Consider the following 57,671-nt stretch of genomic DNA (forward strand, 5'->3'; position numbering starts at 1 on the left):
TCATATTCATATTACACGAGCTTGAAATTCAGACAATTAATATGACGCATTCAGATTAAGCAAAGTATGAGACGTCGCGGGAATTGTTGGGATAACGCACCGATGGATCGTTTCTTTAGAAGTTTGAAATCTGAATGGATACCCGCAAGTGGTTATGGGAATTTCACAGAAGCAGATAAAGAGATCACAAATTACATCACTGGATATTACAGCGAGACTAGACCCCATCAATATAATGGTGGGTTAACGCCAAATGAGTCAGAACGTTTATATTGGAATGACTCTAAAATCGTGGCCAATTTTACTTGACCACTACACTTTGAGGCTGGTGCGGGTTTGATTTGGTATCCTACGGGCACCTTTAACAAGGTAGAATTAGCGGGAGATTGGGATATCACTCATAACCAAGCAGGCGAACGACTTGAAGAAGAGTATGAAGCCTACATAGAAATCCTCGGCGCATTACAAAGCGAAATCACCTTTGGTATAGAAACCCGTGAACGTGTGGGCCCTCGCCTCGATGCTTCACTGCTCACTATCGCCGGAAATAGTCAACTATATGATGAAACCCAAGTGTGGTTTTATGGCGCAGTAACCCCGTTATCGCCCCTGAGTATGGAGCTTGAAATGTACTACGGCGATGAAATTGATTTTATCAATGATAGGCTGGGCACTAAAACGCAAATGAACCCGAGTATCAATTGGAAAATTGCTAATGGACTTTCTATCGATATATCCCATCTTTATCAGCAAATGGATGTGGAACAAGGTGCGCTTTTTACCGCTAATCTGAGCGATGTACGCCTCAACTGGCAATTCAGTCTACACAGTTTTATTCGCCTTTCTAGCATTTACACCCGGATAAATCGCAATGTAGCGCAGTATTTATATTCAGCGCCGCAGAGTGAGGAAGCGCATTTAGGCAATGAGCTCCTCTACGGTTATAAACTCAATCCGCAGAGTGTGTTCTACCTCGGATACTCTGATAGTTTGCAGGCTAATGATGAGTTAAGCCGCCTGACACGGGACGAGAAAACCTACTTTATGAAGTTAAGTTACGCATGGCTGCTATAAACAATCATTGCCTTAAACAGAAAGCAACTTAGGCAAACAACTGACATAAAAAGCCCACATCTTCCTCGATGTGGGCTTTTTATTATGGCGGTGAGAATCTTAGACCTTCTGCAGAATAACACTGCCAATAGAATATCCTGCGCCAAACGAACTCAATAAACCTAAATCGCCAGTCTTAAAGTCACCGGAAAACTTGTGAAATGCAATCACAGAACCCGCGGAAGCCGTATTGGCGTATTCATCTAACACCACGGGCGCTTGTTCCGCTGACACATCATCCCCAAGCAACTTTCTCACTACAAACTGATTCATGTTGATGTTCGCTTGATGCAACCATAAACGCTTAAAAGACTGTGGCGTTAACGCTTGTTCGGCCAGATGTTCATCCAAATGCTGATAAATCATCGGCAACAGCTCTTTAAATACCTTGCGCCCTTGTTGGTGGAATAACTTATCAGCTTGATGGGCCGCACTCGGATCGCAGCGATTCAAGAAACCGAAATTACTGCGAATATTGTTCGAGTAATCGGTAAAACAGCGGCTTGAGAGGATCTTAAACACATGATCAGACTGGGCTAAGCTTTGTTCTTCCAGTACCAGAGCCGTCGCCACATCACCGAAGATAAAATGGCTGTCACGGTCGCGATAATTCACCTGTGCCGAGCAAATCTCAGGGTTGATCACTAACACTCTTGAGGCAGAACCCGTAGCAATGGCATTAGCCGCGGCGACAATTGCAAACGTCGCCGATGAACACGCTACCTGCATGTCGTAACCATAACCCCGCGTACCCAGTGCACGTTGAATTTCAATCGCCATAGCAGGATACGCACGCTGAGTATAAGCACAGGCAACAATCACTAAGTCAATTTGCTCAGCCTTGAGATTGGCATTCTTTAGTGCCATCAAGGCAGCTTCAAGGCCAATCTCAGCCTGCATAGATAATTCGTCACTGCTGCGCTCAGGAATCAACGGCATCATGACTTCGGGATCCAGAATGCCCTCTTTCACCATCACATATCTGTGCTTGATACCTGAGGCTTTTTCAATAAACTCGCTCGATGAATAGGACAAAGCCGCAACATGGCCTTGCTCAATTAAGCCTGCATTTTCAAGATTGAAAATATCCACATAAGCATTGAAGCTCTCAACTAAGGCTTCATTGGAAATACTGTGGGGCGGCGTAAATAGGCCACTCCCCGAAATGACGACCTGTTTCATAAATGCTCCAAACGGGTACTGGTTGTAAGGTGAGCAGAGGATGCATCATCACTCGCAAGCACAGGTGCTAACTCATTTTGCCCCTGCGCTTGTTGCTCTAATCGTTGCTTTTTATGCATTTGCACTAAGTCTATCACGACTGTTGAAGATATTTTATCTTGGATCCCCTGCCGATTGGCATCCCAAAATATTTGCATAAAGCCAAGTAAGCCTGTGGTAAAGCCTGCGGCATAGCCACCATAACGGCCAAACGCGGCCCATAAACTGATGTTGGCACCATCGAGCTGGATCACCCGAATGCCCAACATCTTCTTACCTAAGGTTTGACCATCAAATCGTGCAGTAAAGACGGTAAAGTAAAACGCTGCCCAACCAAAACCCAGCCCCATATCACTCAGAAAGCCTTTCACCCAAGCGACAACACTATGGGTTGTAGCTTCATCAACGGTTCTGAGGCGAGAATATTGCGAAGAGCTCACATTCACTGCATCAGCCGCCGCGCTTTGCGGCTGTACATCCGGCGAAATAGCTTGAATAGGCTGAAGTGGCTCAGGCAGAGAATCTGTTGTCGCCAACTCAACAGGAAGCGTAATAACAGGCCATAGGCTGCCATTAAGCACTTCCGCCTGTAACTTTTCACTGTCTACGGCAGGCAAACTACTATTGGCTATGGTTGCTAGCACTATTTCACGTTGATCATTTTCTGTCATGCCCTTTGATCCTGAAGCGCTTTTTATCGCTTCATGTAGGGATTGAACTTGAGTTTTACCACAAGCATAATTATTACACTGGCTCAACGACATCAATGCTGGTAGTGACGTAATGATTTGTTCACCTAATGCCAATTGTTGCTCTACTCCCTCACTGCTTTTAACGTCTGTTCCATTAAAATCAAACAGATTATTAGCGGTTGTCAGCAACATAAAAACCAACATCAAGGCATAAAGTCCCCACTTTAATAAACGACCAAACTTACGACTGCGCTTTTCAATCCAGATAATACTGACCACCAGCAAGACAAACATCCAATCCATCTGCTCAGCTAACACAGTGATCAGCAAACCATCAATCAGTATGGCTAACATCCGCTTCAACGGTGTCGCCAATGGGGTATATAACACGGCTGCTGCAATGGTAAATGCCTTTGGTGTTACCATCGTTTTTGGATCTTTACCCAGATCCATTTGTTGCTGCTTCATCTTTGCGCTTGTCCGATACGAGTGATAGGCTAGTTTTACGATTGAGACATCAAGAAGTTATCCCTGTTAATGCCACAATCTTTTTTATGTTAGCAAGAGGTTAACACAGTTAAACTGGCTGCCAATCAGGGTTTGCGAATAACAGCACACCCTTTAATAACCAAATCGAATAAAGAAGAACAAACAATCACTTCTAAAAGCGCCACAGCAGATTATGATTCAGTAGTGCCAACATAGGAGCAAGCAATCCATGAGCAAAATTTTCGAAGATAATTCATATACTATTGGTAATACACCGCTAGTACGTTTAAACCGTGTTAGCCAAGGTAAAGTGCTGGCCAAAGTCGAAGCCCGTAACCCAAGTTTCAGTGTTAAATGCCGTATCGGTGCCAATATGATTTGGGATGCCGAGAAGAAAGGTCTATTAACAAAAAATCACGAGCTGATTGAGCCGACATCAGGCAACACAGGTATTGCATTAGCGTATGTTGCCGCGGCCCGTGGCTATAAACTGACCCTGACCATGCCAAATACCATGAGTTTAGAGCGTCGTAAGCTACTCAAAGCTCTAGGCGCAACTCTCGTGCTGACTGAAGGCGCGAAAGGCATGAAAGGTGCGATTGATAAAGCGGAAGAAATTCGCCAATCGGCTCCTGAAAAATACATTTTATTGCAGCAGTTTAATAACCCTGCTAACCCAGAAATCCATGAAAAAACCACAGGTCCAGAAATCTGGAATGATACCGACGGTGAAGTGGATGTGTTTGTTGCCGGTGTAGGTACTGGCGGTACAATTACTGGCGTAAGCCGTTACTTGAAAAAAGTGGCCGGTAAGACCATCACCTCAGTTGCGGTTGAGCCAGCAGATTCCCCTGTTATAGCTCAAACCTTAGCGGGTTTACCTGTGCAACCAGGGCCGCATAAAATCCAAGGTATTGGTGCAGGCTTTATCCCAGGTAACTTAGATTTAGAATTGATTGACCGTGTTGAAGCTGTAACTAACGATGAAGCCATCGACATGGCCCGCCGCTTAATGCAAGAAGAAGGCATTTTAGTGGGTATTTCATCGGGTGCCGCCGTTGTCGCCGCAAACCGCATCGCTGAGTTGCCAGAGTTTGCAGGCAAAACCATTGTGGTGATTTTACCATCGGCAGCCGAGCGTTACCTATCTTCAGTCTTGTTCCAAGGCCAATTCGGCGACGAAGAAAACGTTCAATAAACGACGTTTTATCGTCCTTAAAATACCCAGCTTTGGCTGGGTATTTTTATTTATGGCATTCCATTATTTAGATCTCGATTACAGAGCATAAACAAGTTACTGCTCAAGTTTGGATACAGCTCATAGTTCTTTGTATCTCAACTGGCTTTCACGGCTAACTTGGTTATAAAGAACGGACCCGCTCGCCAATTCATTCCTTTTTATGTCTTTTTACCGAACACCAAGTAATATCAGCGCCTTCAATGCGAAGTTTGAAGCTCAAAAAATTGCCTTTGGCCCCATCAGCTTTCAAGTCGCCCACTGCCTACTCAAATTCGATGTGCTAGCCCAAATAGATAAAGCGGCCGAGCATGGGATCACTGCAGCCGAGTTAAGCCAATCCACCCCACTGAGTGAATATGCCTTGGGAGTATTGCTGGATATGGGACTCAGTATGGGGCTCGTTTGGCAGCATGAGTCTGGCTATGTCCTCGACAAAACGGGGCACTTTTTACTCCATGACGACATGGCCGCCATCAACCTTAACTTTGTGCAGGACGTTTGTTATCAAGGCCTTTTTAGCCTTGATACCGCACTACTCGAAGGCAAGGCCGCAGGACTTAAGGTGTTCGGTGACTGGAATACCATCTACCCCGCCTTAAAAGATCTACCACCCAAAGCGAAACAGAGCTGGTTTGCCTTCGATCATTACTATTCGGATCATGCCTTTCCACAGCTTCTGCCATTAGTGTTTGCCCATAAGCCAAGCCATTTAGTGGATATAGGCGGCAATACGGGAAAATGGGCACTGAGCTGCTGTGATTATGACGCAAACGTTGAAGTCACGATTATGGATTTCCCGGGGCAACTAGAGGTAGCCACACAAAATGCACTCGCACGAGGTTTTGCAGCGCGCGTGCATACCTTTGCCACCGATCTGCTGGACGACTCCCTACCCTTTGTCGAAGGCGCCGATACTTACTGGATGAGTCAATTTTTGGATTGCTTCTCAAAAAGCCAAATCCTGAGCATTTTACAACGCACGGCAAAGGCAATGACATCAAGCTGCCAACTCTTTATCGTCGAAACCTTTTGGGATAGACAGCCATCGGCCGCCTCCGCCTATTGCGTAAATGCCACTAGCCTCTATTTCAGCGCCATGGCCAATGGCAATAGCCGCATGTATCACTCTAAGGATTTATTGGCCCTGCTTCACCAAGCGGGACTGTATGTGGATGAAGACACAGACAATCTTGGCCTAGGGCACACGCTACTGCGTTGTAAACTCAAACCTTAAGTTTAATAGCAACATCAAAGTAAACAAAACTTATTCAATGAATAAAATTAATCAAATTTATTTATCATAGATACCCGCAGTACACTAAATACATCAAAACAGCGCCCCAAAAAAGCGATGTTAAGCATTGTCAGTATTGAGAGGTATTCAAAATGACTTCAAAACGCAAACGCTGGACATCCCACGCAGCTAAACTTCCCAGCCCTATGGCTGGGTTGGCACTGGCAATTGCCAGCTTAGGTTGGACATGGGAGAACATGACACCTTCACTTAATGGCGCAGGACAACTCACAGGTGCCATCATAGCCTCTGTGTTACTGTTATTGCTCATGGGTAAATTCATGCTTCATCCTAATATTTTAAAGGACGAGCTAAGTCACCCTGTGATTGGTAGTGTGATCCCCACCTTCGCCATGGGCTTGATGGTGGTGTCTAAATCACTCGGCGATTATTTCCCCCATGCAGGCTTAACTCTGTGGCTAGTCGCCATTGGTATCCATGTGATCTTCCTAAGCGCGTTTATCTACTATCGCGCCATTGATTTTAAACTCGAGCACATGGTGCCAAGCTGGTTTGTACCACCGATTGGCATTATCGTCGCGGCAGTGTCTTTCCCTGTGTCTGACTACCAATGGTTAGCAAATGCCATTTTGGTTTTTGGGATGTTGGCTTACTTAATCATGCTGCCTTTGATGCTCTATCGCCTCATTTTCTGTCAGGCGATACCCGATGCCGCTAAACCAACCATTGCCATTCTCGCGGCGCCCGCCAGTTTATCACTTGCAGGTTATCTGACCGTTTGCGAGCAGGCGTCGATTCCCTTAGTCGCCTTACTACTGAGCATCGCCATTCTGATGACCAGCATCATCTACTTGGCCTTCTTTCACCTACTAAAACTGCCCTTTAGCCCAGGCTACGCAGCCTTTACCTTCCCTATGGTGATCGGTGCAACCGCCCTCTTTAAAACCGCTGCTTGGTTAACGCAGTTCAATAACATGGGTGAGTTAGCGATATGGATAAAATACTTAGCAGAATTCGAATTGGTAATCGCCACCTTAGTGGTTGCCTATGTCGCCCTACGTTATTTAGGACACTACTTTCCACTGCAATTTAACGTGGTAGAGCAAAAATCAGTTCTAAATAGCAAATAAACAGAACAGCTTTTTGTAAAAAAAATTAACCATAAAAATGAATTGTTCACTCAAAAAACTAAACAATAAACCGAAAGCGAAGTGAATAGATATTCACTTCGTTTTTATATTTAAACAGTTAAAATTAAATAATCAGAAATAGTATTTGATTAGTTTTTATTCTTTACAACATTTCATTCCATAATTTTACTTCTAGTTTCCTGACGCGGTGTAAAAATATCACCATACAAAATTAAACCGCATGAAAACCCTTATTGATAACACTCCTCAATCATCCAATCTAAAATATATGGAATGACAAACCATATCGTTATTAATTTTTACTTTTTCACATAAAATAGTTTCAAACTATTATTGAAAACAACAAAATTAAAACACAATAAAACAAAGCATTAGCAACAATAAAAAAACAAAAAGAACCAATAATAAAAACAAAAAGCCAAATAAAAAACAAAACACTCAGATTAAAACCTTATCTGCCACCGATTACACACACACCCTACTTATATCTGCATTTTAAAAAGAGAGTAAATAACAAATTTTAAACAAAACTCCAGCATGACCAATGTTGCACTTGTTATTTTCTTGTGGTTATATCCTGAACTCAATTAAATGAGAGCTTAATTCTTTACATAAGTAACCATTTAAGAAAAATAAAAAATAAACATACAACATGTGTTAAGGGAGAATAAAATGCGTGCAAATTCTACATTAGCCAAAGCAGTTCGCTTTGCATTAATAAGCGGAGCAGCTACTGCCGCGTTAACCACTTCGATAGTATATGCAGCTGAAGATGGTGCCAAAGTTGAACGTATTGAAGTAACAGGTTCACGTATTAAGCGTACCGATATGGAAACCGCAACCCCAGTTACAGTACTAAGTGCTGATGATATGGCAAAACAAGGTTTTACTAACGTACAAGATGCATTGCAGAGCCTGACTTCAACAACAGGAGCAATGACAACTCAATCAGTACATGGTTTTACACCAGCTGCGTCATCAATCAGTTTACGTAATGCGGGTGCAAGCAGAACGCTAACATTGATTAACGGTAAACGTCTCAACCAATATCCTAAACCAGCAGGTGGTACAGACAACTTTGTTGATACCGCAAACTTACCAATGGAAGCTGTTGCTCGTATTGAGATATTACAATCTGGTGGTTCAGCAATTTATGGTGCAGATGCTGTTGGTGGCGTAGTAAACATTATTTTAAAAAGAGATTTTGATGGCGTCGCATTAAAATATCGACATGGTGATACTACTGAAGGCGGTGGTGGAAGCGATCGAATTGCGCTATCTCTGGGTTCATCTTCCGAACGTGGTAACGTCTCAACCTTCATCGAATTTACTGATACTGAGCGTTTGAATGCAACTGATAGAGCTGTTTTTGGATTAGATACAGACAAAGTACCTTATAGTAAATATTCACAATACAGCTCATATGGGGCTGGCATTACAGGTAAAAAACCTGCTGGTGGAACGACACCAAAAGGCCAACGTGTCCTAACTGCGAGTGAATGCGAAGCGGGCGGTTTTCTTTGGACAGGTAGCGCATGTGGCTTTGATCGCTCAAAGTGGCGCGATCTATCACCAGAAAGCACTCGTTTTATCAGTTCAACGAACTTTAACTATGAACTTGCAGATAATTTGAACTTTGTAGGACGTCTTGATTTTGCAGAAGCAAAATCAACAACACGTATCGAACCTATGGGTATCGATAACTACACAGTCAATGTTGCAGGAGACAAAGTAACTTTAGGCGTTGATTTAGATGATTCACTGACAAAGACATTCGACAAGAATACAGGTCTTGGTGGAGATTTTAAAAATGCCGAAAATGGTGACTACAACTATATTCGTCGTTTGCACGAATTCGGCAACCGCGCAGGAGAAACAAGTACCCGTAACTATTTCTTCACCGCGGGCTTGGAAGGCGTGATCGCTGATGATTATAGTTGGGATACATCCGTAAATTACGGCCGTACTAATGTGGATGTATTCAATAGTGGCTTTGCGACTGTGGGTGGATTATTTAATTATCTAGCTCAAGGCACTGACGGTAAATCACTGCTTGCGCCAATCAGCACAAATGATGTCAGCGGTATAGCGTACACTCCGTTTGAAAAAGCTCAATCAACTCAAAAAAATATTCAAGCAAATATCACAGGTCCAGCATTTGAACTGCCAGCAGGTTCAGCTGACTTTGCTTTTGGGGCAGAATATACCACTCAAGACTACTCATCAGAATCTGACTCAGAATCTGTTAAAGGCAATATTCTAAGCCGTGGTGGTTCATCAGGTGCTGGTGAGCGTTCATACTGGGCAACCTATATGGAATTAAAGCTTCCAGTTCTTGAGGACTTAACACTTGATGCGGCCTTACGTTATGACCGATATGATGATTTCGGTGGAAATTTGTCGCCTCAATTAACCGTAGAGTATCGTCCACTTGATGAATTATTAGTTCGTGGCTCTATCAGTAAAGTGTTCCGCGCACCAGATATGCATCGCGTATATGGAGATGCAACTCAAGCATATAGCAATATCATTGATTTTAAACAGTGCCAAGCTCTAGGTGGAACTCCATCTCAGAAAAATCCAGATCCAACACTGAACAAAATCTGTAATGAACTCAATATTGATATCACTACTGGTGCTAACAAAGATCTTAGCGCTGAAACAGGCTATACAGCCAACATAGGTGCTGTTTATGGTGGCGATAGCTTAAATGCTTCACTCGATATTTGGGAGTGGAAACTGGATGACATGGTAAGTGACATCTCTGCAAGCAAAGCTGCTCGTGAATATGAAACTTATGCAAACATGATCACCCGTGACGCATTAGGTACCATTACTCACATTAATACCGTCGCACAAAACCTTGCTTATCAGAAAGTTCGTGGTATTGACTTAACCACTGGTTATGGATGGGATGTCGCTGACTTTGGTGAGTTAAAACTAAACTTTAATGGTACTTATATTCTTCTTTCTGAAGTACAAACAGATCCTACAGCTGCAATTGATGATGACATTGATGATGGTGGTTTACCGCAATATAAAGCTAATATCATTTTAGGTTGGTATATAAACGATTTTGAAACAACTTTAGGCGCTTACCACACAGCAAGAATGCATGGTGTTGGATATAAATCGTTTAAAAAAGCTGCATTAGATAAAGGTTTGGCATTCGATGAAAGTGCAAACGAAATTGCATCACAAACGAAGTGGAACTTAACATCGGCTTATAACATCACAGACGCAATTAAAGTGACTGGCGGTGTAATGAACTTATTTAATGCTGGACCAAACTTTGATCCAACAGATACAGCCTGGCCACACTATAACCGTTCATCATATGATGCGCGTGGTCGTGAATGGTTTATCGAAGGCGAAGTTAAATTCTAATATGGTGTTGATTAGTTAGAACCTAATCAAAAAACGGCATCTTCGGATGCCGTTTTTATTTACTTCATTATTTACACATCATAGTAAACCGACATAAAAAAATGCCCAACTACTTGCTGGGCACTTTCCCTTCAGACTGATAATTAAAGACGTTTTAAGAATGTTTAGTCAGCTTAATCTCACTCTGATGCTGAGGTTTTTCAGTATGTGAATGTGGTGCAGAAAAGTGTTCATGATGAGCTTTGTGTGATTCAGCCAAGGTTGCTTTACCCTGCTCTATCCACCAATAACCTAAACCAACAATCACACCGCCACCGACAATATTGCCTAAGGTTACAGGTATTAAATTATTGAATATAAAGTTTGCCACGGTTAAATCGGCAAATTGTGCTTGAGTAACCCCTAAAGACACGAAGAACTCTGGGCTGGCGATTGATTGGATCATCATGCCCATAGGCACCATAAACAGGTTAGCGATACTGTGTTCAAAGCCACTACTGACGAACATAGCCACAGGTAAAATTAACAGTAACGATTTAGTCAGCACATCACGGCTGGCAAAGGTCATCCACACACCTAAACACACCAACATGTTACATAAAATGCCTAAACTAAAGGCTTGAATCCAAGTATGGTGCAGTTTGTGCTGTGCCACTTTAAGGGCATTTAATCCCCAGTTACCACCATCAAGATCATACATACCTGCGGCAGTGATCAAGCAAACCATCAACATAGCGCCGACAAAATTGCCGGCATACACGCGGCACCAACATTTGAGTAATTCAGCGCCAGTGACCTGTTTTTGTGCCCAGGCAACGGTACTGAGCACAGAACTGGTGAACAGTTCTCCACCGCAAACAACCACTAAAATTAAACCTAAACTAAAGGCTATTCCGCCAACGAAACGAACTAAACCCCAAGACGCATCGCCTGCGCCAGTAGTTACGGTTAAATAAAAAACAAAGGCTAAAGCGATAAATGCGCCAGCAAACACAGCTAAGCCAAAGGACTGCCAAGGTGCTTTAACCACTTTGCTTGTCCCGTAAATTTCAGCCTGATTGTAACAGCTAAAATGAGCTGAAACCTGTGGCGCTTCATGTGCGCTGTTTGTCACAGTTGGAACTGATGACGATGGATTTGGGCTTTTCATTGCATAACTCCAACTTCAGATAAACAAACTTGAACGCGTAGCATAGGTATCTCCAGCAGCGCCATTGCGCAGATAACACGAATCAAAACCGAGATAATGATTTGCTTAGCTTAAATGATGATTCACTAAAGTCTCGCTTTGTATCATACAACGCGCTTATGCTGTGAAGCAGATATTGCTAAAGCGTGATGCTATTCACACCCAAAATGTGAAAACTTTGAAGCCAAAAACACAAAAGGTTAATTGGTCTTACCACAGCAACCCGATTTTCATCGCGAGAATGTGGCTTAATTAAGATGGTATACAATGCATATCCTGCACGTTTCCATTTCATATTTAGCGAACTAACGCTTAAATTAATGCGCTATAGATTCAAGCAAACCTCAGCAATGACACATTAAATGACCAATAGCTTGATGCGTGTCTCTCGGTATTCATTAAATTGAACCCACTATAACCCATACTTTAGCATTTACAGTTTAGTCCAACAGCAAGTAACAAGTTGCCTGCATCATAGCAAACTACTGTATTTAGCCACTCTTTAACCCTTCCTGAATGATTTAAGCATTGCATGCTTTATTTGATGGCGTTATGACATGCCGTCTCCTAAATCGACACTAAGTTAGCAAATAAAAATAAATTAATACAAATAGCTAACATCAAACTTATTTTTAATATCATAACCACTGCGCCTACTGTGACAGCTCCCATTATCGAGCCGTGACTCCCACCAATCAAAATCAGCCTATACGAGGATAGATTTATCCTCGCTAAAGGTGGACAGTAAATGGTAACAATATAGGCAGGCTGATTTAAGAGATAATGGGGTTCAGATGTCACACCAACTTAAAAAGCGTGCCGTATTCCCTATTGTGGTAAAAAAATGCTACCTAGCTAGCAAATTTGGGATTAACAGAGCATAAACCAAGCCGTTTAAGATGCGATAGCGACAGACCTATGTTAATATGCCTATGGACAATTGGTCTTACCAATTATAAAGATTTATCAGTAGCCGATAATCAAAGTAAGCGAATATTTGTCATCTTATCGGGTATCAATAGACAGACTTTTGGAGTGACGAGCGCTTCAAAATCCAGTTCCCATCATAGGGCGTCATCATGAAGGGAGCTTTATTTCAGGAATTAGCTATTGGCTTATACTCAGCATTGCTTAACGCTGATCGCCAATAACCTTTTATCTCAACCAGAAGGTATTAGTACGATGACCGACAAAACTGAACTGTTTGCCAACGCATGGGAAGGCTTTACTCCTGGCGATTGGAAATCTGAAGTCAATGTACGTGACTTTATCCAACAAAACTACGCGCCTTTTGAAGGCGACGAGTCCTTCCTCGCCGGTGCCACAGAAGCGACCACAAAATTGTGGGATAAAGTCATGGAAGGCATCAAACAGGAAAACCGTACCCACGCGCCTGTTGATTTCGACACTAAGATGGTTTCAACCATCACTTCCCACGACGCTGGCTATATCAACAAAGAATTAGAAACTATCGTTGGCTTACAAACAGACGCGCCGCTAAAACGCGCTATGTTGCCTAACGGTGGTATTCGTATGGTGGAAAGCTCATGCGCCGCCTACGATCGTGTACTGGATGAAGATGTTAAATATGTTTATTCAGAACTGCGCAAAACCCATAACCAAGGTGTGTTCGATGTTTACACCCCCGAAATTATGGCCTGTCGTAAATCAGGTATTTTAACGGGCTTACCCGATGCTTATGGCCGTGGCCGTATCATTGGTGACTATCGCCGTGTGGCACTTTACGGTATCGATTACCTGATGAAAGATAAGTTTGCCCAATTTAGCTCACTGCAAGTGCAGTTCGAAGCGGGTGAAGAGTTATCTAACGTTATCCAATTACGTGAAGAAATTGCCGAGCAACACCGTGCATTAGGCCAAATGAAGAAAATGGCTGCCAAGTATGGCTTCGATATTTCTCGTCCAGCGACTAATGCACAAGAAGCGATCCAATGGACTTACTTCGGCTATTTAGCTGCAGTGAAGAGCCAAAACGGCGCTGCCATGTCATTAGGTCGTACCTCTTCATTCCTCGACATCTATATTGAACGTGATCTAAAAAATGGCACCTTAACTGAGCAACAAGCTCAGGAAATGGTTGACCATTTTGTGATGAAATTGCGTATGGTGCGTTTCCTACGTACCCCTGAATACGACGAATTGTTCTCAGGCGACCCAATTTGGGCAACGGAGTCAATCGGCGGTATGGGCTTAGATGGCCGTACGTTAGTGACGAAATCAAGCTTCCGTTTCTTGAACACCCTTTACACTATGGGTCCAAGTCCAGAGCCAAACATCACAGTATTATGGTCAGATAAACTGCCAATCGGTTTCAAAAAATATTGCGCCAAAGTGTCTATCGACACTAGCTCAATCCAATACGAAAACGATGACTTAATGCGTCCTGATTTCCAATCAGACGACTATGCAATCGCCTGTTGTGTGAGCCCTATGGTTGTGGGTAAACACATGCAGTTCTTCGGTGCTCGCGCTAACTTAGCGAAAACCATGCTATATGCGATTAACGGCGGCGTAGACGAAAAACTGAAAATCCAGATTGCCCCTAAAGCAGACATGATCACAGACGAAGTGCTCAACTTTGATGACGTGATGAATCGCTTAGACGGTTTAATGGATTGGTTAGCGACTCAATATGTCACTGCACTGAACTCAATCCACTACATGCATGATAAGTACTCTTACGAAGCCGCGCTTATGGCGCTGCACGACAGAGACGTACGTCGCACTATGGCTTGTGGTATTGCGGGTTTATCTATCGCAGCCGACTCACTGTCTGCCATCAAATACGCCACCGTAAAACCGGTGCGTGATGAAAACGGCATAGCAGTTGATTTCGATATCAGCGGTGACTATCCAAAATTTGGTAACAACGACCCACGTGTAGATGATATCGCCTGTGACTTAGTTGAACGTTTTATGGCGAAAATTCGTGACCGTAAAATGTATCGCAATGCGATCCCAACGCAGTCAATTCTGACCATCACCTCAAACGTGGTTTATGGTAAGAAAACCGGTAACACACCCGATGGTCGTCGTTCAGGTGCGCCATTTGCACCGGGTGCAAACCCTATGCATGGCCGTGATGAAAAAGGCGCAATCGCTTCTTTAACCTCAGTGGCAAAACTCCCATTTGCCCACGCTCAAGACGGTATTTCTTATACCTTCTCAATCGTGCCAAATGCGCTGGGTAAAGATGATGATGCTCGCCGTACCAACTTAGCGGCATTGATGGACGGATACTTCGACCACAATGACAAAAAAGAAGGTGGCCAACACTTGAACGTCAACGTGATGAACCGCGAGATGCTCGAAGATGCCGTTAAGCATCCAGACAAGTATCCACAGCTGACCATCCGTGTTTCTGGCTATGCAGTGCGCTTTAACTCACTGACACCAGAACAGCAACAAGATGTGATCACGCGTACGTTCACAAAAGGTCTGTAAGCTAAATTAGTCAAGGCTGTAGTACACTGTGCTACAGCCTCACTTATTTTAACAGGAGTCACAATGGCAGTTATCGGTCGGATCCACTCGGTGGAATCCTTTGGCACAGTAGATGGTCCCGGCATACGGTTTATCACCTTTATGCAGGGCTGTTTAATGCGCTGCCAATATTGCCACAACCGTGACACTTGGGATCTTGATGGCGGAAAAGAAGTTCTGGTCGATGAGTTAATGAGTCAAATCATCAGCTATCGGCCTTTTCTCGATGCCAGCAATGGTGGTGTTACGGCCAGTGGTGGTGAAGCCATTTTACAGGCCGAATTTGTCGCCGAATTATTCACGGCTTGTCAGCAAGAAGGTATTCATACCTGTTTAGATACCAATGGTTTTGTACGTAAGTACACGCCAGTGATTGATGAGTTGCTCGACCATACTGACTTGGTCCTGCTCGACATCAAGCACATGGACGATGAAAAACATATTGAGTTAACTAAAGTCAGCAACCATAGAACATTACAGTTTGCGCAATATTTGGCAGAGCGTAATCAAGCGACGTGGATACGTTATGTCGTAGTGGGCGGATTTACCGACGATGAAGCATCGGCATTACAACTGGCCGAGTTTATCAAGCCCATGAAAAACATTGAAAAGGTAGAATTACTACCCTATCACGAATTAGGTAAACATAAGTGGGAAGCCATGGGCGAAAGCTATCAACTCGATGGGATATCCCCCCCAAGTCGAGAAACCATGGAAAAGATCAAAGCGGTATTTGTCCAGCAAGGGATTAACGCGATTTATTAATCCACAGTAACAAAAGAGCCAAAAGGGATAACCGCAGCAACGGCCTAAAGTTCTTCCCAATAACTGGCATCTAAACGCTCAAAGGCTATTTTTAAAATCAGTGCCATATCGAGGTAACAGGCCTTAGCGCCTAACGTGTGGCAATTGATACCCATGGATGACAACTTCGCACTCAACTGGTTAATCCAGTCGAACAGCGTTAACGGTAATGGATGGCGAGCTCGCCAGCCTAACCACAGCAGCCCCTGTAACGGTAAGCTGATGAAAAATAAACCGAGAGTGACAGCTTGGGGCAGAAATGCCCAACCGTGAATATACAGCTGGCTCATGCTCACAAAAATCGCCAGCACTGGCATCACCAGTATGGCAAGCTGAGTTGCTCGGACGACCCGATACTCAGGAAAATAAAAACCCAGTTGTCTAACCATAGGCCAAGTCTTCATATACTGATGACCATCACCTAAGGTTTTGAGGATCTTAATGCTCAATCTTAGACACCAACTACAATGGAATACTGCTCTTACCATAGCACAATCTGGCGAATCGCCCCAAGACTGATATGGTAAAAACACCGCAGTTCCTCATTATTTTGAATCGTTATATTAAACACAATGGCAAAGGGTTTACACATGTCAAATAAACTGGTTTTAGTTCTCAATTGCGGTAGCTCTTCTCTCAAATTTGCCGTCATTGACGCGCAAACAGGTGACGACCAAATTTCTGGCTTAGCCGAATGTTTTGGTTTAGAAGACTCTCGCATTAAATGGAAAATCAACGGCGAAAAACATGAAGCAGCCTTAGGTGCATTTACGGCTCACCGTGAAGCAGTTGAATACATTGTTAATAAAATTCTTGCGGAACAACCTGAATTAGCAGCAAAAATTCAAGCCGTTGGCCATCGTATCGTTCACGGTGGTGAGAAATTCACTCGCTCAGTGATCATCGATGAGAGCGTGATCAAAGGCATCGAAGACTGTGCTTCATTAGCCCCACTGCACAATCCTGCTCACCTTATCGGCATCCGCGCGGCAATGGCCTCTTTCCCTAAATTGCCACAGGTTGCTGTATTTGATACCGCTTTCCACCAAAGCATGCCAGACAGAGCTTATGTCTACGCCCTGCCTTACAAGTTATACCGTGAACACGGTATTCGTCGTTATGGCATGCATGGCACGAGTCATTTATTCGTTAGCCGTGAAGCGGCAAAAATGCTCAACAAGCCCATCGAAGATACCAACGTGATCTGTGCTCATTTAGGCAATGGCGCGTCAGTGACTGCCATCAAAGGCGGCAAAAGTGTCGACACTTCTATGGGCTTAACCCCATTAGAAGGTTTGGTCATGGGCACGCGTTGTGGCGATATTGACCCTTCAATCATCTATCACTTAGTCCATCAACTGGGTTACACCTTAGAAGAAGTGAATAACCTGATGAACAAGCAAAGTGGTCTGCTGGGTATTTCCGAGCTGACCAACGATTGCCGTGGCATAGAAGAAGGTTACGCCGAGGGCCATAAAGGCGCGACCTTAGCCTTAGAAATCTTCTGCTACCGCTTAGCCAAGTACATCGCCTCTTACACTGTGCCACTGGGCCGTTTAGATGCAGTCGTCTTCACCGGCGGCATTGGCGAAAACTCAGATTTAATCCGTGAAAAAGTGCTCAACATGCTGGAAATCTTCAATTTCCATGTCGATAGTGAGCGCAACAAAGCGGCGCGTTTCGGTAAGAAAGGTATCATCACCCAAGATAAAGGCACGATTGCCATGGTGATCCCAACGAACGAAGAATGGGTTATCGCCGAAGATTCCATTAAACTTATCAACAAATAAAAAGACCTAAGCCGTTTGCTCACCCAAACGGCTTTATACCTTACGTAGCCGTACTCACAAGCAAATTTGCAGAAACTATTCTGCCAAAAACCATCGAAACTAGAGGTTTTTATGTCTCGTAATATTATGTTAATCCCCATAGGTACCGGAGTCGGCCTGACCTCCTTAAGCCTTGGGATGGTGCGCGCACTGGAGCGCCACGGGGTTAAGGTTCAGTTCTTTAAGCCTATTTCTCAGCTTCGTCCAAACGATAATGGCCCAGAACGCTCTACCACTATTCTGAGCAAATCGCCAACAGTAAATCCCTTAGAGCCCTTCGACATGGCCCATGCCGAAGCCTTAATCCGCGCCGACCAAATCGACGTCTTAATGGAGCAAATCATTGCCCGTGCGGCCGATTGCGCTAGCAACACAGAGACCTTAATTGTCGAAGGTTTAGTGCCAACGCGTAATCATCCCTTCGCCGATGATGTGAACTATGCCATCGCTAAAGCCATGGATGCCGACGTGATTTTTATTGCCACACCAGGCAGTGATACGGCCACAGGGCTAATGAATCGCCTCGAAATCGCCTATAACTCTTGGGGCGGGAAAAAGAATAAACGCTTAATTGGCGCCGTAATTAACAAGATTGGAGCACCCGTTGATGACGAAGGTCGCGCGCGCCCTGATCTTTCTGAAGTCTTTGATCACCAAGGTGTTCAACGCTCAGATGCGGCCAGCATGTTCCAACTACCGGGTAAAAGCCCACTGCGTATTTTAGGCAGCGTGCCCTACAACCTTGATCTTGTTGCACCTCGTGCGTCGGATTTAGCGAAACATTTAAGTGCACGAATTCTAAATGCTGGTGAAATGCATACCCGCCGCCTGCGTAAAGTAACCTTTTGTGCCCGCAGTATCCCGAACATGGTCACTCATATTAAGACTGACTCCTTGCTTGTAACCTCAGGCGATCGCTCAGATGTGATCGTATCAGCCTGTCTTGCGGCCATGAACGGCGTGAAAATTGGTGCCCTGTTATTAACAGGTAGCTACGAGCCAGAGCCAGAAATCCTTAAGCTGTGTGAACAGGCCTTTGAAACCGGTTTACCTGTGTTCTTGATCGACAGTAACACTTGGCAAACCTCGCTCAACATTCAACGTTTCGACCATGAAGTACCCGTCGATGACGCGGTTCGTATCGATCTGGTGCAGGATTATGTGGCCAGCCACATCGACCAAACGTGGATTGAAAGTGTCACTAAAAACTCACCCCGTGAGCATCGCCTGTCGCCACCGGCTTTCCGTTACAAACTCACGGAACTGGCGCGCGCCGCCCACAAGACTGTGGTGCTGCCTGAAGGTGATGAGCCGCGTACCATTAAAGCGGCGGCCATTTGTGCAGAACGCGGTATTGCTCGCTGTGTACTTTTAGGTAAAAAAGATGAAATCCTGCGTATCGCCGCACAGCAAGATGTGGTGCTTGGCGAAGGCGTGATCATTATCGATCCAGAAGAGGTGCGCGATCGTTACGTAGAACCTATGTTGGAACTGCGTCGCAGCAAAGGCTTAACTGAAGTCGTTGCCCGTGAACAGTTAGAAGACAACATGGTGCTCGGCACTATGATGCTGGCGCAAAACGAAGTCGACGGTATCGTTTCTGGCGCGGTTAACACCACAGCCAATACCATTCGCCCACCACTACAATTGATCAAAACGGCACCGGGCTCAAGCTTAGTTTCATCCATCTTCTTTATGCTGATGCCAGATCAAGTGCTTGTTTACGGTGACTGTGCGATTAACCCAGATCCCAATGCTGAGCAGTTAGCAGATATCGCCATCCAATCGGCGGAATCAGCAAAAGCCTTCGGTATCGAGCCAAGAGTGGCAATGATCAGCTACTCAACTGGCAACTCAGGTACAGGTTCAGATGTGGATAAAGTGCGTGAAGCAACCCGTATTGCCAAAGAAAAACGCCCAGATCTGATTATTGATGGTCCATTGCAATACGATGCGGCGGTTATGCCAAACGTTGCACGCTCTAAGGCACCTAATAGCCCTGTCGCTGGTCAAGCTACTGTTTTCGTGTTCCCAGACCTTAATACAGGCAACACGACTTACAAGGCCGTACAGCGAAGCGCCGATCTGATCAGTATTGGTCCTATGCTGCAAGGTATGCGCAAACCTGTGAACGACTTGTCTCGCGGCGCGTTAGTCGATGACATCGTCTACACTATCGCACTAACGGCAATTCAAGCCGCACAGAACGACGCAGCTAAAGGCTAACAGCATTAAATCTGCATAGCGTTACGCACAAAAAAGCACTGGTTATTACCGGTGCTTTTTTTATGCTCAAATTTAGCGTAAACCATACCGTTGATCGCAAGAATCGCTTAATGGATAAGTCGAAATTGCAAAAGATGAAGAAAAAACGAGAAATATCAAATTATGCAGTGTGAATAAGCTCGGCAAATTGCGAAAAATATCCACAAGTAGAAGTGGAACATAATGGAAAGCAGAAAAGCGTCACTTTTTAACCAGCAAATAAAGCAAGACAATATCAGTGACTTACAAAGTATCACTGAAGTCTTCAACATAGTTTTCCACAGTTTCTGTGGATAACCTTTTTATATGACTCCTAACTATATGCCACACACATGAGGTTTGAGTCAATGCTTTTCACAATAGACAGCGAATCACGACAAGACTTGTACATTACAGCTAAAATCGCGATACTCGGAACAAATTCCAATAACTAAAACTTATGCGAACTCTATTTTTTTTCTCCCTCCTGTTTCTCTTCGGTTGTGGCGATCCCTCAACGCAAGAGCAGCGCCAGTTATCACCGGAAGAAGTGAGCTTAGGCTTTTTTAAAGCGATTTATGTTGATCGTAATGTTGAACAAGCCAAGCAATACGTCGACGATCCCATTAAACAAGTGCTCACCCATTACCACATTGCCGCAGCCGTACAGCGTAATATGCTCGGCCTATCTATGACCAATGTTGAAATGGAAATTGATGATATCGATATCGACTTCTTCCGCAAATTTACCAAAGACGTCATTGTTGTGGTCAAAATGAAAGGTCTTAAAGGTGGTCAACCATGGATTGATGACAGGACCATACGCCTACACAAAATTGGTAGCCAATGGATTATCGTCGAACTTCTGCCTGAAAAGCGCAAAGTTAACGGTTAACCCCCTTTCTTGCCTGCTTTCACCGCGCATACCTTGTCATACAATCATTCTGCTTACTTTCAACCAAAAAAATAGCAACCCTAAGGTTGCTATTTTTTGTGCTTGTTCTGTTATTTCTGACTCATAAGTACCGTCAGTTTAATCGTTATCGATTAAGCTTGGATCACTTCTTCTTCGCTTTCAACAGGTAAAGACGTTAGTACATCGTCTTTCACTTGATAATAAGCATTTTCGTATTCATGAACTTCCATAACAACTCCTGCTTGATTGGGTAAGGTCGCAGAGGCTTGCCATTCTATGCTGACATTTTGCCTATGAGGAAAGGGATACATTCCGTGGGCGGGAGTATAACAAAGCAAAAGTTATAATTACAGAAAACTTTCAGTTTTGTACCACAAAGCATGGCATTTAAGGCTAGTTATCATTTGAATAGCTCACAATCAGTACTTCTACATGAAAGACTTTCACTTTCTACGAGGATATTGAGACCATGCTGACGCCATTTCATCATTCGCTTTATACACAAAAGCGATTAACAAAAATCGCTTACATAAAATGAATCTAGGGAATGCCATTAGATGTTCAGGGCAGGCTTTATGGTGAAATTTCCACCCTCAAACACTTAGACCAACATCAAGTCAGTAAAGTGATTGAAACCTATGGGCGATCGCAGCTATCAGAGCGATTAAGCTACTGAAGAATAAGTGCTGTGTAATAAGCGACAGTGTAAAAAGCTAAACACTCAACCTAAGCCGACAAAAAAGGCCAGTTAATACTGGCCAGTTAAGCTAAATCAGGCCTAGGCTTGAGTCGATAGGCGGTAGCGAAGCACCTTAAGTGACTTCTCTTCCGACACATCCATAAAGGCTAGCGGATTGGCTAAGCGCTCTATGTATTCGAGTGCAGGTGCTGCTTCCGCTACCTGTTGACGCAGGAAAGCGGTATCGAGTTCAGGTGCATTTAGACACAGTAATACTTCGCCATTCTCGGCAAGCAACTCAGGTAAACGCCTAATTAAACGCACATAATCCTTAGTCGCAACAAAACTGCCCTTTTGATTGCTCGGTGGATCGGCAACAACAATGTCGTAGGGACCGAGCTTTTTCAGTTTGCCCCAAGATTTAAAAATATCATGGCCTAAAAAACGGGCTCCCGCGCTAAAGCCATTCAGCAAATGGTTCTGCTTACCTATGCCTAATGCGCCTTTACTCATATCCATATTCACAACTTCATCGGCGCCCCCTTGTAATGCGGCGACCGAGAAACCACAGGTATAAGCGAACAAATTAAGCACCTTTTTATAACGGGCGTTTGCTCTAACCCACTCGCGGCCATTGGCCATATCGAGGAAGAGTCCGTGGTTTTGTCCGCGCATTAGGTGCACCTGAAACCGTGCGCCATTTTCGCTAACGATATGCGGCTCAGGCACTTCACCTTGCAATAATTGGGTAAACGTCTCCCCCGCACTACGGTATTGGTAAACTAAATTCAATTGGCTATCTGGCCGAATAGCTTGCCAGCGCACTGCAATCGCCTGTTGGCAGAGGGTTAAATCCGTATCCTCCAAGGGAGTAAAGCTGGTCAGCAATAGTACGGGTGCAAACCAATCTAAACATAGGTGCTCACAACCCACGTAATGCCCACCGCGGCCGTGGAATAACCGCACCGCATCATCACCTAACTCAATTGTCGCTAGCGCTTGTATAAAACTTTGCATCTTCTATTACTTACTCTCAGTTGCACTTGTATTGGCTTCATCGCCATTGGGAATTGAATTTTCCGTGTTACTGGCCAAGAACTTATCTTCGATATCGTCCGATAATAAAATGGCTAACCAATTACCACTCTTACTCGATTCGAGGGCAATTTTAACCACCATAGTCAATGGCACTGACAGCAACATGCCCACAGAACCTAATAACCAGCCCCAGAAAATTAATGATAAAAACACCACTAAGGTCGATAACCCCAGACCGCGCCCCATAAATTTAGGCTCAATGATATTGCCCATCACCATGTTGGCACCCACGTACAAAAGTGCAGTACCCCCCGCCGCCGCAGGGCCAAGCTGAATAAAGGCCAACAACACCGCTGGAATGGCGGCAATGATAGAACCAATATTGGGAATGTAATTAAACAGGAAAGCAATCACCGCCCATAACATGGCGTAATCCACGCCGATGAAGGTCAATCCCACACCGACGATGATCCCAGTAGCCAAACTCACTAAGGTCTTGATCACCATGTACTGATTCACAGATTGTAAAAAGCGGTCAATCTGCTTTAAGCGCATATCGGGATCGTCCAATGCCAGGTGCAATTTCTTTGGCAGCGACTGAGCTTCAAACAGCATAAAGACGATAGTGAGGATGATCAGAAATAAATTCGCCATCACATTGCCGACACCCGATAGCATATTCGTGGTCATAGACAAGGCCATGCCAGGGTCAAAATAGGCTAATACCTGATCCTTCGAAATCTGAATATTTAATGCCTGTAATTTATGGATAATCCACGAAAACTGCTCCACCAGCTGATCGCGATATTGGGGCAATTGTTTAGAAAACTCATTGACAGAACTGCCAACGACTGAGGCTAACCATAGGCCCATCAACACAATAAAACCCATCAAAAGGATCACTGCCAGCCATTTAGGCACACGGAACTTTGTCATCAAACCGATTGCAGGATTACAAATCACCGCAAGAAAACTGGACAGCACAAACGGCACCACAATCGGGCTCGCCGCCTTAATCCCTGCCAAAATAATCACTACAAAGGCCATAACCGCAAAGCCACGATAAGCAGCAGAGGGCGCATTAGGTCGAGTCATTTATTAAAAATCCTTCTTGATCTTAGATAAAATTGTTAGGCTAACCCTTGAAACCACTTAACCTCAGAAACTTTAGCTTAAGATAGCCATTTGTCATTATGAAACCAGAAACCGCGATTATACGCATTAAAAACTTAAGACTTCGTACTTTTATTGGCATTAAAGAAGATGAAATTCAAAATCGCCAAGACGTGATCATTAATGTCGTGATCCATTATTGTGCCGAACGTGCCCGCAACAGTGACAATGTCGAGGATGCGCTCAATTACCGCACAATTACCAAAAAGATCATTGAACTGATTGAGAATAACCGTTTCTCATTACTCGAAAATCTCACCAGCCAAACGCTGGCCATCGCCAGTGAGCATCCTTGGGTTGAATTTGCCAGTGTCGAAATCGACAAACCCCATGCACTACGCTTTGCCGATTCAGTCTCGATGGAGTTATGTTATCAAAAATAATCTGGCTAAAAATACTCCGACTAAGTGATCGTTGCACACCGCATTTTGGTATATATCCGCAGAGCTTAACCAATTAAGAGAGGTTCCATGAATATACTGATCACCGGTGCAAGCGGCTTTATTGGCCGCCAATTAGTCGAACGACTGGCACCATATCATCAACTGACGTTATTAACTCGCTCGGTGCAACAAACACAAAAAGTGCTCGGCAATCAGCACCACTACCTCGAAAATCTCGATGCGCTAAGCGACTTAAATCACATTGATGCCATTGTAAATCTTGCGGGTGAACCCATAGTCGCTAAACGTTGGAGTAAAAACCAGAAGCAACGTATTTGTGATAGTCGCTGGGATATTACGGCAAGATTAACTCAGCTAATACAACAGAGTAGCACTCCTCCTCAGATCATGGTGAGTGGTTCGGCAGTCGGTTATTACGGGCGACACGATGATAAATTACTCGATGAGTCTAGTGGTGCCCATGTTGAGTTTAGCCATGATATCTGTCGAAAATGGGAGCAAGAGGCGCTAAATGCAACCTCAGAGCACACACGCGTCTGCATTATCCGTATTGGTATCGTGCTAGGTAAAGGTGGTGCCTTAGAGAAAATGTTACCGCCATTTAAACTCGGACTCGGTGGCCCAATTGGCCATGGACGCCAAGGTATGAGCTGGATCCATGTGCAGGATCTCATTTCCCTTATTGATTTTTTACTCACTCAACAACACTGTAAAGGCATATTTAATGCCACAGCACCCAATCCAGTGAGTAACGCTGTGTTTACCAAAGCGCTCGGAAAAGCACTTAATCGCCCAGCGTTAATCACGACCCCACCGCTTGCATTACGCTTAGCGATGGGCGAAATGTCGGAGCTGCTGACGGAAGGGCAATTTGTTTACCCCAAACGTGCCCTCGAAGCGGGTTTTCAGTTTCAATTCAGTGATCTTGATAACGCGTTAACAAACGTGTTAGCCAAATAGGCTAGCACGCTATCGCCTAAACTCAGCTTTAATATGCTGATAAAATCAGTCGCTGATGCAGGCGGTTCTTAGTACCCAAATCCGCTCAACAACCAGGTATATTGTAGCGTCAATCTTGCCATTATTTTAGCAACACTAGAAAAACAAGAATGTAACATCATGATTTCTATTATGATTTAGCGACAATCCGTCCATTTTCTGCTAAACTCGCCTCCATTCGGTCATAGGAGGCACGCATTAACCGCCTCAGCCTTGACCACAGATAGACTCAGCAACACCTCATAAATAGACAGTTATTTATGCTCAGGAACAGGCTATTTAATCTGCTGTTCTTGGTCTGTAGACCATAAAACGATACACACTCGCGCCTACTCGTCCTTTAAATTTTTTATCGGATTGACACTGATCTGTCCTCGACATCAAGCGCTTAACATCCAGCATTAGCAGGTACTTAATAACAAGATGGGTTACTTCTCATTGGACATTGTGCCCAATGAAACGCCCGCACTAAGACAGTTTGTAAGGAATTTTCATGCACACGACCTATATGATTGGCGAGCTAGAATCATTTTTAATTGCCATTTTCGTGCTGTTTATCGGCCACTCTATCAATCGCCATGTACGTGTCTTCAGACAATATAATATTCCCGAACCCATAGTGGGTGGCCTAGTTGTCGCCGCGGGAGTCACATTTCTTCACTTTCAAAATATCAGTCTCGACTTCAGCCTATCACTGCAAAATACCTTAATGCTGATGTTTTTTAGCACCATTGGCCTCTCGGCAAACTACAAGCTATTGCTCAGCGGTGGTAAAAAAGTCTTCATCTTTTTAGGTGTGGCCTCAATGTATATTGTGATTCAAAATGCCGTCGGAGTCAGTTTAGCCAGCCTATTGGGGCTCGATCCCATAATGGGACTTATCGCAGGATCAATTACCCTGTCGGGCGGCCATGGTACCGGCGTTGCTTGGTCACAAACCTTTGCTGAGCGCTACGGTATCAACACCTTAGAGTTTGCTATGGCCGCGGCAACTTTTGGTTTGATCATGGGTGGGATCATCGGTGGCCCCGTCGCGCAGCGATTAATCGGTAAGCATAATCTTGTTTCTCGCTATGGGGTTGGCCGCAAGCATCACAGTGAACATCCGCATTTAGTCACTTATGATCACTTAGAAGAAGACCAAGTCACCGCCAAAACTATATTAGAAACTCTGTTTGTGCTGTTGTTGTGTGTTGCAGGATCAAAATGGCTCACGCTGTGGATCAGCCAATCGGGTATTGCATGGCTAAAAATGCCCGACTTTGTATATGCTCTTTTTCTTGGCGTGCTCATCGCTAATCTCACAGAACTCACCCGCGGTTACAAACCCCATACCGAAAGTATCGATGTGATAGGGACTGTCGCGCTGTCACTCTTCCTCTCAATGGCCTTAATGACTTTAAAGTTATGGGAAATTTTTGATTTAGCGATCCCGCTACTGGTGATTTTACTGGTACAAACCGCAGTGTTGGCCATTTTTGCCTATTTCGTGACGTTCAAAGTCATGGGCAGTAATTACGATGCTGCGGTGATCACCGGTGGCCACTGCGGCTTTGGTATGGGTGCAACCCCAACAGCGGTAATGAATATGGGCGCGCTAGTATCACGCACAGGGCCATCACCCCAAGCCTTTATGGTAGTACCTATCGTCGGTGCCTTCTTCATCGACATAGTTAACTTAATTGTCTTACAGGGCTATCTGAGCTTTATGAAGTAGTTGTTTATAACTCAATCACTTAAAAAATAGGGCGCCGACTTTAGCGCCCTATTTCATGGTTCAAAATAGTTAAGACTAGAATTCACGCATTAAGCGTTCAGGCCGAGGCAGGTAATAATCATCATAATCAAGGGAGAAAACGACTGAACTTGAACGGCCAACAATCTCATCACGGGGCACGAAGCCAATAACCCGAGAGTCTGCGCTGTTATCACGATTATCACCCAGTGCTAAATAATGCGCATCCGGCACTGTGACAGGTCCAAAATTGGCAAGCCTTGAGGGTACTGGGTTAAGGCGAATACTGTGGACCATACCGAGTAAATTTTCCTGCATTTCTGTCACATCAGCGGGAGCATAAGTACTCAATGCTTGGGATGTGTAGCTGAGCAGTTCGCCGTTTAAATACAAGCGATTATCCTGCATCATCACAGTATCGCCTGGCACAGCTATTACCCGCTTAATCAGTTTTTTATCAGCCTTTTTTGAGTCAAATACCACGATATCGCCGCGAGCAGGATCTGCCAGTTTAACTAATGCGATATGCGTAAATGGCACCCTAAGATCATAAGCCATCTTATTAACTAGAATGCGATCACCCTCGACGATAGTCGGCAGCATAGAACCCGATGGCACAGTATTCCAATCGGCCACAGCGCTCCTGAACACTAACATTAAACTGATAAACAGAAAAAAAGAGCGATTATCTTTAAGCAGTTTTGTTATTCCTTTGAACATAATATTCCCTCTATGGCATATATAAGCTAGTCGCTGTTCTCAGTTAGATAGACCCATTGAGTTGCACTAAGTTCTGTTGCTACCTGCTTAAGCACAGATCAATTTGTAAGCCGATGTAAAAAGCATATTCAATTCAAGTGCAGCAGAATCAACCCCATAACAAAAAAGCACTGAGCTTATGTCGCATCAGTGCTTTTAATGTTGGCTCAGCTTGTTGTCTTAATAAGCTTTATGTTTTAGCCCATCAACAGAGTTCACAAACCGCCCTAGCTCCCAGCCTTTAATAGCTCAGAGCAAGATTGGCTGAGCAATTGTCGACAACGCCAAACCCCTAGTAAGGCGACGATTAAGGCTCCAGAAACAGGGGCAATACCCCACCAAGGCCAGTGCATGTATACATTAAGTTCAAATACTTGCGTCTTAAGTAGATATAACGCAAATTCGGCCACAATTACGGCTAACATACCCGCAATACCGCCAAGTAAGGCGAACTCTAAACCCGTTGCACTGCGCAATAACCATCCTGAAGCACCAAAGGTACGCAACACAGCTAATTCACGTTGCCGAGTTGCCATGCCAGCCTCAGTCTGTGCAATCAAGACTAAGGCACTGGCTAATAACACTAAGGCCAGCACTAAAGACAACGACAGCGACACTTGCTCAATTATCTGCCGCAACTGCCCCACCATAGCGCCAACATCGATGATCGATATCGTCGGAAATTGCTGAATAAGCGCAAGGATCACTGCCCCCTTAGGCGTACCATCAGCATTAATAGTCTTATCGTTAGTCGCCTGATCATTCAGATAAAAACTCGCCATCGAGGTATACGCAAAAGGCGCGAGCGCTTCTTGGGTGAAAATCATAAAGAAGTTCGGTTGCAGTGTTTCCCAATGCACGGCACGAATACTGGCAACTTTAACTGTGAGCTCTTGATTATCAATCACGTAAGTCAGCTTATCGCCAAGACCAATACCTAAACGCTCCGCCACGCCGGACTCCACCGACACTTCATCGGCGGCTTGATTAAAATGCCCCTCTAACAGTTCGTTGTTAGCAGGCAGTGTATTGCGCCACGTTAGGTTTAACTCGCGCGAAATGCCCACTCTCCCCTTTTCACCCGCTTCGGACTGTTCATTCGAAATCAGTGCTTCACCATTAATTTGGGTTAACCGGCCACGGATCACCGGATAAATGTCCGTCGCCACTATCCCCTTAGTAGTCATGAAATCATTCAAGGGCTTTGCATCATCAGGCGCAATATTGACAAGGAAATAATTAGGCGCATTTTCGGGCAACTGTTTTTGCCATTCGTTAAGTAAATCTTGTCTTAGCGCCAAAATCGTCAATAACAGTACCAGTGCAGCGCTAAAACCAACCAATTGCACCGCATTTTGCCGCGCACGACGCCTTAGCCCCGCCAGCGCTAATTGCAAAGGATTGGTAGTCTTCATACCAACACTGTGTCCTGCTCGTATCATCACAAATCCAAGCAGACTTAACAGCACAGCCAGCAATAGCACAGCCGCGACCACAGTCAGAGTCAAAGTCCAACTTTGGGAATACAAATAGCCCAGTAGTGCCATAGCCCCTAGACTCAGTAGCAAATGCAGCCACATACCAAGCTGTAAGCCTTCTAACTGGCGCTGCAACACCCGCAGTGGCGGAATAGCCAGTAAACGCATCAATGGATAAGCCGAAAACATAAAGGCGCTGATGAGCCCAGTGCTGATACCGAGTAATAATGGCCGTGTGAGTGGCGGTGAATAGGCCGCAATTTCGGGTGGCAAGAGATAACTGATCCCAAAATCGAGTAACCCTCCTCCAATAAGACCTAGACCAATTCCTAGTAGCGTTACCAACAATAAATGAGTACCAAACAACAGGCGAATTTGCTTTGCCGAGGCGCCAAAGGTTTTCAGCATGGCCACCACATCGTAATGGCGCTGACAATAACGCTGGGCGGCAATACCTATCGCCGCGCAGGCCAATGCAATGCCCATCAAACTTGCCAGCAGTAAGAAGCGCTCCGCTCGCTTAACGGCTCCCGCAATCGGCGAGTCACCGGATTGCACATCGACCCAACGTTGGGTGCTATTCAAAAGCGGTTTAACACTTTGTTCAAAGGCCGTAAGCGAGGCTCCATCTCCGGCAAATTGATACAGATAAGTCACGCGGCTGCCTGGTTGAATAACACCTGTTTTGGCGACATCCTCCATCCGCATCAATACCACAGGCGATGAAGCAAAAGGATTAAAACCTGCGTCGGGTAAGCGGCTGATCTCATTGCTGAGCACAAATTCGCTGTTACCTAGTTCGATGGATTTGGGATAACCCAAAAGTCCGCCTAAGCGAGTCTCAAACCAGATTTGATCAGCTTGAGGTAACGCCTTTGTTTTACCGCTGGTGAGTTCAATATCGCCCTTAAGCGGGTAACCCGACTCTACGGCGCGTACTGTGACTAACTGAAACTTATCTCCCGAATAGACCATGGAATTAAATTGCATATTAGTCACATGCTTAAGCCCAAGCGCTTCGGCTTTGGATAAAATCGCCGCATCAATTTTAACTGGCGAATCGATAATACGGTCGGCAGCAATAAACTGTGAAGCTTGACCACTAATTGCCACTTGCAGACGTTCACTCACCCGCGCTAAGCCACTCACAGACAAAACCGCGAGCGTAATAGCGAGGATAATCAATAACAATTGTCCCTGCTGTAACTCGCGTTTAAACAGGCGCCATGCCAGACTTAACTCCATTATTAAGCCTCCTTAACATCGGCTAGCGGTTCTGTTTGAGTGATATCTTCCTGTAAATGGCCGTTATCCATCACCAATTGACGCTCACACCGCTTGGCCAGCAGCAGATCATGGGTAACAAGGACTAAGGTTGTATGGCTTTCTTGATTAAGCTCAAACAACATATCGGCAATCTTATGGCCGTTGACGCTATCTAAATTGCCTGTTGGTTCATCGGCAAACAAAACTGTAGGTTCACAGATAAAAGCGCGGGCAATTGCCACCCTTTGCTGTTCACCACCCGAAAGCTGTTTGGGTAAATGGGTCAAGCGATGGGATAAACCAACCCGCACCAACATGGCCTGCGCTTTTTCCTTGGCATTGCTCACGCCTGCAAGCTCGGCGGGTAACATGACGTTCTCGAGCGCAGTTAAGGTATCAACTAACATAAAGGATTGAAAAATAAAGCTGACCTTCTGTTTACGCAGTGCCGCTTTTTGCTCTTCATTCAGTGGTGATAATGCCACACCATCGAGCCAAATCTCCCCCGACGTAGGCGTATCAAGCGCCGCAAGCAATCCCAATAAGGTGGATTTGCCCGAACCTGATGGGCCGAGAATGGCCACACTCTCACCTTGCTTGACATCTAAGTTAATGCCCTTGAGGATAGTGAGCGTTCCTTCCTGAGTAATCACTGATTTTTCGAGGTTAACAACATTAATGGCACTGTTTTTTAAGATGACGTTAGACATAGGATCCTTCTTATATAAATCGTTCTGGTATCAATCGCTAAGATTAAAATCAATGGCGAAGACCCTAGGGGCATTCATCCTACTGAGTGTACTCATGGTCACGCCCGCTCACGCGGCAAAGATACTGATCCTCGGCGATAGCTTAGGCGCTAGCTACGGCATGGCAGAACAGTCAGGCTGGGTAGCACTACTGCAAAAAAATCTGCCCGAACATCAGTTTACCAATGGCTCAGTGAGCGGCGAAACCACAGCGGGCGGCCTACGCCGATTACCCGCCTTGCTCGATTCTGTTGCTCCCGACCTTGTGGTCGTTGAACTGGGAGGTAATGATGGTTTACGTGGATTCCCCCCAACGCAACTCGAAAATAATCTAATCCAAATCATTACCCTAGCCAAAGATAGCGGCGCAAAAGTGCTGCTGACCGAGATCATGGTACCGCCTAACTATGGCCCTCGCTATACCCAAAAGTTCACCCAAGTGTATCAAGACATATCTAAAACCCAGGATATAGTGTTGATCCCCTTCTTTATGCAGGATATCGCTCCCCATCCAGAATTAATGCAAAGGGATGGCATTCATCCCAACGAAAAGGCGCAAGCTCAGATTGCGGCTTGGATGCAACCATGGATAGAAAATGCGTTAACCCAATAAAATAGCTGCTATTTTAAGCTAACGAACCGCTTACTTAGCTAAACTCATGTTCAACGGATAAAAACGTGTTCTAACGCAAGATTCACCCTATAGATAAACAGTAAAATTCGTGTTAGCAAATGGTTAACTCAAACAAGGAGTCAATATGTCCCTTAGCCATCAGCAAAAAGTGTACATACCCAAGGAAGCCCGTACAAATCAGTACATCACAGCCGAAATCAAGGTGACGGATGAGCTACTCAATCAATATCCCGATTATCAAAGCTGCTATCAAACGTTAAGCCGTTTGATATTTAATTTGGCAGAACAACACGATCTCCGTAATGTTCACGTGATCACTAACGATAAACTGCCAGTAGTGCGTTACCATACCGAAGCATATTGCTTCCAAACCACTGAACAAATTCTATTTTTTTATAACCCAGCCTACCACGAAGCCCAAAACTTATTCTCGCAAGAAAACTATCGCGCCCGTAAACTGCGCATTGTGTTTCTCGCCACAGGTGACGATATTCGCAGTAATTCCGCCAGTTTCCATATCAAGGTGCGTGAGTTACTCACTGAATTAATGCCCTTAATGCCAATAAGCGATCTTAAGGTTAAGGTCCGCGACCATCAGCATTTATCCTATGATCTGTTCGCAAAAGCTAAGGGCTATAAAGAAACCTATGGTTATAAACTGCGCGCCATCGGCCCAAGGTATAAAGCCAGAAAATGTGAGTTACCAGAAAACGTTAGCTCTCTTACCTATGTGACGGTGAGCTTGCCGCTGAGCCGCAAACTCAAACAGGGTTTATTACCTGACTCAGCCACTGACTTTACGCCTTTATATCAGCATCTTGAAGACTGCTTCCTCAAAGCGGCAGCTAATAGACAGCTGACACGCCTTGCTATGATAGCGAACGGCTTAACACCACTTGTGCGTAACAGTAAGTTTGAAAAGCTCGACAGCAAAGCCGAAGTACAAATGATAGGGTTTGATCCTAATGCGACTGAGCAACAAGTGATCCGTCGTTGGGATGCCGATAACTTAGTCGAAGCTGCGCACTTTACCATAGTGGCAGGTACTAAGGATTGTGACGATTCGGGTTTCGGTCGTTTTATGAACAATGTTGAAACGGCTCTGAAGGCCTTCGCAGCCGACATAGGTGTCGATCCGGAGCGTGAAGATCTCATCGTACGTTTCCATCAACATATCAGCTATCAAATCTAACCCACTTCGGTATTAGCAGCGAAAGCTCAGCAAATGAAAACGCCTGCAAATGCAGGCGTTTTTACTTTTATTCACCAATAGACAGAATTACATAGGACGATTTTTTTCTATGAGGCGATTGAAAATAGCGTTCACAGACAAAGAAGCACCGTGGGCAATTTTATCGGCAAGTTTCTTTCTCACCTGATAACGTATCTTGTACACAGTACGCTCTGTGGCGAGTGACATTATCACATCATCGCTGGTCGAAATCGCATCAACTAAACCTAATTCAATGGCTTGCTGACCGTACCAATGCTCGCCAGTAGCGACTTTCACTAAATCCAACTCAGGGCGATACTTACCAACAAACGCTTTAAATAAGACGTGGGTTTCTTCGAGTTCCTCTTGAAACTTCTGTCTTCCCTCATCGGAGTTTTCACCAAACACTGTCAAGGTGCGTTTAAAATTACCGGCGGTATGTTGCTCATAATCAATTTCATGCTTTTTCAGCAGGCGATTAAAGTTAGGCAGTTGAGCAACAACACCAATAGAACCGACAATGGCAAAAGGTGCAGCATAAATTTTATTCGCTACACAGGCCATCATATAGCCACCACTGGCGGCGACTTTATCAACACAGACAGTCAATGGAATATCAGCTTGGCGTAAGCGATCTAACTGGCTGGAGGCTAAACCATAACCATGCACCATACCACCGCCACTCTCTACATTGACAACCACTTCATCGCCTTTTTCTGCGATAGCGATAATTGCACTGATTTCTTCACGCAGTGATGCGACCTCAGCGGCATCAATACTGCCCTTAAAATCAATCACGAACACTTTGCCCGTGCAGGCTTCATCTGCGGCCTTGTCTTTGGCCTTTTCGTCAGCTTTTAATTGCTTTTCATAGGCTTTGAATTGTTTCTTTGACAGAAGTTCTTCTTTTAAGCCATGCTTAAGTTCTTCTAACTCTTCAGACAAGTTAGTGATCCTCAGCTCGCCCTTATCTGACTTGTGTTTTACAGTGGAAGCCAACACCACAATAATAACGGCAACGATTGCGACCACTATTGTGACGGCTTTCGCCAAAAACATTCCATACTCGTATAAAAATTCCAAAGTGTTCTCCGTTAGGGCGTTACATCATTCAATCAATTGCGCGCTATTCTAACAGCCTAAAGGCCCATAAAAAAACCCAGCAAAGGCTGGGTTTTTCCGATTAAGGCAAGATTAGTTAGGACAAGTCGCAATGACCCCACTGTTTGTCACTAAAATCGTCGCATCGTCCTTACCTGCAGTAGCTGCATAGGTTGCCACTTGAGTCTGCATTTCAACCGTGGCAGCCGCGGCCATACCATCCGTTGATTCCTTTTCTTTAGGATCAACAATCGAACTGTGGTGACCTTTAGCGAAGCGCACAACGCCATGACCTTTGCTCGTGCTATCGGCACAAGGTAGCCCGATGGCAGCGATCAGCGGCTCAGTGCCCGATAATGGGAAGTTATCGACGCGATTAGGCAGCACTTGGTCTGCTAAGTTACCGTTACCATCACCCGCCACTTCAATTAAGTGCACAGGTAAGCCAGTCGCTTTTAACATAGCAGCATGGTTAACAGGATCTGCAGAATCTACCGCTGTTTGAACCGCAAAGGCAAACGTCGGAATAAACTGTGCGTATACCGCCTGCACCAGTGCCGCATATTCAGGGCTACCAGGCTCATAACCTGCTGTATTAGCCGCATCGACCTGTGCTTGGAAAGTTGCAGATGCCGTAATATTACTAAACAGTACTGGGCCAAAGGTTGCAGAACCTGCGAATGATCCTGCTAATCCACCTGCTGGCGCAACTAAGGATACAGCATTGATAACATAAGCATTTGGCAAGGCATCGCCGGTTGCTGGATTCTTCATACCTGTGCTGGCATAGGTCGCAAAATCGGTGCCCACAATGGCGCCTAAACTCAGACCTTGAGCACTGATTTTAGTCACATCAAATACTTGCGGCTGACCTGCTTGTGCTAAGCCCTGTGCTAAGCCCGTAAGGGCAAGACGCACCCCTAAATGGTCCATCGTCGCTTGACGGAAGTTATCTCGCACCGACAAAGTGCTAGAAATATTCACAAACACCAACGGGTTACCATTTTTAAAGGCGTCCGGTTTACCGACAACTGCACCGAAGGCAGGATCTGTCGCAGAGACTTCATAAATCCCATCACCGTTAGCATCAAATGAACGTGCACCGTGAAGTGGCATATCAATAGCAACAGTCGCAACCCCCATTGCCGCATACGTGCCGGCATAGGCCAATGACATTTCTTTGCCGCCACCTAAACCGTGAAGGGCAATTGTTGTTGGCCAACCAGATGTAGGAGGAATAAACTCACGACCTTGCTGTTGATAAAAAGCGGCCAATTTCGTTGCATTGGGCATAGAAATCAGTACAGATACTGTTTCATAACCTTTGATTGCTGGAATAGGATTGAATTTAGTCAGATGTTTGGTTTTATCAACTGCCGTACCATCGTCTAAAACCCATGTTTTACCCGCCATTAACGAGGGATTGGCTAAAGCATCAGCAGGGTTAGCAATACCATTAGCCACCGCTTGCATACCAAAATTATTCTGGCTGAGTGTGCCCGCTTGCAGTGCTAGTAGCACAGATACAGGGCTATCACCTTGGGCTTTCCAATGACCATTAATTAATGGTTTACCTTCAGCGGATAAACAACCAACTGAAGAACAATCACCGTAAATAGGCAGTTTAATTTTTGCCGTATACACATCAGCCAAGTTTGCGGCAACATAGGCAGCTCCAGCAGCCGGTGTTAAGCCCGCCACTTGAGCCACAGTCAATCCAGTTGGTGTTGGCATCTGGGCAAAGCTTGGTGCATAGGGAGCACCCTTCGCCATCAGCAATTTGGTGGTTTCATAGACGTTAGCAACAGACTGAGTTGTAAATAAGCCAGAGTAACTGATGGTTAAAGGATCGACCTTATGGGCCGCAGCAATCCCTTTCTCATAACTGTTCACTAAGGTTTGCAGCATCAATTGGTCTGGCGTTTCTAAAGGTAACGTATTGATATCCAGCTTCAACAAACCATAGGTCGTTGAAGGAGCGATACCACGACCTTCAGAATCTTGAATAAGATTCGTTGTCGCATAAATATAAGATTGGCCAGCTTTGAGTGGCTTAAGCGGAATTATCACCACTTTTTTGCCCGAAGCGGTTGATATAAAGTCAACGCCAAACTGCAACTCAGCGCCCACTTTACAGGCTGAAACTGACGGTTTAGCCTTACATTCGGGATCAGATGATAATGCGCCGCCTACTGTGGCTTCAAACATTCTGACAGCACCCGGTTGTGAAACCGATGCGGCCATTAAGGTCAGCGGTGTACCGTCATGTTTTTTCGCCAAATCAATATCAATAGAAATCGGTGATGTTGTCGACCACCCATCTAACGCCCCAAGCGCTATTTGTGGATCAACATAATTGCCCGAGCTTTCACCCGGAATCGATAATGTGCCATCTTTGGTGCCACTGAACAGCAAATCATTCGGTAATGGAACTTTTGAATTAGCAGGGTCGAACACCATGTGCGATTCAGGGATGAGCACTTCTGTCTTATCCTTGAGTTCATTAAAACTGTCCTCACCACATCCTGTGAGGCCCAGTGCAGATGCAATCGCAACACCCAAAATGAGTCTTTTCATCTTTTTTCCCCAAATCTTGTTGTAATAGTTTTGTTTTCCCCAAGAAATTAGTCACAATAGCTTTTAGATCTGTGACCAATAGGGCTTATGTTAGCCCCTAACTCATTTCAAGTTAACGTAAAAATATTGAGTTAGCCACAAGTTTGTCACAAAGATTTTAGCTATTGATAACAAAGTTTCATTCATTTGTTTGAAACATGCGTTTATCACTTCGGCGACTCTAGAAGTGGCGGGCATTCTCGCCAAGAGGAAAAAGAGACTCATGTTGGAATATCAAGCAACAAAAGATTTACTCAAGGGCAAGACGATTTTAGTCACAGGCGCTGGTGCTGGCATAGGCCGTACCGCCGCCATTGAGTTTGCAAAACACGGCGCCACTGTGATTTTACTTGGTAAAACAGTGAAAAAATTGGAAGCAGTTTACGACGTAATAGAACAAGCCGGTTATCCCAAACCTGCCATAGTGCCATTGGATCTTAAGGGCGCAACGGAACAAAATTATCGCGATATGGCCGATACCATAGCCGAGCAATTCGATCATTTAGACGGCTTATTACATAACGCTAGCTTGCTCGGTGCCTTAGGCCCGTTTGAACACATAGATATTCCATCACTCGAAGACGTGCTCAAAGTGAACGTCACGGCCCAAGTCATGCTAACTAAAGCATTACTACCTGTGATGCGCCAAGCACCCAGTGCATCGATTATCTTTACGTCGAGCAGTGTGGGTCGTCAAGGCCGCGCCTATTGGGGACCTTATGCTTTCTCTAAGTTTGCCACCGAAGGCATGATGCAAGTTCTCGCCCATGAATGCGATGGCACCTCAGTTCGAGTTAACAGCATCAATCCAGGAGCTACCCGCACTGAGATGCGCGCTAAAGCCTACCCTGCAGAGAATCCACTGGATCTCAAAACCGCTGAAGAGATCATGCCGACCTATCTATATTTGATGGGTCAAGATTCTAGTGCCGTCAACGGACAGCAGTTTAACGCACAGTAATCGAATCGCTTATTGAGTTTCTGCCGGTATGATTCAGCAATATTAAAGGGCCTATTTATGGCTCTTTATTATTTTAGATATTCTCAAAATGAAACCCAGAACTTGTCGATAACATTAAGTACGACAAAGATAGCGCATCGCCAATCTTAGCTTAACTGAATTTTTGCAAAATAAATCATCGTTTTAGCTTTGGCGACTCTGTTTGATTCATCAAGCGAATTTTGCGTATCCAGCTGTGAGTCAGCTAACTCATGGCTGGAGTAATAACTTACCCACAACTCATTTCCATCAATAACAACGCCCGCATAACTAGTATCGCCCTTCGATGGCAGTGTCAGTAGTTCTTGAACCACGCCAGTATCTGGATGAATTTCAACTAAAGCCGTGCGAACTCGTTCATCATATAAACGCACTACAGCCAACAAACGGGATTGATACATCAACATCACTGGCCCACCAATGCGCTTATCGAGTTCTTGCCATTGCCAATCAGTGAATGGCATTTGACTGCGGCCGAGTAAACCGACAAATTCTGGGCCCCATACGGGATCGCGCCTCAATAGACAAAAGCCGTTTTCTTGATGAAAAACAATGGCAGTTTCGTTGACATAACCTTGATTATTAAACACCTTTAACCAAGTCTCAAACTGCACCCCATCATCACTTTTATACAAGCGGGTATCACCATCAGGCCCAGCGCGATAACCCACGCCATAGAGTGCATTTTGATGCTCGGTTAAGCGCCATAACCAATAGCCTTTATCCGCGACTTTTAACGCATCCGACCACGCTAGCCCATTGGCTGAGCGCCAAAGATGTGATTGTAAGCCAGACTTATCGTGTAAAATCCCGCCGCCGAGTAAGAGTAATTCCCCTTGATACTCAATCAGTTTGCCATCGCGTAAATCCGCCTCATCCGAACGGATCAGCGCCACGCTCTGCCAAGTGTCGCCTAAATCCGCTGAGCGTAGAATTCGTAGCGCACCATCGGGTGACACATGGGCTGTCCCTTCACGGAAAACGCAAAACAATGCCCCCTGAAACGTGATTAAATCGGTAAACGCATTATGGGCAGCGTGTTCCCAAATCCGTTTCACTGAAATTAGCTTCATTCATTCACTCCTCAATCCAACTGAGACTTGTTATAACATAGCTGCAAATAACAGAAAGCAAAAAGGCCGCTTAGCGGCCTTTTTCATTGGGATAAAACAACTTAGCTACGCTGACGCGATGGCTTAGGTTTTCCCGAACCTGTTACTTTATGCTTACGTACGGCGCGGCGAATTTTAGCACTCTTCACCTGAGCACGGGCTACGCTGTGTTTATCGGCAGCAAGCATAGTACGTGTTTCGGGCTCAAGACCCGCCAGCTTACGCAAGTAGTTAACTTGCTCTACGGGCAATTCAACCCAGCCACCGCGAGGCAGTGATTTTGGCAGTTCGACCATACCATAACGAATACGGATCAAACGGCTCACCTGTACTTCTTGGGATTCCCACAAACGGCGCACTTCACGGTTGCGACCTTCGCGTAAACAAACATGCCACCACTGGTTCATGCCTTCGCCGCCCGCTGGTTTGATGCTATCAAACTGCGCAGGGCCGTCTTCTAACATGACGCCAGTACGTAAACGTTGCACTGTCGCCTCAGGGATTTCACCAAAGGTACGCACTGCGTATTCGCGGTCGACTTCGTTCGATGGATGCATTAAACGGTTCGCCAACTCACCATCTGACGTAAACAACAATAAGCCTGAGGTGTTAATGTCTAAACGACCAACCGCTACCCAGCGTGAATCACGCACTTTAGGCAAGCGATCGAATACCGTTGGACGGCCTTCAGGATCTTTACGACTACAAATTTCGCCTTCAGGTTTATGATATGCCAGCACACGGCAAATCACATCTTCGGCAGACTTTAACGAAATGGCTCTGCCATCGATACGCACTTTAGCATCAGCTTCAATACGATCCCCAAGGCTAGCAATTTCACCATCAATACTAACTCGGCCTGCAGCAATCCATGCCTCCATCTCACGACGGGAGCCATGGCCTGCACGGGCCAAGACTTTCTGCAATTTTTCACTCATTAGTATTTTGCTCTTCTGACTGTTCTGGCGCTGATTTCAAACCTGAAAAAACCGCCTGCAATGACTCAGTATCCGACAACGGCGGTAAATCCGCTAAGGTGTCTAAGCCAAAATATGCTAAAAATTCTAAGGTAGTGGCATATAACGCGGGTCGCCCCGGTACTTCTTTATGGCCAACTACTTTAATCCAATGTCTATCTGACAAACTTTTTATGATATGGCTACTTATAGCCACACCGCGCACCTGTTCAATATCGCCGCGAGTCACTGGTTGACGATAAGCAATCACCGCCAAGGTTTCTAATGTCGCACGCGAATATTTAGGCGCCTTTTCTTGCCACAGGGGCTGCAAAAATGGACTCAAGACTTCTAAGGTCTGGAAGCGATAACCTCCAGCGACTTTCACAAGTTGCACACCTCTGTCTTGATAATCCTGCTGCAGCTCATCCAATGCAGCTTTTATTTTGTCTCTGGAAACCGTGAAATCCACCAATACAGTGTCTTTCAACATTTTCGCCGACAAGGGTTTCCCCAATACAAACAAACTCGCTTCAATAAGCTGTTTTAATTGAGTCGGATTTATCTGCATCAATTAATAGGCCTTAACGTAAATAGTTGAAAACGGCTCTGTTTGGTACAATTCAACCAATAATTCTTTGACTAATTCCATCAGTGCTAAGAAGGTCACAACCACGCCTGCACGGCCTTCTTCTAGGGTAAATAAACGTTCAAATGCCGTAAAATCTTCCGAGTTCAACATGGCTAAAATCTGGCTCATGCGCTCACGGGTCGATAACTGTTCACGCTTAACGTGATGATCTTCATAGGCATCGATACGTTTGAGTACATCACCAAAGGCGCGGGCAATTTCAAACAACGAAACTTCTGGCGGGATCATTAACGGCTTAATGTCGGGTGCTGCCACTGCTTTGGCTTGAAATACATCCCGCTCGAGCCGCGGTAAATCATCGAGTTTTTGCGACGCTTCTTTAATCACTTCATAGGCTTTAAGCTGCCGAATAAGCTGTGCCCGTGGATCTTCCTCAACCTCATCTTCGGCCACCATACGCGGCAGCAGCAAACGGGATTTAATCTCGGCAAGCGTTGCCGCCATCACTAAATAATCAGCGGCAAGTTCGATTCGAGCCTGAGTCAGCAACGTAATATATTCTAAATACTGCGCGGTGATTTGCTGAATGGGTAAATCGACAACGTCTAATTTTTGCTTACGGATCAAATATAAAAGTAAATCCAATGGCCCTTCAAAGGACTCGAGGAACACTTCCAATGCCTCAGGCGGAATAAACAAATCCAGCGGCATTTCGGTCATTGCCTGACCACGAATAACGGCTAAGGGGAAACTTTGTTGCGTGCCCTGCATCCGCTATCTTGCTCCGTTAACACTGCGCTATCCAACCTAGGTTAACGCCAAACGCGCGATTATACCTGTAAATCTACGGCGATAAAACTGCCAAATGTTGACTACCACTATCCGAATCACTTACCCGCATCCATTAGCGATAAATCTAATGTGGCAGATTTAGAGGAACGGCGTGATATCACCCGCGCCTTCACGTAAAATCTCGGCGCCATCTTCAGACATATCAATCACAGTCGTTGGCTTTTCGCCTAAATAACCACCGTGGATAATCACATCCACTTGATGCTCGAGCAAATCACGAATTTGTTCAGGATCAGACTCGGCAAATTCTGCATTCGGCATCACTAAACTGGTCGACATCAGCGGCGCATCTAAGGCTTCAAGCAACGCCAGTGCGATCACATTGTCGGGCACACGAATACCTATGGTCTTTTTCTTGTCATTTTGTAAGCGACGCGGTACTTCTTTAGTCGCTTTGAAAATGAACGTATAAGGCCCAGGCGTGCAGCTTTTTAGGATGCGATACGCCTGATTATCCACTTTAGCGTAAGTCGCAAGCTCGGATAAATCGCGGCACATCAAGGAAAAGTTATGATCGTTCTCAATTTGACGAATTCTCGCCATCCGCGTCATAGCGTCTTTCTCACCAATCAAGCAGCCTAAGGCATAGCCCGAATCGGTGGGATAAACAATCACACCGCCGCTTTTCAATACGGCAACCGCCTGACTAATAAGCCGCGTTTGCGGATTTACTTCATGTACATAAAAAAACTGACTCATGGTCGTTCCATCCAAGATTCCGATTGCCAGACCCAATCAATACCTTGGGGCTGATACAGATTTTTACCTAATTCTATCCAATTGCTCGGAAAGTGAAAATCACTCCCTATCGATGCAAGCAACTGGTTTTGGACACTCAGCGCCACAAGATTGGCCCTGTCGTCTAATGTTTGCTGGCCAAGCACCACTTCCATGGCATCTCCACCGGCTTCTTTAAATTCACGCACTAAGCGCTTAAGCCACTTAGCCGATAACTTATACCCACTGGGGTGCGCCAACACGGCTAACCCACCTGCGTTATGGATGATATCAATGGCACTGGCCATATCACCCCAATTATTAGGCACATAACCGGTTTTACCGCGTGCAAGGTAGCGTTTAAAGACGCTGGGCATATCCACAGCATGACCATTTTCAGCCATCCAGCGAGCGTAATGTCCACGGCTCAATGCCGCATCACCCGCCAACGCCTTAGCACCTTCGTAGGCACCTTCAATGCCAGCTTTAGCTAATCTATGGCCAATTTCTTGAGCCCGTAATTCACGTAATTCACGCTGGTTTTCTAAAAATGCTAATAACGCTGGATTATCAGCATCGAAGTTAAGCGCCACTATGTGGATATCGTAACTGTTCCAGCGAGTAGAGATTTCCACGCCAGAAATCAATTTCAATGGAGTAGCTTGTGCCTGATTAAAGGCACGGGCTTCAGGTAAACCAGCCACTGTGTCGTGATCGGTAATGGCAAATAACTGCACACCCTTTTCAAGGGCTCTTGCCACCAATTCAGACGGCGTTAACTGGCCATCGGACGCGGTCGTGTGGCTGTGTAGATCAGCCAATATGCTTTGAGTATTCATGGCGCTATTGTACGCGAACTTGTTAACAAATGCGCTGTTATCTCGTATTTTGTGGCTGAGTAACATCAATTTTATGCATCATTGCAGCGAATAAATCGCAGGAAGTGAAAAATATTCAATTGACATTCAGCTCCAGCTAAGGTTTTCTATACACCAATTACTGAATTAGCGAGACCCTTTTGAATGACACACATTAACGCTTCATTAAACATCATTTGGTGGTGGCACTTCCCAACGTAGCGGGTGGTGTGAAGCTCTGTGCTCATTTGAAAGTGACCAGAATCAACAAGAAGCCCGCAGAAATGCGGGCTTTTTTGTTAGGTGCGAAAAATGTCGGCAGACTCGGGTAAAAAAAATTAAGAAAGCGAGATAACTCATGATGTTAAAGACATTTTATAAGGTAGCTGGAATATGAACATGCCCAAACAGACATTCGCACGCTCAAGCACACTCAAGGCGGCATTAACCTACCACAGCGATCCACTACGCTTATATCAGCACATCACCCAAGATGCGCCCCATACTATGTTGCTCGAATCGGCCGAAATCGACAGTAAAGATCACTTAAAAAGCATGGTAATGACCCATGCCGCCATGATGATCCGCTGTGACGGTTATCAGCTGACCTTCACCGCACTGACCGACAATGGCGCGAGCTTACTTGATCCCATCGAGCTCTTTTTCAGTACTGCTGTCAATGTCGCCCGAGATAACTTGACCTTAGTGGTCACACTGCAAAAAGACACTCAGCTGCAGGATGAAGATGCGCGCTTAAAATCGACCTCGCCACTCGATGGTCTGCGGATGTTTATCCAGCAGATTGATTGTGGCGCCCATACTGACAGCCAGACCAAGCCCGCCTTTGAGGATCTGTTTTTAGGTGGCGTGCTGGCCTACGACTTAATTGATACTGTCGAACCACTGCCCGCCGTACCGAACCGCGATAACGATTGTCCTGATTACTTATTTTACCTCGCCGAAACCTTAATCCTTATCGATCATAAACTGAAACAAGCCGACATCATTACCCATAATTTCAGTCGTGATTCAGCCCAGTATGCCGCCATCACCGCAGCGCTAAGCGAACGAGTTCAGCAGTTAAGCACACAATGTAAAACTCTGGGTAATTCACCTGCCGATATACCGACACTGGTCGCCATCGACGCAACTGAGCAAGTCAATATTTCCGATGAGGTGTTCAAACAAACCATTATCGATTTGAAAGAACACATTATTGCGGGCGATATTTTCCAAGTGGTGCCATCCCGTAGCTTTAGTTTACCTTGCCCGAATACTTTAGGGGCTTATCGTGCCCTGCGCCTGACTAACCCTAGCCCTTACATGTTTTATTTCAGGGGCCATGATTTCACGCTTTTTGGTGCCTCACCAGAAAGTGCGCTCAAATTTGATGCCAGCAGTAATCAGGTGGAAGTCTACCCGATTGCCGGCACCCGCAAACGCGGTAAAACCGCCACGGGCGAGATTGATTTTGACTTAGACAGCCGTATTGAACTTGAACTGCGTTTAGATAAAAAAGAACTGTCGGAACACTTAATGCTGGTCGATTTAGCGCGCAATGATATCGCACGCATCAGCCAAAGCGGCAGCCGCAAAGTCGCCGAATTATTAAAAGTTGACCGTTATTCCCACGTGATGCACCTCGTCAGCCGCGTAACGGGTCAACTGCGCCAAGATTTAGATGCGCTGCATGCTTATCAGGCTTGTATGAATATGGGCACATTAGTGGGCGCACCAAAAGTACGTGCATCACAACTGGTACGCCAAGCAGAAAAAGCCCGCCGCGGCAGCTATGGTGGCGCCGTGGGTTACCTTAATGCCCTTGGTGACATGGACACTTGCATCGTTATCCGCTCCGCCTTTGTTAAAAATGGCACCGCCTTTATTCAAGCGGGCGCGGGCGTGGTATTTGATTCGGATCCCCAAAGTGAGGCTGATGAAACCCGTCAAAAAGCTCAAGCCGTGATTTCGGCAATCAAAATGGGCGCTGGGCTGCCAGTCAATGAATCATCAGCGAATGACGCGTCAGCGCAATCCACTTCAGTAGAATATAAATAGGAGCCAAACATGAAACTCTATCTACTCGATAACTTTGACTCCTTTACCTATAACCTAGTGGATCAATTTCGCAGCCTAGGCTGTGAAGTGGTGATTTACCGCAACGATGTTGCCGCCGACTTTATTGCTGAAAAACTGCTTAACGAACAAGAACCCGCAGCGCTGGTGTTATCACCCGGTCCTGGTGCGCCCCATGAAGCAGGCTCTATGATGGCGCTTATCGCCAAAGTCGCGGGCAAGGTGCCTATGCTGGGGATCTGCCTTGGACATCAAGCCATGGTGGAATATTACGGCGGCACAGTAGCGCGCGCACCTTTTGTGGTGCACGGCAAGGCAAGCCCCACTTTCCATGACGGTACTGGCGTATTTGCCGGTTTGCCTTCTCCCCTGCCCGTTGCCCGCTATCACAGTCTGGTCGCCACTCACGTGCCTGATTGCTTACAAGTGATAGCAACCACTGACACTATGCCGATGGCAATTTTGCACCCGCAGCATAGAGCCGTTGGGTTTCAGTTCCACCCAGAATCGATTCTGACGACGCTGGGCAGCACACTGCTCATTCAAACCTTGGCATTTCTGACCCAAGACATGACAGCAGGAGTAAATGCATGAGTACAAACCATATTCAGCCTTTACTCGATGTTTTATACCAAGGTAAGAGTTTAAGTCGCGAGCACACCGCCGAACTTTTTGGCGCGTTAATTCGCGGTGAAATGAGTGAAGCCACTATGGCAGGCATGTTAGTCGCGCTCAAGATGCGCGGCGAAACCATTGATGAAATCAGCGGCGCCGCCGATGCGATGCGCGCCGCCGCCAAGACGTTTCCCTACTCGAATGGCGATAACCTTAGCAATGGAATCGTTGACATAGTTGGCACGGGTGGCGATGGCTTTAATACCATTAATATTTCCACCACTGCGGCCTTTGTTGCCGCGGCGGCGGGCGCCAAGGTCGCCAAACACGGCAATCGTAGCGTGTCGAGTAAATCGGGTTCATCGGATCTTTTGGCGCAGTTTGGCATTGACTTAACCATGTCACCAGACACCGCCAGTCGTTGCCTCGACGCATTGAACCTGTGCTTTTTATTTGCGCCCCACTACCACGGCGGAGTAAAACATGCGGGGCCGGTCAGGCAAGCACTGAAAACGCGCACTTTATTCAATGTGTTAGGGCCACTTATCAATCCTGCCCGCCCCGAATTTATGTTACTTGGCGTTTATAGCCCTGAGTTAGTCTTACCGATAGCGAAAGTATTAAAGGCGCTTGGCACAAAACGCGCTATGGTAGTGCACGGCAGTGGTTTAGATGAAGTCGCGCTGCACGGCAACACCCAAGTGGCCGAATTAAAAGACGGCGACATCATAGAGTATCAACTCACGCCCGCCGATTTAGGTGTGCCTTTAGCACAAATCAGTGACTTAGAAGGCGGCGAACCCGCGCAGAATGCCTTGATCACCGAGGCAATTTTAAAAGGTTACGGCACAGATGCGCATGCCAATGCGGTCGCTATCAATGCCGGTTGTGCTTTATATGTGTGTGGAATTGCTGATTCAGTGAAAGCCGGAACCTTACTTGCGCTCAGTACCATACAAAGCGGTAAAGCCTTTGAATTATTAAGCCAATTAGCTAAAGTCAGCAGTGAAACAAAGGAATAAGTGGCAATGACTCAAGAACTGATAACAGATAGCCAAGATATGAGAACTCAGCCACAGGCAGCAACAAACCCTATGCCAAAAAGTAATGTGTTAACCCGTATAGTCGATACCAAAGCGGCCCATATTGCCGCCCTGAAGCTGCGTTTCCCCGAGGCAAGCTTGTCGCCAAAAATCTCTGACCGCAGTTTATTTGCCGCACTCAAGGCGCCCAAGGCGGGTTACATTTTAGAATGTAAAAAAGCCAGTCCCTCCAAAGGGCTTATCCGCGATGTGTTTGATGTAGAAGCCATTGCCGATATTTACGGAAAATATGCGGCGGGCATTTCGGTATTAACCGACGAGCAGTTTTTCCAAGGGGATATGGACTATATCCCTAAGGTGCGCGCTCGGGTGAACCAACCTATTCTGTGCAAAGATTTTTTTGTCGATGAATACCAAATTAAACTCGCCGCCCACCAAGGCGCCGATGCCATTCTGTTAATGCTATCCGTACTCGATGATGCACAATATCACCGCCTAGCGAAAGAAGCCGCTAAGTATCAACTCGATGTGCTGACTGAAGTCAGTAACGAAGAAGAACTTAAACGCGCCATCGCATTAGATGCGCCGATTATTGGGATCAATAACCGTAACTTAAGGGATTTAAGTACCGATCTCGCCACCACAGAAACGCTAGCGCCACACATTAGCAGCGACCGCGTGGTGATCAGCGAATCAGGCATCTACAACAATGAGCAAGTACGCCGCCTCAGTCCACTGGTCGATGGTTTCCTCGTCGGCAGCTCAATTATGGCCGAGGCTGATATCGACTTAGCCTGCCGTAAATTGATCTTCGGTCACAATAAAGTCTGCGGCCTCACCCGTGTGGAAGATATTTGCGCCGCGGCAACGGCAGGCGCCGTCTATGCCGGGCTGATTTTTGCTGAAAAATCCCCGCGCGCGTTAACCCTTAATACCGCTGAACAATTGCTCAGGGAATATCGCGCATCCGCGGCTCCCGCCATTGAATTCGTCGGTGTGTTTGTTAATGCCGCGCCAAGCACCATTACGGATACCGCAGCCTGTTTGCAGTTATCTGCCGTACAGCTGCATGGCACTGAAACTGAACTTGAAATCGCACAACTCGCAGAGCGACTTGAGCAAGCGGGACTCACAACTCAAATTTGGAAAGCCGTCAGCGTCGATGCACAAACGGGTGAGCTTGGTAACATACCTCAGGGAGCATCGCGATATCTCTTTGATAGTAAAACGGCAGACCAATTTGGCGGCTCAGGCCAAGCCTTTAATTGGCAAAGCATTGATGTGAAATCCCTCTGCCCACAAAAAGCCCATGCCATGTTGGCTGGCGGACTCAACGCCGACAATGCGGCCAGTGCCAATGCCCAAGGATTTTACGGTTTAGATTTTAATTCTGGCCTAGAAACCGCCGCAGGAATTAAATCGGCGCAACTGATCCAAACGGCTTTTGCCCATTTACGTCTCTAGCCTATCGCGCTAAGCAAGAAGCCCTAGATGCTGTTGGTGCAGGACAAGAGTGATGCTCAACAAACAATATGAACCTATTAATGCCAGTGGCCAAATAGATAACGATGCGGTTAACCCCAAGACGCTGTTAGCACCATCAAGCCACTGACAAACTGATTGATAAGATAAGGAAAAAGGTATGTCAACGTTAAAGCTTAACCCTTATTTCGGCGAATACGGCGGCATGTATGTGCCACAGATTTTAGTGCCAGCCCTTAAGCAATTAGAAACTGCCTTTGTGGAAGCACAGGAAGATGAAGACTTTAAAGCCGAGTTTACCGATTTATTGAAAAACTATGCGGGTCGCCCAACAGCACTCACCTTAACTCGCAATTTAAGCCCAAATCCTATGGTAAAAATCTACCTTAAACGGGAAGATTTACTCCACGGCGGCGCCCATAAAACCAACCAAGTGTTAGGCCAAGCCCTGCTGGCTAAGCGCATGGGTAAAAAAGAAATTATTGCTGAAACCGGCGCAGGACAACACGGCGTTGCCACCGCCCTTGCCTGCGCGCTGTTAGGCTTAAAATGTAAAGTCTATATGGGTGCCAAAGACGTTGCGCGCCAATCACCTAACGTATTTAGAATGCGTTTGATGGGTGCGGAAGTGATCCCTGTCACCTCAGGTTCTGCCACCCTAAAAGATGCCTGTAACGAGGCGATGCGCGACTGGTCTGGCAGCTACGAAAAGGCCCACTATCTTCTGGGCACCGCTGCGGGGCCACATCCGTTCCCAACCATAGTGCGTGAATTCCAACGCATTATTGGCGAAGAAACCAAGAAGCAAATGCTTGAGCGTGAAGGTCGCCTGCCCGATGCGGTTATCGCCTGTGTGGGCGGCGGTTCCAACGCTATCGGCATGTTTGCTGACTTTATCGACGAGCCAAGTGTCGAACTGATTGGCGTCGAACCTGCGGGTAAAGGCATAGACACGCCAATGCACGGCGCGCCGCTTAAACACGGTAAGACTGGTATTTTCTTCGGCATGAAAGCGCCTTTGATGCAAGACAGCGAAGGGCAAATCGAAGAATCTTACTCGATTTCAGCCGGATTGGACTTCCCCTCCGTTGGCCCGCAGCACGCGCATCTTAATGCCACAGGCCGCGCCCGTTATGAATCGGCTACCGACGATGAAGCCTTAGAAGCCTTCCAACAACTGGCGCGCTGTGAAGGGATTATCCCCGCATTAGAATCGGCGCATGCTATCGCCTATGCCGTGAAAATGGCGCGCGAGTGCACCAAGGAAACCATTTTAGTGGTCAATCTTTCCGGTCGTGGCGACAAAGATATTTTCACCGTTTCTGACATTTTGAATGGTAAAGAGGAATAATAAACATGAGTGACACGTCTACCAACACTGGCCGTTACCAAGCCACCTTTGCCAAACTCAAAACTGAAGGTCGTGGCGCTTTTGTCCCCTTCGTCACCCTTGGCGATCCTAGCCCTGAGTTATCGCTAAAAATTATCGATACCTTAGTACAAAACGGTGCCGATGCCTTAGAACTGGGTTTTCCGTTTTCCGATCCCTTGGCCGATGGCCCTGTGATCCAAGGGGCTAACCTGCGTTCTTTAGCCGCTGGCACGACTCCAACGGCGTGTTTTGAATTACTGGCGCAAGTACGTGCAAAATACCCAGAACTACCAATCGGTTTGCTGCTGTATGCGAACTTGGTGTTTGCTAATGGCATAGATGCGTTTTACGCCAAAGCGCAGCAAGCGGGTGTGGATTCAGTACTTATCGCCGATGTGCCAGTGGAAGAATCAGCGCCCTTTAGCGAAGCCGCTAAAGCCCATGGTATTGCGCCGATTTTTATCGCGCCGCCCAATGCTGACAGTGAAACCCTTGAGCAAGTGAGTAAAAGTGGTGAAGGTTACACCTATCTCTTATCCCGCGCAGGGGTGACAGGCACAGACACGAAAGCTGGCGTGCCGGTAGAGGAAATTTTATCTAAATTAAAAGCCTTTAACGCCCCGCCACCGCTCCTCGGTTTTGGTATTGCCGAGCCTTCACAGGTAAGCGCCGCCATCAAAGCGGGCGCTGCAGGGGCGATTTCTGGCTCTGCCGTAGTAAAAATCATCGAAACCCACCAGCACGATGAAGTTAAGCTACTTGCAACGCTTGGGGAATTTACTCGCGCAATGAAGGCTGCAACCTAAGCGAGTCTTGATTTAAATAATCCAATATAAATCAAGAATTCAATTACAAATAAAATAAGTGAGGTAGACTCGTCGCCTCGCTTATTTTGTTTGTATTTACCAAGCTCTATGTTTACTCAGCCTTTATCTCCCGCAAACACTATCTATCAAGGCAATACTGACACTCACGCAGTACTACACTGACAGCGTATTTATTTAGTCACAGTTCCTCGATAGAATGCCCTATCGAAGAAAAACGGACTTTTTATGCAGTATCGGATCTATATTCTCGAATTAACGCCTTGGGGCTGTGGTTTTGAAGGTGAAGTTGCAGGTAAATGCGATAATGGTGCGCCAATTTGGTTTTACTACCAAGGTAGCGATCAGCAGGCCGAAATTCGCTTTCCGGTTAACCAATGGGTCACAGTTGAATTGCTTGGCCGATTAGCAAGTGCCAGTCTTCAAGCAGATATGATTAAACAAACGCCACACCAGCATCTGAAATTCCCGTTGCATAACTGTCACTTTGAAGCTTCGGGACAAATCATCGAAATCAGCCAAACACCCGAAGATACAATTTACCTGTTGCAATCAAACCTACCGCTCCCCTTTGATAATGAACTTGGGAAATCCCCTATCTCGCTAGGCCATTGGGTCAATGTTACAGGCGAGCTTTGGGTAACAAATTGGATGAATTGAGTCGATAAAAAAAGGTATAGTGCTAGCCTGTAACAAATCATTCGCCTGATACATATCCATTAGAGGATCCGATGACCATTTCTAAATCTTTACCCGATAACAAACCTCGTACTTTTTTGGGAACACCCAAATTACCGGCCAAGTATGCCACTGTGGTGATGCCATTTTTTCTCTCTATTCTCATGAGTTGTATCGTTTCTGGGATCAGCACTTTCAATGGCGTTGGCGCTTCACCGCAATTTCTCGAACTCTGGCTCGGCGCTTGGCTGATCTCATGGGTTGTCGCCTTTCCGACACTGCTGATGGTGTTACCTTTGGTGCGTAAAATCACAGCTCATTTTGTCGATTTACGCTAGTTTTACGACTTAATCTTCCGATTTAACTATTTTATTTCAAAGCCGTTTTAGGACGGCTTTATCTTGAACTCCTTCTCTTATGCGTACAGCAACTAAAAATTACATCGATAATTGCTCGATCTGTTCCCCTGCCAATATTCACTTAAACTAAAACAGTACGACCTACACCATACCAATCGTATTAAATCAAAGCGCTCATTGAGCCCCCTGTCCACGCTTTACAATGGATTTACACTGACCGTTTAGCGGCACCTATGTTTATTGTATAAGGATGACATGACTTCTACCTAAATCAATTTTCCTCTGCTCTCGAACCAACTCAAGCATTAATGTAACCCACTGTATTTATATATTTTATAAAAATAGCGCTCGTAAAACCCTAAATAATATATCCCCAAAACGCTGCCTAATTATCACTCCTTTTTCATTTACTTATTTGTACCATTAACCGTATCCGCCCCCCTTATTCATCAGTTAAAAGTATTAACCCACAGCCCCGCTCAAATGAGAATGGTTTGCATTTGAATATTTTCACATGCTAATTTACCTACCGTTGTCGGGACAGAGACAGCAGGAAATGGCCTAAGGACTGAGCTAAAAATAGCGAGTTGATCAACGCAAGATAAATAGCCAAACAGTCTATTTTGATAACCGCATTCACTTTGGTTTGCGTCCTTAGGTAACTGATTACTGGATCGGCAACGCGCAGTAGCATGTTGCCAAGGAGGCGTAAGTGAGTACACAGCAAAGGGAAATGGATCGCGAAATCTTTGATCTACTTGGCATAGGCATTGGCCCATTCAATCTTGGCCTCGCCGCCTTATCAGAACCTATTGACGGCTTTAACTGCTTATTTTTAGATGCTAAAACCAGTTTTGACTGGCATCCAGGCATGCTACTCAAATCCTCAAGATTGCAAACACCCTTTATGTCGGATCTGGTGACTATGGCCGATCCCACCAGCCGCTACAGCTACCTTAATTTTGCCAAGCAAACGGGCAGACTTTATCCCTTTTATATTCGTGAGAATTTCTTTTTACCCCGCCACGAATACAACTTGTATTGCCAATGGGTGAGCCAACAACTCAGCAACCTTAAATTTGGTTTTAAGGTCACTCAAGTGGATTACAACGCAGGTGAAAGTATTTATCGAGTTACAGGTTTTGATAGGCGCAGTGGTAAAACCCATACCTATCAATGCCGAAAGCTAGTGCTAGGCACTGGCACTGAACCTTATCTACCAAAGGATTGCCCAATCCAAGATGCACGGGTCATGCATACCGCCAGTTATATGCAGCAAAAAACCTACCTGCAGAGTCAGAGTGCCATCACAGTAATTGGTAGTGGCCAGAGTGCGGCGGAAGTGTTTTACGATCTACTGCAAGATATTGATACCTATGGTTATCAACTCAATTGGATGACACGATCAGCGCGTTTTTATCCCTTGGAATATACCAAGCTTACTTTAGAGATGACCTCGCCAGATTATGTCGATTACTTCCACGAGTTGACCCCTAATCAAAGATGCTCACTGATCGCCAGCCAGAAACAACTCTACAAAGGAATAAATTCTGAGCTGATAAACGACATTTACGATTTGTTATATCAAAAGCGCCTATTGGCCGATTTTCAATGCCGACTGATGACGAATGCGGCGCTGACTCATATCGAGCCCCAAGCCAATATGCTCAAGTTGCATTTCCACCACAATGAAAAAAATCACACCTTTGAGCAAGAAACGGGCGCCGTCATTTTAGGCACAGGTTACCACTATCGTTTACCCGAGTTTATCAGTGGTATTAAACAACAAGTCGAATTCGATGACGCCGGACAACTTAGCGTGCAGCGTGATTACAGCATAGATATTCGAGGGGATATTTTTGTCCAGAATGTCGGTTTTCATACCCATGGGATAAGCTCTCCAGATCTGGGTATGGGCTGTTATCGCAACGGCACCATCTTAAAAGCCGTGCTCGGTTATGCGCCCTACCACATTGAGGAACATATCGCGTTTCAAACCTTCGATCCGGCCAAACTTGCCAGTCATCAGCCCTGCGGCGCCAATGCAATTAACACGCTGGAGCTTAATCCAAGACATTTTCCTAAGGCGCCGCACAGAAAAACTCAAGTTGATGCGCCACAAACTATCCCTCCAACCAAGATTCCAAGTTCTGGCGCAAGTTCAACCGTGAGTTCAGGCGCGGGAACCAATATGCCGGTCTTAATGGCGCCGAACCAGGAGGCATAATAATGGCAAGCCAATTTAGCAACCATTGTTTAACGCAACTATGTTTAATGCAACTATCCGCTATTTCGAGCATTAATGGTTTCCAACTCAGAGCGTTAGACCTTACACAAGACATTCCAACACTACAGTCTTGGTTTAACCAAGATTACGCCAAGTTTTGGGGTATGCAGGGCTTGAACCTTGATGCCATAAAAAATCTGTTAGCAACAACAGAACACAAGTTTGCCTTGATAGGTGAATGGCAGGCCAAAGCGCTATTTATGGTGGAACTCTACGATCCCGTCCACGATGAAGTCGGCCAGCACTATCGTGTTGCGCCGGGTGATTGTGGTATGCATCTGATTATCGCGCCGCCCGATGGCAAACCCGTCAGCGGCTTATCCTTGAAGGTGATGGATGCGATAGCGCAGCTCGTGCTTGAAAAACTGGCCTTTAATCGCCTGGTGGTTGAACCTGATCAACTCAATAGCAAAATTCATCGCTTAAATAGCCTGATAGGCATTCGCTATGAAAAAGCGATTCAGTTAAACACTAAAGCTGCTTTCCTCGGATTTTGCACTGCGGCCCAGCGCCTTCGACCATCGAGCACGCCCTCTTTGACGAGCCTAGCCCAAACAACCTCAGCCCAGCCAAGCTCAGATCAGTCCGTCTGCTCTGCCAAACTTAGCAAGCCCAGCCCTAGCAAAGCCAAGCTCGCTCGCGGCATCTGCAATCTCTCCCATGACATTATCGACTCTTTAGGTGAATTAGATGAACTTACCCACAAAAGCCTTATTAATTAACCCATTGCCAACGCAAGATCATCATGATCAAGCAGTACATGCTCAACAAAGCCCGGCGCTATCGACAACATCGACTTCTATGCCGGAGCATTTGACTCCCGCCTATTGGCAAGCGGCTAATCGTCATTTAGTGAAGAAAATCCTCTGCGAATTCACCCACGAGAAGCTCATTACCCCGACCCTGTACGGGCAAAAAACGGGGCTCAACCACTATGAACTCAGGCTCAAAGACAGCACTTATTATTTTAGTGCACGACATTATCAGCTAGATCATCTCGCGATTGATGCCGATACCATCCGCGTTTCACTTGCAGGCAAAGAACAAACCCTCGATGCGATGTCGCTGATCATTTCCCTTAAAAATGACTTAGGGATCAGTGAAACCTTACTGCCCACGTATTTAGAGGAAATCACTAGCACCCTTTACAGTAAGGCATACAAGTTAGCGCATCAGGCGATTCCTGCAGCCACGCTAGCGCGAGCTGATTATCAAAGCATAGAAGCGGGTATGACAGAAGGTCATCCGGTGTTTATTGCCAATAATGGCCGGATTGGTTTTGATATGCAGGATTACCGTCAATTTGCCCCTGAAAGCGCGATGCCGATGCAGTTAGTCTGGCTTGGAGTCCGCAAAAACAAAACCACGTTTGCCGCCCTCGAAAACTTGAGTCACGACGCGTTACTCAAGGAGGAACTTGGCCAGCAGTTCACTGACTTCCAACAACGTCTTAAAACCCAGCAGCATGATCCACAGGACTTCTACTTTATGCCAGTGCATCCTTGGCAGTGGCGTGAAAAAATCGCCCGCGTCTTTGCCGGCGACATAGCCCGTGGCGATCTGGTTTATCTTGGTGAAGGCAATGAGCAATACCAAGTGCAGCAATCGATACGCACTTTCTTCAATCTTGCATCACCGCAAAAGTGCTACGTCAAAACCGCGCTTTCTATCCTTAATATGGGCTTTATGCGTGGTCTATCGCCCCTTTACATGAGCTGCACACCGCAGATCAATGCGTGGGTTGCAAACTTGGTTGAAAACGATCCTTACTTTGCCCAACAAGGCTTTGTGATCCTCAAAGAAATTGCCGCCATAGGTTATCACCACACCTATTACGAGCAGGCTCTCACCCAAGATAGCGCCTATAAAAAAATGCTTTCTGCCCTGTGGCGCGAAAGCCCACTGCCACACATTGAGCCTAAGCAAAATCTGATGACCATGGCTGCGCTACTGCATACGGATCATGAAGATAAGGCCCTTATTGCAGCCTTGATAGCCGCCTCAGGCTTGCCAGCAAAGGATTGGGTCAGTCGCTTCTTAAACCTGTATTTATCGCCGCTGTTACATGCCTTTTTTGCCTACGATCTGGTCTTTATGCCCCATGGTGAAAACCTGATCTTAGTGCTCGATGAATATGTGCCAGTCAAGATTTTGATGAAAGACATAGGCGAAGAAGTCGCGGTACTCAATGGCGCGAAGCCGCTACCTGATGATGTAAAACGCCTTGCGGTGAGCCTTGAAGAAGAGATGAAGCTTAACTACATCTTACTGGATATTTTTGACTGTATTTTCCGCTATTTAGCACCGCTGCTCGATGAGCAAACCAGTGTCAGTGAAAGCCAATTCTGGGAGTTAGTGGCGGACAATGTACGTGATTACCAAGCCCAGCATCCACATTTGGCCGACAAGTTTGCCCAATACGATCTGTTTAAGGACAGCTTTGTACGCACGTGCCTCAATCGTATCCAATTGAATAATAACCAACAAATGATAGACCTCGCCGACAGGGAGAAAAACCTGCGTTTCGCCGGCGGCATCGACAATCCCTTGGCGGCCTTTAGACAAAGCCATGCCTTTAAGCGCCCTATGCTTAGCAGCGCTGAGCAAAGGAAACGTTAACACACCACAAAGTGGATAACCCCGAAACTTTAGCTGGGCCAATGTTGGCCCAGCTTGTTTAACCCCCAACCTAAACGGAATTAAAGATCAACATTATGAAGACTTTTCCTCTCTCCAGCATCGCACTCGTCTGTCGGCAAGCCCTCGTTAACCCGAAGCTATTGCTGTGCTCAGCCATGTTAGCCACGGTTCCCCATGCCACAGCTGACACTGTCGATGCGGATAGTAAAACTAAAAAGCACCAGAAAGAAATTGAAGTCATCAATGTCATTGGCGCTAAGGATTTACACGACAACCGTTATAAAACCCAAGCGATGAACACGGCAACTGGGCTCGATTTATCCTATCTAGAAACGCCGCAGTCGGTCACTTCTATCACCCGCCAGATGATGAACGATCAACAGCTTAATAGTGTCATTGATGCCATGACCAGCGTTGCGGGGATCAATGCCCGCCCAATGGATAACGACAGATACAGTATTAGTGCCCGCGGCATTGCCGTGACCAGCATTTTGTACGATGGCGTACCCACCACCTACGATACCCGCTTCAACTATGGGGATAATCTGATCGACACCGCCATCTACGAGCGAGTAGAAGTGGTACGCGGCGCGACTGGCCTCATGACGGGAGCCGGTAATCCCTCGGCGGCCATTAACCTTATCCGTAAACGCCCGACTCAAGAGTTTATGGGCAACACCTCGTTAAGTGTGGGCTCATGGAATAATGTGCGCGGTATGGTCGATGTTTCCAGCGGCTTAAATGACTCGGGTTCTGTGCGCGGTCGCGTGGTGGCCGCCTATCAAGATAAGGATTCGTTCCAAGACAGGTACGAGCAGCAGCGCACAACGCTATACGGCATAGTCGAAACCGATATTGGCGATAGCACCTTATTCACCCTTGGTGTCGATTACCAAGATGCTACGCCGAGCGGCACTATGTCGGGCGGTTTACCGCTATTTTACAGCGATGGCAGTCGCACTAATTATGATCGTGCCACTTCAACGGCGCCCGATTGGGGCTCGGCGCATACCCAAGGCCTCAACACCTTTGCGAGTCTCGAACACAGATTAGATAATGGTTGGAACCTAAAAGGGACTTACACCTACGGCGATAACTCATTGGAGTTCGATGTACTATGGGCCACGGGATATCCTGATCCTGTAACCAATATCGGCGCCACTGCAGGCTCTATCGCCTATGTCGACGGCAGTCGCACCCAACACAATGTGGATTTGCGCGCCGAAGGACAATACCAACTCTTTGGTCAGGAACATCAATTGATGTTTGGCTGGAATGGCCAACGCCAAGAGTTCGCCAATCCCTACTATTATCCCACTGCGGCAGTACCG

General features: G+C 45.9%; 46 protein-coding genes, 1 pseudogene and 1 other annotated feature (1 of these 48 running past the window's edge). Of the genes and pseudogenes, 30 read left to right on the forward strand and 17 right to left on the reverse strand.

What is annotated here, in order from left to right; all coding sequences use genetic code 11:
* A pseudogene (locus tag L5M18_RS08950) lies at positions 1-309 on the forward strand (integrase core domain-containing protein); the annotation flags it as partial.
* 27 nt (positions 310-336) lie between these two features.
* Positions 337-1,074, forward strand: a complete 738-nt coding sequence (locus L5M18_RS08955) for a hypothetical protein (protein WP_263196626.1) — start codon at positions 337-339, stop codon at positions 1,072-1,074.
* Between the two features lie 99 nt (positions 1,075-1,173).
* Here L5M18_RS08955 and L5M18_RS08960 read toward each other — a convergent pair whose 3' ends face one another.
* Both L5M18_RS08960 and L5M18_RS08965 read right to left on the reverse strand, forming a co-directional pair.
* Positions 1,174-2,295, reverse strand: coding sequence for a beta-ketoacyl-ACP synthase III (locus L5M18_RS08960; protein ID WP_028760965.1), 1,122 nt, complete (start codon positions 2,293-2,295; stop codon positions 1,174-1,176).
* Entirely contained in the window at positions 2,292-3,494 is a 1,203-nt protein-coding gene (locus L5M18_RS08965; protein WP_263196628.1) for an RDD family protein, read from the reverse strand. Before L5M18_RS08965 ends, L5M18_RS08960 begins: the two co-directional genes overlap by 4 nt.
* A 250-nt stretch (positions 3,495-3,744) precedes the next feature.
* On the opposite strand from L5M18_RS08965, the gene cysK reads away from it, so the two are divergent.
* The 4 genes from cysK (at position 3,745) to L5M18_RS08985 (ending at position 10,548) form a co-directional block, all read left to right on the forward strand.
* Entirely contained in the window at positions 3,745-4,713 is a 969-nt protein-coding gene (cysK, locus tag L5M18_RS08970) for a cysteine synthase A (protein ID WP_113940761.1), read from the forward strand.
* Positions 4,714-4,915: 202 nt separating this feature from the next.
* Positions 4,916-5,989, forward strand: a complete 1,074-nt coding sequence (locus L5M18_RS08975; RefSeq protein WP_263196629.1) for a methyltransferase — start codon at positions 4,916-4,918, stop codon at positions 5,987-5,989.
* A gap of 152 nt (positions 5,990-6,141) precedes the next feature.
* Positions 6,142-7,140 carry a TDT family transporter gene (locus tag L5M18_RS08980; protein ID WP_263196631.1) on the forward strand — a complete coding sequence of 333 codons (999 nt, stop codon included), beginning with the start codon at positions 6,142-6,144 and terminating at the stop codon, positions 7,138-7,140.
* Between the two features lie 693 nt (positions 7,141-7,833).
* The gene (locus tag L5M18_RS08985; RefSeq protein ID WP_263196632.1) at positions 7,834-10,548 is read left to right on the forward strand and encodes a TonB-dependent receptor plug domain-containing protein; all 2,715 of its coding nucleotides are present in this window, start codon (positions 7,834-7,836) and stop codon (positions 10,546-10,548) included.
* Between the two features lie 154 nt (positions 10,549-10,702).
* On the opposite strand, the gene focA is transcribed toward L5M18_RS08985, so the two are convergent.
* A complete protein-coding gene (gene focA, locus L5M18_RS08990) occupies positions 10,703-11,698 on the reverse strand; it encodes a formate transporter FocA (RefSeq protein ID WP_263196633.1) in 996 nt (331 codons plus the stop codon).
* Positions 11,699-12,919: 1,221 nt separating this feature from the next.
* Between focA and pflB the strand changes: the two genes are divergently transcribed.
* Both pflB and pflA read left to right on the forward strand, forming a co-directional pair.
* The gene (gene pflB / locus L5M18_RS08995; protein ID WP_263196634.1) at positions 12,920-15,202 is read left to right on the forward strand and encodes a formate C-acetyltransferase; all 2,283 of its coding nucleotides are present in this window, start codon (positions 12,920-12,922) and stop codon (positions 15,200-15,202) included.
* A gap of 63 nt (positions 15,203-15,265) precedes the next feature.
* Positions 15,266-16,006, forward strand: a complete 741-nt coding sequence (gene pflA, locus L5M18_RS09000; RefSeq protein WP_105252135.1) for a pyruvate formate lyase 1-activating protein — start codon at positions 15,266-15,268, stop codon at positions 16,004-16,006.
* Positions 16,007-16,050: 44 nt separating this feature from the next.
* Here pflA and yfbV read toward each other — a convergent pair whose 3' ends face one another.
* Entirely contained in the window at positions 16,051-16,494 is a 444-nt protein-coding gene (gene yfbV, locus L5M18_RS09005; RefSeq protein ID WP_081729091.1) for a terminus macrodomain insulation protein YfbV, read from the reverse strand.
* A gap of 141 nt (positions 16,495-16,635) precedes the next feature.
* On the opposite strand from yfbV, the gene ackA reads away from it, so the two are divergent.
* From ackA to L5M18_RS09025, 4 genes are all read left to right on the forward strand, one after another.
* Positions 16,636-17,835, forward strand: coding sequence for an acetate kinase (gene ackA, locus L5M18_RS09010; protein ID WP_219234385.1), 1,200 nt, complete (start codon positions 16,636-16,638; stop codon positions 17,833-17,835).
* 111 nt (positions 17,836-17,946) lie between these two features.
* A complete protein-coding gene (gene pta / locus L5M18_RS09015) occupies positions 17,947-20,100 on the forward strand; it encodes a phosphate acetyltransferase (protein WP_028760976.1) in 2,154 nt (717 codons plus the stop codon).
* Between the two features lie 478 nt (positions 20,101-20,578).
* On the forward strand, positions 20,579-21,013 hold the full coding sequence (locus L5M18_RS09020) for a hypothetical protein (RefSeq protein ID WP_105252133.1): 435 nt from the start codon (positions 20,579-20,581) through the stop codon (positions 21,011-21,013).
* Positions 21,014-21,581: 568 nt separating this feature from the next.
* Positions 21,582-21,710, forward strand: a complete 129-nt coding sequence (locus L5M18_RS09025; protein ID WP_263146341.1) for a hypothetical protein — start codon at positions 21,582-21,584, stop codon at positions 21,708-21,710.
* A gap of 102 nt (positions 21,711-21,812) precedes the next feature.
* Here L5M18_RS09025 and L5M18_RS09030 read toward each other — a convergent pair whose 3' ends face one another.
* Entirely contained in the window at positions 21,813-22,730 is a 918-nt protein-coding gene (locus L5M18_RS09030) for a class I SAM-dependent methyltransferase (RefSeq protein ID WP_263196635.1), read from the reverse strand.
* Positions 22,731-22,736: 6 nt separating this feature from the next.
* A complete protein-coding gene (locus L5M18_RS09035; protein WP_028760979.1) occupies positions 22,737-23,846 on the reverse strand; it encodes an AI-2E family transporter in 1,110 nt (369 codons plus the stop codon).
* A gap of 98 nt (positions 23,847-23,944) precedes the next feature.
* Between L5M18_RS09035 and folX the strand changes: the two genes are divergently transcribed.
* The 3 genes from folX to gltS all read left to right on the forward strand — a co-directional run bounded on the left by folX (position 23,945) and on the right by gltS (position 27,044).
* The gene (gene folX, locus L5M18_RS09040; RefSeq protein ID WP_006082167.1) at positions 23,945-24,307 is read left to right on the forward strand and encodes a dihydroneopterin triphosphate 2'-epimerase; all 363 of its coding nucleotides are present in this window, start codon (positions 23,945-23,947) and stop codon (positions 24,305-24,307) included.
* An 87-nt stretch (positions 24,308-24,394) separates the two neighbouring features.
* Positions 24,395-25,288 carry a TIGR01777 family oxidoreductase gene (locus tag L5M18_RS09045; RefSeq protein WP_263196637.1) on the forward strand — a complete coding sequence of 298 codons (894 nt, stop codon included), beginning with the start codon at positions 24,395-24,397 and terminating at the stop codon, positions 25,286-25,288.
* 532 nt (positions 25,289-25,820) lie between these two features.
* Positions 25,821-27,044 carry a sodium/glutamate symporter gene (gene gltS / locus L5M18_RS09050; RefSeq protein WP_263139015.1) on the forward strand — a complete coding sequence of 408 codons (1,224 nt, stop codon included), beginning with the start codon at positions 25,821-25,823 and terminating at the stop codon, positions 27,042-27,044.
* Between the two features lie 75 nt (positions 27,045-27,119).
* Here the strand turns inward: gltS and lepB are convergent, their stop codons facing one another.
* From lepB to L5M18_RS09065, 3 genes are all read right to left on the reverse strand, one after another.
* Entirely contained in the window at positions 27,120-27,782 is a 663-nt protein-coding gene (gene lepB / locus L5M18_RS09055; protein ID WP_263166045.1) for a signal peptidase I, read from the reverse strand.
* Positions 27,783-28,048: 266 nt separating this feature from the next.
* The gene (locus L5M18_RS09060; protein ID WP_263196639.1) at positions 28,049-30,544 is read right to left on the reverse strand and encodes an ABC transporter permease; all 2,496 of its coding nucleotides are present in this window, start codon (positions 30,542-30,544) and stop codon (positions 28,049-28,051) included.
* Positions 30,545-30,546: 2 nt separating this feature from the next.
* Positions 30,547-31,275 carry an ABC transporter ATP-binding protein gene (locus tag L5M18_RS09065; protein ID WP_212600695.1) on the reverse strand — a complete coding sequence of 243 codons (729 nt, stop codon included), beginning with the start codon at positions 31,273-31,275 and terminating at the stop codon, positions 30,547-30,549.
* Between the two features lie 52 nt (positions 31,276-31,327).
* Here L5M18_RS09065 and L5M18_RS09070 point away from each other — a divergent pair, with 52 nt between their 5' ends.
* Entirely contained in the window at positions 31,328-31,927 is a 600-nt protein-coding gene (locus L5M18_RS09070) for an arylesterase (RefSeq protein ID WP_028760985.1), read from the forward strand.
* 145 nt (positions 31,928-32,072) lie between these two features.
* A complete protein-coding gene (locus L5M18_RS09075) occupies positions 32,073-33,140 on the forward strand; it encodes a DUF3083 family protein (RefSeq protein WP_028760986.1) in 1,068 nt (355 codons plus the stop codon).
* Positions 33,141-33,227: 87 nt separating this feature from the next.
* Here L5M18_RS09075 and sohB read toward each other — a convergent pair whose 3' ends face one another.
* Both sohB and L5M18_RS09085 read right to left on the reverse strand, forming a co-directional pair.
* Positions 33,228-34,244: a protease SohB gene (sohB, locus tag L5M18_RS09080; RefSeq protein WP_105252126.1), complete on the reverse strand. Its 1,017-nt coding sequence runs from the start codon at positions 34,242-34,244 to the stop codon at positions 33,228-33,230.
* A gap of 111 nt (positions 34,245-34,355) precedes the next feature.
* Complete coding sequence (locus L5M18_RS09085) at positions 34,356-36,839, reverse strand: VolA/Pla-1 family phospholipase (protein WP_263196641.1); 2,484 nt, start codon at positions 36,837-36,839, stop codon at positions 34,356-34,358.
* 262 nt (positions 36,840-37,101) lie between these two features.
* On the opposite strand from L5M18_RS09085, the gene L5M18_RS09090 reads away from it, so the two are divergent.
* A complete protein-coding gene (locus L5M18_RS09090; protein ID WP_168824184.1) occupies positions 37,102-37,839 on the forward strand; it encodes a YciK family oxidoreductase in 738 nt (245 codons plus the stop codon).
* A gap of 146 nt (positions 37,840-37,985) precedes the next feature.
* Here L5M18_RS09090 and L5M18_RS09095 read toward each other — a convergent pair whose 3' ends face one another.
* The 6 genes from L5M18_RS09095 to rnm all read right to left on the reverse strand — a co-directional run bounded on the left by L5M18_RS09095 (position 37,986) and on the right by rnm (position 42,946).
* Positions 37,986-38,951: an exo-alpha-sialidase gene (locus L5M18_RS09095; protein WP_219251493.1), complete on the reverse strand. Its 966-nt coding sequence runs from the start codon at positions 38,949-38,951 to the stop codon at positions 37,986-37,988.
* 101 nt (positions 38,952-39,052) lie between these two features.
* Positions 39,053-39,928 (reverse strand): 23S rRNA pseudouridine(2605) synthase RluB, encoded by an 876-nt coding sequence (gene rluB, locus L5M18_RS09100; RefSeq protein ID WP_028760991.1) that lies wholly within the window; start codon positions 39,926-39,928, stop codon positions 39,053-39,055.
* The gene (gene scpB / locus L5M18_RS09105; RefSeq protein WP_011788946.1) at positions 39,921-40,517 is read right to left on the reverse strand and encodes an SMC-Scp complex subunit ScpB; all 597 of its coding nucleotides are present in this window, start codon (positions 40,515-40,517) and stop codon (positions 39,921-39,923) included. The genes rluB and scpB overlap by 8 nt, the downstream gene beginning before the upstream one ends.
* A gap of 3 nt (positions 40,518-40,520) precedes the next feature.
* A complete protein-coding gene (locus L5M18_RS09110; RefSeq protein WP_263196643.1) occupies positions 40,521-41,309 on the reverse strand; it encodes a segregation and condensation protein A in 789 nt (262 codons plus the stop codon).
* A gap of 159 nt (positions 41,310-41,468) precedes the next feature.
* Positions 41,469-42,089, reverse strand: a complete 621-nt coding sequence (locus tag L5M18_RS09115; protein WP_028760994.1) for an L-threonylcarbamoyladenylate synthase — start codon at positions 42,087-42,089, stop codon at positions 41,469-41,471.
* Entirely contained in the window at positions 42,086-42,946 is an 861-nt protein-coding gene (gene rnm / locus L5M18_RS09120) for an RNase RNM (RefSeq protein ID WP_105253095.1), read from the reverse strand. The genes L5M18_RS09115 and rnm overlap by 4 nt, the downstream gene beginning before the upstream one ends.
* Positions 42,947-43,156: 210 nt before the next feature.
* Positions 43,157-43,264: a sequence feature (Trp leader region), on the forward strand.
* A gap of 99 nt (positions 43,265-43,363) precedes the next feature.
* Here rnm and L5M18_RS09125 point away from each other — a divergent pair.
* The 12 genes from L5M18_RS09125 to L5M18_RS09180 form a co-directional block, all read left to right on the forward strand.
* Positions 43,364-45,022 carry an anthranilate synthase component 1 gene (locus L5M18_RS09125; RefSeq protein ID WP_263196675.1) on the forward strand — a complete coding sequence of 553 codons (1,659 nt, stop codon included), beginning with the start codon at positions 43,364-43,366 and terminating at the stop codon, positions 45,020-45,022.
* A gap of 9 nt (positions 45,023-45,031) precedes the next feature.
* On the forward strand, positions 45,032-45,634 hold the full coding sequence (locus tag L5M18_RS09130; protein ID WP_263183502.1) for an aminodeoxychorismate/anthranilate synthase component II: 603 nt from the start codon (positions 45,032-45,034) through the stop codon (positions 45,632-45,634).
* Positions 45,631-46,677, forward strand: a complete 1,047-nt coding sequence (gene trpD / locus L5M18_RS09135) for an anthranilate phosphoribosyltransferase (RefSeq protein ID WP_263196644.1) — start codon at positions 45,631-45,633, stop codon at positions 46,675-46,677. The genes L5M18_RS09130 and trpD overlap by 4 nt, the downstream gene beginning before the upstream one ends.
* A 6-nt stretch (positions 46,678-46,683) precedes the next feature.
* Positions 46,684-48,162, forward strand: coding sequence for a bifunctional indole-3-glycerol-phosphate synthase TrpC/phosphoribosylanthranilate isomerase TrpF (trpCF, locus tag L5M18_RS09140; protein ID WP_263196645.1), 1,479 nt, complete (start codon positions 46,684-46,686; stop codon positions 48,160-48,162).
* Positions 48,163-48,340: 178 nt separating this feature from the next.
* A complete protein-coding gene (trpB, locus tag L5M18_RS09145; protein ID WP_198780365.1) occupies positions 48,341-49,531 on the forward strand; it encodes a tryptophan synthase subunit beta in 1,191 nt (396 codons plus the stop codon).
* Between the two features lie 5 nt (positions 49,532-49,536).
* On the forward strand, positions 49,537-50,358 hold the full coding sequence (trpA, locus tag L5M18_RS09150; RefSeq protein WP_168824199.1) for a tryptophan synthase subunit alpha: 822 nt from the start codon (positions 49,537-49,539) through the stop codon (positions 50,356-50,358).
* 246 nt (positions 50,359-50,604) lie between these two features.
* Complete coding sequence (locus L5M18_RS09155; protein ID WP_263196647.1) at positions 50,605-51,036, forward strand: glycerate kinase; 432 nt, start codon at positions 50,605-50,607, stop codon at positions 51,034-51,036.
* 71 nt (positions 51,037-51,107) lie between these two features.
* Positions 51,108-51,392 (forward strand): DUF2798 domain-containing protein, encoded by a 285-nt coding sequence (locus tag L5M18_RS09160; protein ID WP_028761002.1) that lies wholly within the window; start codon positions 51,108-51,110, stop codon positions 51,390-51,392.
* A gap of 733 nt (positions 51,393-52,125) precedes the next feature.
* Positions 52,126-53,640 carry a lysine N(6)-hydroxylase/L-ornithine N(5)-oxygenase family protein gene (locus tag L5M18_RS09165; RefSeq protein WP_263196649.1) on the forward strand — a complete coding sequence of 505 codons (1,515 nt, stop codon included), beginning with the start codon at positions 52,126-52,128 and terminating at the stop codon, positions 53,638-53,640.
* A 2-nt stretch (positions 53,641-53,642) separates the two neighbouring features.
* On the forward strand, positions 53,643-54,422 hold the full coding sequence (locus L5M18_RS09170; protein WP_411569269.1) for a GNAT family N-acetyltransferase: 780 nt from the start codon (positions 53,643-53,645) through the stop codon (positions 54,420-54,422).
* Positions 54,391-56,319, forward strand: coding sequence for an IucA/IucC family protein (locus L5M18_RS09175; RefSeq protein WP_263196650.1), 1,929 nt, complete (start codon positions 54,391-54,393; stop codon positions 56,317-56,319). Before L5M18_RS09170 ends, L5M18_RS09175 begins: the two co-directional genes overlap by 32 nt.
* Before the next feature lie 95 nt (positions 56,320-56,414).
* Positions 56,415-57,671, forward strand: partial view of a TonB-dependent siderophore receptor gene (locus L5M18_RS09180; protein ID WP_263196652.1) — the 5' portion only. It continues 948 nt past the right edge of the window; only the first 1,257 of its 2,205 coding nucleotides appear in the window; it begins with the start codon at positions 56,415-56,417; its stop codon lies beyond the right edge, outside the window.

Source organism: Shewanella sp. SM20 (genome assembly GCF_025654545.1).
Lineage (GTDB): Bacteria > Pseudomonadota > Gammaproteobacteria > Enterobacterales > Shewanellaceae > Shewanella > Shewanella oncorhynchi.

Excerpts from the sequence above, each read along its gene's own strand:
- L5M18_RS09070 (WP_028760985.1), top strand. The coding sequence starts at position 31,328 with ATGGCGAAGACCCTAGGGGCATTCATCCTACTGAGTGTACTCATGGTC.
- gltS (WP_263139015.1), top strand. The coding sequence starts at position 25,821 with ATGCACACGACCTATATGATTGGCGAGCTAGAATCATTTTTAATTGCC.
- lepB (WP_263166045.1), bottom strand. The coding sequence starts at position 27,782 with ATGTTCAAAGGAATAACAAAACTGCTTAAAGATAATCGCTCTTTTTTT.
- L5M18_RS09175 (WP_263196650.1), top strand. The coding sequence starts at position 54,391 with ATGAACTTACCCACAAAAGCCTTATTAATTAACCCATTGCCAACGCAA.
- L5M18_RS08960 (WP_028760965.1), bottom strand. The coding sequence starts at position 2,295 with ATGAAACAGGTCGTCATTTCGGGGAGTGGCCTATTTACGCCGCCCCAC.
- L5M18_RS09125 (WP_263196675.1), top strand. The coding sequence starts at position 43,364 with ATGCCCAAACAGACATTCGCACGCTCAAGCACACTCAAGGCGGCATTA.
- L5M18_RS09090 (WP_168824184.1), top strand. The coding sequence starts at position 37,102 with ATGTTGGAATATCAAGCAACAAAAGATTTACTCAAGGGCAAGACGATT.
- L5M18_RS09085 (WP_263196641.1), bottom strand. The coding sequence starts at position 36,839 with ATGAAAAGACTCATTTTGGGTGTTGCGATTGCATCTGCACTGGGCCTC.
- L5M18_RS09110 (WP_263196643.1), bottom strand. The coding sequence starts at position 41,309 with ATGCAGGGCACGCAACAAAGTTTCCCCTTAGCCGTTATTCGTGGTCAG.
- rnm (WP_105253095.1), bottom strand. The coding sequence starts at position 42,946 with ATGAATACTCAAAGCATATTGGCTGATCTACACAGCCACACGACCGCG.
- L5M18_RS09115 (WP_028760994.1), bottom strand. The coding sequence starts at position 42,089 with ATGAGTCAGTTTTTTTATGTACATGAAGTAAATCCGCAAACGCGGCTT.
- L5M18_RS09170 (WP_411569269.1), top strand. The coding sequence starts at position 53,643 with ATGGCAAGCCAATTTAGCAACCATTGTTTAACGCAACTATGTTTAATG.
- L5M18_RS09130 (WP_263183502.1), top strand. The coding sequence starts at position 45,032 with ATGAAACTCTATCTACTCGATAACTTTGACTCCTTTACCTATAACCTA.
- L5M18_RS09060 (WP_263196639.1), bottom strand. The coding sequence starts at position 30,544 with ATGGAGTTAAGTCTGGCATGGCGCCTGTTTAAACGCGAGTTACAGCAG.
- trpCF (WP_263196645.1), top strand. The coding sequence starts at position 46,684 with ATGACTCAAGAACTGATAACAGATAGCCAAGATATGAGAACTCAGCCA.
- L5M18_RS09045 (WP_263196637.1), top strand. The coding sequence starts at position 24,395 with ATGAATATACTGATCACCGGTGCAAGCGGCTTTATTGGCCGCCAATTA.
- L5M18_RS08965 (WP_263196628.1), bottom strand. The coding sequence starts at position 3,494 with ATGAAGCAGCAACAAATGGATCTGGGTAAAGATCCAAAAACGATGGTA.
- L5M18_RS09065 (WP_212600695.1), bottom strand. The coding sequence starts at position 31,275 with ATGTCTAACGTCATCTTAAAAAACAGTGCCATTAATGTTGTTAACCTC.
- L5M18_RS09035 (WP_028760979.1), bottom strand. The coding sequence starts at position 23,846 with ATGACTCGACCTAATGCGCCCTCTGCTGCTTATCGTGGCTTTGCGGTT.
- L5M18_RS09025 (WP_263146341.1), top strand. The coding sequence starts at position 21,582 with ATGCCATTAGATGTTCAGGGCAGGCTTTATGGTGAAATTTCCACCCTC.
- L5M18_RS09030 (WP_263196635.1), bottom strand. The coding sequence starts at position 22,730 with ATGCAAAGTTTTATACAAGCGCTAGCGACAATTGAGTTAGGTGATGAT.
- scpB (WP_011788946.1), bottom strand. The coding sequence starts at position 40,517 with ATGCAGATAAATCCGACTCAATTAAAACAGCTTATTGAAGCGAGTTTG.
- rluB (WP_028760991.1), bottom strand. The coding sequence starts at position 39,928 with ATGAGTGAAAAATTGCAGAAAGTCTTGGCCCGTGCAGGCCATGGCTCC.
- ackA (WP_219234385.1), top strand. The coding sequence starts at position 16,636 with ATGTCAAATAAACTGGTTTTAGTTCTCAATTGCGGTAGCTCTTCTCTC.
- L5M18_RS09075 (WP_028760986.1), top strand. The coding sequence starts at position 32,073 with ATGTCCCTTAGCCATCAGCAAAAAGTGTACATACCCAAGGAAGCCCGT.
- L5M18_RS08980 (WP_263196631.1), top strand. The coding sequence starts at position 6,142 with ATGACTTCAAAACGCAAACGCTGGACATCCCACGCAGCTAAACTTCCC.
- L5M18_RS09020 (WP_105252133.1), top strand. The coding sequence starts at position 20,579 with ATGCGAACTCTATTTTTTTTCTCCCTCCTGTTTCTCTTCGGTTGTGGC.
- focA (WP_263196633.1), bottom strand. The coding sequence starts at position 11,698 with ATGAAAAGCCCAAATCCATCGTCATCAGTTCCAACTGTGACAAACAGC.
- pflB (WP_263196634.1), top strand. The coding sequence starts at position 12,920 with ATGACCGACAAAACTGAACTGTTTGCCAACGCATGGGAAGGCTTTACT.
- trpA (WP_168824199.1), top strand. The coding sequence starts at position 49,537 with ATGAGTGACACGTCTACCAACACTGGCCGTTACCAAGCCACCTTTGCC.
- L5M18_RS08975 (WP_263196629.1), top strand. The coding sequence starts at position 4,916 with ATGTCTTTTTACCGAACACCAAGTAATATCAGCGCCTTCAATGCGAAG.
- pta (WP_028760976.1), top strand. The coding sequence starts at position 17,947 with ATGTCTCGTAATATTATGTTAATCCCCATAGGTACCGGAGTCGGCCTG.
- folX (WP_006082167.1), top strand. The coding sequence starts at position 23,945 with ATGAAACCAGAAACCGCGATTATACGCATTAAAAACTTAAGACTTCGT.
- pflA (WP_105252135.1), top strand. The coding sequence starts at position 15,266 with ATGGCAGTTATCGGTCGGATCCACTCGGTGGAATCCTTTGGCACAGTA.
- L5M18_RS08985 (WP_263196632.1), top strand. The coding sequence starts at position 7,834 with ATGCGTGCAAATTCTACATTAGCCAAAGCAGTTCGCTTTGCATTAATA.
- L5M18_RS09095 (WP_219251493.1), bottom strand. The coding sequence starts at position 38,951 with ATGAAGCTAATTTCAGTGAAACGGATTTGGGAACACGCTGCCCATAAT.
- L5M18_RS09155 (WP_263196647.1), top strand. The coding sequence starts at position 50,605 with ATGCAGTATCGGATCTATATTCTCGAATTAACGCCTTGGGGCTGTGGT.
- cysK (WP_113940761.1), top strand. The coding sequence starts at position 3,745 with ATGAGCAAAATTTTCGAAGATAATTCATATACTATTGGTAATACACCG.
- trpB (WP_198780365.1), top strand. The coding sequence starts at position 48,341 with ATGTCAACGTTAAAGCTTAACCCTTATTTCGGCGAATACGGCGGCATG.
- L5M18_RS09160 (WP_028761002.1), top strand. The coding sequence starts at position 51,108 with ATGACCATTTCTAAATCTTTACCCGATAACAAACCTCGTACTTTTTTG.
- trpD (WP_263196644.1), top strand. The coding sequence starts at position 45,631 with ATGAGTACAAACCATATTCAGCCTTTACTCGATGTTTTATACCAAGGT.